The 56,981-nt window shown below is 65.0% G+C and carries 48 protein-coding genes and 4 tRNA genes (1 of these 52 running past the window's edge); 20 read left to right on the forward strand and 32 right to left on the reverse strand.

Features of this window, described 5'->3' with window-relative positions; genetic code table 11:
- The 9 genes from ACE3P9_RS05605 to folC form a co-directional block, all read right to left on the reverse strand.
- Positions 1-77, reverse strand: a tRNA-Asp gene (locus ACE3P9_RS05605).
- Positions 78-135: 58 nt separating this feature from the next.
- Positions 136-211: transfer RNA gene (locus tag ACE3P9_RS05610), tRNA-Glu, on the reverse strand.
- A gap of 12 nt (positions 212-223) precedes the next feature.
- A tRNA-Ala gene (locus ACE3P9_RS05615) sits at positions 224-299 on the reverse strand.
- 82 nt (positions 300-381) lie between these two features.
- Positions 382-1,782: a glutamate--tRNA ligase gene (gene gltX, locus ACE3P9_RS05620; RefSeq protein ID WP_374492327.1), complete on the reverse strand. Its 1,401-nt coding sequence runs from the start codon at positions 1,780-1,782 to the stop codon at positions 382-384.
- A 15-nt stretch (positions 1,783-1,797) separates the two neighbouring features.
- Positions 1,798-3,075, reverse strand: a complete 1,278-nt coding sequence (locus tag ACE3P9_RS05625) for an O-succinylhomoserine sulfhydrylase (protein WP_374492329.1) — start codon at positions 3,073-3,075, stop codon at positions 1,798-1,800.
- A 16-nt stretch (positions 3,076-3,091) separates the two neighbouring features.
- Positions 3,092-4,600: an amidophosphoribosyltransferase gene (gene purF, locus ACE3P9_RS05630; RefSeq protein ID WP_374492331.1), complete on the reverse strand. Its 1,509-nt coding sequence runs from the start codon at positions 4,598-4,600 to the stop codon at positions 3,092-3,094.
- A gap of 184 nt (positions 4,601-4,784) precedes the next feature.
- Positions 4,785-5,354, reverse strand: coding sequence for a CvpA family protein (locus tag ACE3P9_RS05635; RefSeq protein ID WP_374492333.1), 570 nt, complete (start codon positions 5,352-5,354; stop codon positions 4,785-4,787).
- A gap of 92 nt (positions 5,355-5,446) precedes the next feature.
- A complete protein-coding gene (locus ACE3P9_RS05640) occupies positions 5,447-6,475 on the reverse strand; it encodes an SPOR domain-containing protein (protein WP_374492335.1) in 1,029 nt (342 codons plus the stop codon).
- 95 nt (positions 6,476-6,570) lie between these two features.
- Complete coding sequence (gene folC / locus ACE3P9_RS05645) at positions 6,571-7,911, reverse strand: bifunctional tetrahydrofolate synthase/dihydrofolate synthase (protein ID WP_374492338.1); 1,341 nt, start codon at positions 7,909-7,911, stop codon at positions 6,571-6,573.
- Positions 7,912-8,027: 116 nt separating this feature from the next.
- Between folC and ACE3P9_RS05650 the strand changes: the two genes are divergently transcribed.
- The 5 genes from ACE3P9_RS05650 to ACE3P9_RS05670 all read left to right on the forward strand — a co-directional run bounded on the left by ACE3P9_RS05650 (position 8,028) and on the right by ACE3P9_RS05670 (position 12,898).
- Positions 8,028-8,411 (forward strand): ArsC family reductase, encoded by a 384-nt coding sequence (locus ACE3P9_RS05650; protein WP_374492340.1) that lies wholly within the window; start codon positions 8,028-8,030, stop codon positions 8,409-8,411.
- A 99-nt stretch (positions 8,412-8,510) separates the two neighbouring features.
- Positions 8,511-9,965: a cardiolipin synthase gene (cls, locus tag ACE3P9_RS05655; RefSeq protein ID WP_374492342.1), complete on the forward strand. Its 1,455-nt coding sequence runs from the start codon at positions 8,511-8,513 to the stop codon at positions 9,963-9,965.
- A gap of 133 nt (positions 9,966-10,098) precedes the next feature.
- Positions 10,099-10,410: a pyrimidine/purine nucleoside phosphorylase gene (locus tag ACE3P9_RS05660; protein WP_374492344.1), complete on the forward strand. Its 312-nt coding sequence runs from the start codon at positions 10,099-10,101 to the stop codon at positions 10,408-10,410.
- Between the two features lie 56 nt (positions 10,411-10,466).
- Positions 10,467-11,816, forward strand: coding sequence for an argininosuccinate synthase (argG, locus tag ACE3P9_RS05665; protein WP_374492346.1), 1,350 nt, complete (start codon positions 10,467-10,469; stop codon positions 11,814-11,816).
- A gap of 230 nt (positions 11,817-12,046) precedes the next feature.
- The gene (locus ACE3P9_RS05670; RefSeq protein WP_374492347.1) at positions 12,047-12,898 is read left to right on the forward strand and encodes a DegV family protein; all 852 of its coding nucleotides are present in this window, start codon (positions 12,047-12,049) and stop codon (positions 12,896-12,898) included.
- A 49-nt stretch (positions 12,899-12,947) separates the two neighbouring features.
- Here the strand turns inward: ACE3P9_RS05670 and murB are convergent, their stop codons facing one another.
- Positions 12,948-14,012: a UDP-N-acetylmuramate dehydrogenase gene (murB, locus tag ACE3P9_RS05675; protein ID WP_374492349.1), complete on the reverse strand. Its 1,065-nt coding sequence runs from the start codon at positions 14,010-14,012 to the stop codon at positions 12,948-12,950.
- A gap of 162 nt (positions 14,013-14,174) precedes the next feature.
- Here murB and ACE3P9_RS05680 point away from each other — a divergent pair, with 162 nt between their 5' ends.
- Both ACE3P9_RS05680 and ACE3P9_RS05685 read left to right on the forward strand, forming a co-directional pair.
- Complete coding sequence (locus ACE3P9_RS05680) at positions 14,175-14,660, forward strand: YajQ family cyclic di-GMP-binding protein (RefSeq protein ID WP_374492351.1); 486 nt, start codon at positions 14,175-14,177, stop codon at positions 14,658-14,660.
- Positions 14,661-14,704: 44 nt separating this feature from the next.
- A complete protein-coding gene (locus tag ACE3P9_RS05685; protein WP_374492352.1) occupies positions 14,705-15,385 on the forward strand; it encodes a TIGR02281 family clan AA aspartic protease in 681 nt (226 codons plus the stop codon).
- A gap of 37 nt (positions 15,386-15,422) precedes the next feature.
- On the opposite strand, the gene plsY is transcribed toward ACE3P9_RS05685, so the two are convergent.
- Entirely contained in the window at positions 15,423-16,058 is a 636-nt protein-coding gene (plsY, locus tag ACE3P9_RS05690; protein ID WP_374492354.1) for a glycerol-3-phosphate 1-O-acyltransferase PlsY, read from the reverse strand.
- Positions 16,059-16,120: 62 nt separating this feature from the next.
- Complete coding sequence (locus ACE3P9_RS05695; protein ID WP_374492356.1) at positions 16,121-16,612, reverse strand: aminoacyl-tRNA deacylase; 492 nt, start codon at positions 16,610-16,612, stop codon at positions 16,121-16,123.
- A 210-nt stretch (positions 16,613-16,822) separates the two neighbouring features.
- On the opposite strand from ACE3P9_RS05695, the gene ACE3P9_RS05700 reads away from it, so the two are divergent.
- From ACE3P9_RS05700 to sbcB, 3 genes are all read left to right on the forward strand, one after another.
- Positions 16,823-17,500, forward strand: a complete 678-nt coding sequence (locus ACE3P9_RS05700; protein WP_374492358.1) for an OmpA family protein — start codon at positions 16,823-16,825, stop codon at positions 17,498-17,500.
- Positions 17,501-17,689: 189 nt separating this feature from the next.
- Entirely contained in the window at positions 17,690-18,637 is a 948-nt protein-coding gene (locus tag ACE3P9_RS05705) for an alpha/beta fold hydrolase (RefSeq protein ID WP_374492360.1), read from the forward strand.
- Positions 18,638-18,716: 79 nt separating this feature from the next.
- Entirely contained in the window at positions 18,717-20,162 is a 1,446-nt protein-coding gene (sbcB, locus tag ACE3P9_RS05710; protein WP_374492361.1) for an exodeoxyribonuclease I, read from the forward strand.
- A 51-nt stretch (positions 20,163-20,213) separates the two neighbouring features.
- Here sbcB and atpC read toward each other — a convergent pair whose 3' ends face one another.
- From atpC to cysS, 9 genes are all read right to left on the reverse strand, one after another.
- A complete protein-coding gene (gene atpC / locus ACE3P9_RS05715; protein WP_374492362.1) occupies positions 20,214-20,747 on the reverse strand; it encodes an ATP synthase F1 subunit epsilon in 534 nt (177 codons plus the stop codon).
- 10 nt (positions 20,748-20,757) lie between these two features.
- The gene (gene atpG / locus ACE3P9_RS05720; RefSeq protein ID WP_374492364.1) at positions 20,758-21,666 is read right to left on the reverse strand and encodes an ATP synthase F1 subunit gamma; all 909 of its coding nucleotides are present in this window, start codon (positions 21,664-21,666) and stop codon (positions 20,758-20,760) included.
- 261 nt (positions 21,667-21,927) lie between these two features.
- Positions 21,928-23,112 (reverse strand): beta-ketothiolase BktB, encoded by a 1,185-nt coding sequence (gene bktB, locus ACE3P9_RS05725; RefSeq protein WP_374492366.1) that lies wholly within the window; start codon positions 23,110-23,112, stop codon positions 21,928-21,930.
- 242 nt (positions 23,113-23,354) lie between these two features.
- Positions 23,355-23,447, reverse strand: a tRNA-Ser gene (locus tag ACE3P9_RS05730).
- 35 nt (positions 23,448-23,482) lie between these two features.
- Positions 23,483-24,754: an aspartate kinase gene (locus tag ACE3P9_RS05735; RefSeq protein WP_374492368.1), complete on the reverse strand. Its 1,272-nt coding sequence runs from the start codon at positions 24,752-24,754 to the stop codon at positions 23,483-23,485.
- A 198-nt stretch (positions 24,755-24,952) separates the two neighbouring features.
- Positions 24,953-26,011, reverse strand: coding sequence for a tRNA lysidine(34) synthetase TilS (gene tilS, locus ACE3P9_RS05740; protein WP_374492370.1), 1,059 nt, complete (start codon positions 26,009-26,011; stop codon positions 24,953-24,955).
- 113 nt (positions 26,012-26,124) lie between these two features.
- Complete coding sequence (locus tag ACE3P9_RS05745; RefSeq protein ID WP_374492372.1) at positions 26,125-27,096, reverse strand: acetyl-CoA carboxylase carboxyltransferase subunit alpha; 972 nt, start codon at positions 27,094-27,096, stop codon at positions 26,125-26,127.
- Between the two features lie 210 nt (positions 27,097-27,306).
- Entirely contained in the window at positions 27,307-28,113 is an 807-nt protein-coding gene (locus ACE3P9_RS05750; protein WP_374492374.1) for a DNA-3-methyladenine glycosylase, read from the reverse strand.
- The gene (cysS, locus tag ACE3P9_RS05755; RefSeq protein WP_374492375.1) at positions 28,110-29,489 is read right to left on the reverse strand and encodes a cysteine--tRNA ligase; all 1,380 of its coding nucleotides are present in this window, start codon (positions 29,487-29,489) and stop codon (positions 28,110-28,112) included. Before cysS ends, ACE3P9_RS05750 begins: the two co-directional genes overlap by 4 nt.
- Positions 29,490-29,822: 333 nt before the next feature.
- Here cysS and ACE3P9_RS05760 point away from each other — a divergent pair, with 333 nt between their 5' ends.
- The 4 genes from ACE3P9_RS05760 to ACE3P9_RS05775 all read left to right on the forward strand — a co-directional run bounded on the left by ACE3P9_RS05760 (position 29,823) and on the right by ACE3P9_RS05775 (position 32,911).
- Positions 29,823-30,380 (forward strand): hypothetical protein, encoded by a 558-nt coding sequence (locus tag ACE3P9_RS05760; protein ID WP_374492377.1) that lies wholly within the window; start codon positions 29,823-29,825, stop codon positions 30,378-30,380.
- A gap of 324 nt (positions 30,381-30,704) precedes the next feature.
- A complete protein-coding gene (locus ACE3P9_RS05765; protein ID WP_374492379.1) occupies positions 30,705-31,322 on the forward strand; it encodes a peptidylprolyl isomerase in 618 nt (205 codons plus the stop codon).
- Positions 31,323-31,464: 142 nt separating this feature from the next.
- Positions 31,465-31,968: a peptidylprolyl isomerase gene (locus ACE3P9_RS05770; protein WP_374492380.1), complete on the forward strand. Its 504-nt coding sequence runs from the start codon at positions 31,465-31,467 to the stop codon at positions 31,966-31,968.
- A 124-nt stretch (positions 31,969-32,092) separates the two neighbouring features.
- Positions 32,093-32,911, forward strand: a complete 819-nt coding sequence (locus ACE3P9_RS05775) for a UDP-2,3-diacylglucosamine diphosphatase (protein ID WP_374492381.1) — start codon at positions 32,093-32,095, stop codon at positions 32,909-32,911.
- Positions 32,912-33,078: 167 nt separating this feature from the next.
- Here ACE3P9_RS05775 and ACE3P9_RS05780 read toward each other — a convergent pair whose 3' ends face one another.
- The gene (locus ACE3P9_RS05780) at positions 33,079-33,321 is read right to left on the reverse strand and encodes a hypothetical protein (protein WP_374492383.1); all 243 of its coding nucleotides are present in this window, start codon (positions 33,319-33,321) and stop codon (positions 33,079-33,081) included.
- 220 nt (positions 33,322-33,541) lie between these two features.
- The gene (locus tag ACE3P9_RS05785; protein WP_374492385.1) at positions 33,542-34,678 is read right to left on the reverse strand and encodes a JmjC domain-containing protein; all 1,137 of its coding nucleotides are present in this window, start codon (positions 34,676-34,678) and stop codon (positions 33,542-33,544) included.
- A gap of 14 nt (positions 34,679-34,692) precedes the next feature.
- Between ACE3P9_RS05785 and ACE3P9_RS05790 the strand changes: the two genes are divergently transcribed.
- A complete protein-coding gene (locus tag ACE3P9_RS05790; protein ID WP_374492386.1) occupies positions 34,693-35,247 on the forward strand; it encodes a peptidylprolyl isomerase in 555 nt (184 codons plus the stop codon).
- 121 nt (positions 35,248-35,368) lie between these two features.
- Here ACE3P9_RS05790 and argJ read toward each other — a convergent pair whose 3' ends face one another.
- Positions 35,369-36,601: a bifunctional glutamate N-acetyltransferase/amino-acid acetyltransferase ArgJ gene (argJ, locus tag ACE3P9_RS05795; protein ID WP_374492387.1), complete on the reverse strand. Its 1,233-nt coding sequence runs from the start codon at positions 36,599-36,601 to the stop codon at positions 35,369-35,371.
- A gap of 94 nt (positions 36,602-36,695) precedes the next feature.
- Positions 36,696-39,524, reverse strand: a complete 2,829-nt coding sequence (secA, locus tag ACE3P9_RS05800) for a preprotein translocase subunit SecA (RefSeq protein WP_374492389.1) — start codon at positions 39,522-39,524, stop codon at positions 36,696-36,698.
- Positions 39,525-39,829: 305 nt separating this feature from the next.
- Between secA and ACE3P9_RS05805 the strand changes: the two genes are divergently transcribed.
- Complete coding sequence (locus tag ACE3P9_RS05805) at positions 39,830-40,147, forward strand: hypothetical protein (RefSeq protein ID WP_374492392.1); 318 nt, start codon at positions 39,830-39,832, stop codon at positions 40,145-40,147.
- A gap of 149 nt (positions 40,148-40,296) precedes the next feature.
- Here the strand turns inward: ACE3P9_RS05805 and ACE3P9_RS05810 are convergent, their stop codons facing one another.
- The 3 genes from ACE3P9_RS05810 to ACE3P9_RS05820 form a co-directional block, all read right to left on the reverse strand.
- The gene (locus ACE3P9_RS05810; RefSeq protein WP_374492393.1) at positions 40,297-41,265 is read right to left on the reverse strand and encodes an alpha-E domain-containing protein; all 969 of its coding nucleotides are present in this window, start codon (positions 41,263-41,265) and stop codon (positions 40,297-40,299) included.
- A 134-nt stretch (positions 41,266-41,399) separates the two neighbouring features.
- Complete coding sequence (locus ACE3P9_RS05815) at positions 41,400-42,839, reverse strand: circularly permuted type 2 ATP-grasp protein (protein WP_374492396.1); 1,440 nt, start codon at positions 42,837-42,839, stop codon at positions 41,400-41,402.
- A 270-nt stretch (positions 42,840-43,109) separates the two neighbouring features.
- Positions 43,110-45,677 carry a DNA internalization-related competence protein ComEC/Rec2 gene (locus ACE3P9_RS05820; protein ID WP_374492398.1) on the reverse strand — a complete coding sequence of 856 codons (2,568 nt, stop codon included), beginning with the start codon at positions 45,675-45,677 and terminating at the stop codon, positions 43,110-43,112.
- 215 nt (positions 45,678-45,892) lie between these two features.
- Here ACE3P9_RS05820 and ACE3P9_RS05825 point away from each other — a divergent pair, with 215 nt between their 5' ends.
- The 3 genes from ACE3P9_RS05825 to ACE3P9_RS05835 all read left to right on the forward strand — a co-directional run bounded on the left by ACE3P9_RS05825 (position 45,893) and on the right by ACE3P9_RS05835 (position 50,561).
- Entirely contained in the window at positions 45,893-48,688 is a 2,796-nt protein-coding gene (locus ACE3P9_RS05825; RefSeq protein WP_374492399.1) for a circularly permuted type 2 ATP-grasp protein, read from the forward strand.
- A gap of 64 nt (positions 48,689-48,752) precedes the next feature.
- Complete coding sequence (locus ACE3P9_RS05830; RefSeq protein ID WP_374492401.1) at positions 48,753-49,763, forward strand: transglutaminase N-terminal domain-containing protein; 1,011 nt, start codon at positions 48,753-48,755, stop codon at positions 49,761-49,763.
- 339 nt (positions 49,764-50,102) lie between these two features.
- Positions 50,103-50,561 carry a RidA family protein gene (locus ACE3P9_RS05835; RefSeq protein ID WP_374492402.1) on the forward strand — a complete coding sequence of 153 codons (459 nt, stop codon included), beginning with the start codon at positions 50,103-50,105 and terminating at the stop codon, positions 50,559-50,561.
- Positions 50,562-50,601: 40 nt separating this feature from the next.
- Here the strand turns inward: ACE3P9_RS05835 and ACE3P9_RS05840 are convergent, their stop codons facing one another.
- From ACE3P9_RS05840 to ettA, 3 genes are all read right to left on the reverse strand, one after another.
- Positions 50,602-51,531 carry a class I SAM-dependent methyltransferase gene (locus ACE3P9_RS05840; protein ID WP_374492404.1) on the reverse strand — a complete coding sequence of 310 codons (930 nt, stop codon included), beginning with the start codon at positions 51,529-51,531 and terminating at the stop codon, positions 50,602-50,604.
- A gap of 147 nt (positions 51,532-51,678) precedes the next feature.
- A complete protein-coding gene (locus ACE3P9_RS05845) occupies positions 51,679-52,821 on the reverse strand; it encodes a geranylgeranyl reductase family protein (RefSeq protein WP_374492406.1) in 1,143 nt (380 codons plus the stop codon).
- A gap of 114 nt (positions 52,822-52,935) precedes the next feature.
- On the reverse strand, positions 52,936-54,597 hold the full coding sequence (gene ettA / locus ACE3P9_RS05850) for an energy-dependent translational throttle protein EttA (RefSeq protein WP_374492407.1): 1,662 nt from the start codon (positions 54,595-54,597) through the stop codon (positions 52,936-52,938).
- 355 nt (positions 54,598-54,952) lie between these two features.
- Here ettA and ACE3P9_RS05855 point away from each other — a divergent pair, with 355 nt between their 5' ends.
- Entirely contained in the window at positions 54,953-56,785 is a 1,833-nt protein-coding gene (locus ACE3P9_RS05855) for a DEAD/DEAH box helicase (protein WP_374492409.1), read from the forward strand.
- Between the two features lie 184 nt (positions 56,786-56,969).
- Here ACE3P9_RS05855 and ACE3P9_RS05860 read toward each other — a convergent pair whose 3' ends face one another.
- Positions 56,970-56,981 carry the 3' portion of an ArsR/SmtB family transcription factor gene (locus ACE3P9_RS05860; protein ID WP_374492412.1) on the reverse strand. Its footprint extends 309 nt past the window's final position, so the window shows 12 of its 321 coding nt (coding positions 310-321); its start codon lies beyond the right edge, outside the window — the gene reads right to left on this strand; the stop codon is at positions 56,970-56,972.

Consider the following 56,981-nt stretch of genomic DNA (forward strand, 5'->3'; position numbering starts at 1 on the left):
TGGCGGAGTGGACGGGACTCGAACCCGCGACCCCCGGCGTGACAGGCCGGTATTCTAACCAACTGAACTACCACTCCTGGTAGCATGCGGGGCTTGCGCCCTGCTGCCGATGCCGACCACGAATGGAAGGCAGTTTGGCGACCCTACGGGGATTCGAACCCCGGTACTCACCGTGAAAGGGTGATGTCCTAGGCCTCTAGACGATAGGGTCAAACCTAGAATTTGGTGGAGGTAAGCGGGATCGAACCGCTGACCTCTTGCATGCCATGCAAGCGCTCTCCCAGCTGAGCTATACCCCCAAATTGTCTTCACCTGGCTTTCTGCTTTTGACTTTCGTCATTTGCTTCGTGCCCTGCGAAGACTTGAATTATAGGGAGGTTTTCAGCGTTTTTGCAATTGCTCCAAAATTTTTTCGCGATGTTGCAGAGACAGCACTGCATCCAGCGATGGCGTGTGGGGAGTCCCCATCACCAGGACCCGCACCGGCATGGCAAGCTGGGGCATTTTGAGGCCCTGTGCCTTGAGCACCTGCTTGATGGCAGCAGAGATCGATTCGCGGGTCCACTCGCAGGCGGCCAGGGCATCGTGCAGGGCTGCGAGCGCGGGCTGGATGGCTGGAGTGAGGTACTGTGCCACATCCTCGGGCTGGGGAGCTGCCGGCTGGTGATAGCGTGCGATCCAGTCGGCCAGGATCACCAGGGTGTCGCAGCGGTCCTTGAAGAGGCCACACATGGCGGGCAGGCGCCCATCGTCGAGGTCGGCTTCCACGATGCCGCGTGCCAGGAGAAAGGGTCGCACGAGCCGTGCAAGGTCCTCGTCGGAGGTGGCCTTGAGGTGCTGCGCATTGACCCAGCGCAGCTTAGCTTCGTCGAACTGCGCAGCGCTGCGACCGAGGTGGTCGAGGTCAAACCATTCGAGGAACTGTTCGCGGCTGAAGATTTCGTCGTCCCCATGGCTCCAGCCCAGGCGGGCCAGGTAGTTGATCATGGCATCGGGCAGATAGCCTTCGTCACGGTACTGTGTGACGGCCTTGGCGCCGTGGCGCTTGCTCATCTTCTCGCCCTGCTCGTTGAGCACGGTGGGAAGGTGGGCATACACCGGGGGTTCCTTGCCGAGGGCACGGAAGATGTTGATCTGGCGCGGGGTGTTGTTGACATGGTCATCGCCACGGATGACGTGGGTGATGTGCATGTCCATGTCGTCGACCACCACGCAGAAGTTGTAGGTGGGGGTGCCATCGGGACGTGCGATGACGAGGTCGTCGAGCTCTTCGTTGTGGATTTCCACGTGGCCCTTGACCTTGTCGTCCCACGACACGGTGCCGGTGAGCGGATTGCGGAAGCGGAGCACGGGTTGAACGCCCTCTGGAACGGGAGGCAGGACCTTGCCGGGTTCAGGGCGCCAGGTGCCGTCGTAGCGCGGCTTTTGCTTGGCTGCCATCTGGCGCTCGCGCAGGGCATCGAGCTCTTCCATGCGCATGTAGCAGGGATAGACGTAGCCGGCTTCCTGCAACTGTGCCAGGACTTCCTTGTAGCGGTCCAGACGCTGGGTCTGGTAGAAGGGACCTTCGTCCGGCGTGAGGCCCAGCCACTGCATGCTTTCGAGAATGACGTCGACGGAAGCCTGGGTGGACCGTTCCAGATCGGTGTCCTCGATGCGCAGGACAAAGTCGCCATGCTGGGAACGTGCAAAGGCCCAGGGATAGAGGGCGGAACGGATGTTGCCCAGATGGATGAAGCCGGTGGGCGAGGGAGCGAAACGGGTACGTACTCTTTGGTTCATGGGAAGTCCAGAAATTCAGGCCAGTGCCAGTGTGGAGAGGCCCCGGGCAAGGTCGGCCTTGAGGTCGTCGACATGTTCGAGCCCCACCGCCACGCGGATGAGTCCCTGCACGACGCCGGCAGACTGGCGCTGCTCTTCGGTCAGCCGGCCGTGCGAGGTGCTGGCCGGATGGGTGATGGTGGTCTTGGTATCGCCCAGATTGGCGGTGATGCTGCACAGCTGGGTCTGGTCGATGACATGAAAGGCGTTGCGTCGCCCTTCTTCGGGGGAAGACGACTTGACGGTGAAGGACAGCACGCTGCCGCCGAGGCCGTTCTGCTGCTGCATGGCGAGCGCATGTTGCGCGTGGGACGGCAGACCAGGATAGAAGACATGCTCGACCTGTGGCTGCTGTTCGAGCCAGCGTGCCAGCTCCAGGGCACTGGCGCATTCGGCGCGCACGCGCAGCGAAAGGGTTTCCAGCCCCTTGAGGACGACCCAGGCATTGAACGGGGACAGCACCATGCCGGCCGAACGGATGAGCGGCGCGAAATGGGTATCGATGAGCGCATGGCTGGCACACAGGGCGCCTGCCATGACCCGCCCCTGTCCGTCGAGTGACTTGGTGCCGGAGTGCACCACCACGTCGGCGCCCAGGGAAAGCGGCTGCTGCAGCACAGGAGTTGCAAAGCAGTTGTCCACGGCCAGCAGCGCACCTGCCGCGTGGGCCACATCGGCAAGGGCACGGATGTCGCACAGATCGGTGAGCGGATTGGTGGGGGTTTCGGCAAACAGCAGCCGGGTGTGGGGGCGCACGGCAGCACGCCATGCCTCCACGTCGGTCTGGGGAACGAAGGTGGTTTCCACCCCGAAGCGTCCCATTTCGGCACCCATGAGCTTGATGGTGGAACCGAACATGGACTGGGAACAGATGACATGGTCACCGGCCTTGAGCAGGCCAAGGGCCAGCAACAGCACGGCGGCCATGCCGCTCGACGTGGCGATGGCTGCCTCGGCCCCTTCAAGCGCGGCGAGGCGCTGCTCGAAGCTGGTCACGGTCGGATTGCCGGTCCGGGTATAGGTGTAGCCATCGCCCGGATGGGCGAAGTTGTGCGCCGCCGTTTCGGCATCGGGCTGCACGAAGCTGCTGGTGAGGTAGAGCGCCTCGCTGTGTTCGCCGTACTGGCTGCGCGGGACGGCCTGCCGTACCGCCAGGGTCTCGGTGTGCCAGCCGTGTGGGTTGGAGGGGGAAGTGGGTTCGTCCGAAAGGGCGTGGATGCCGGACGCGTCGGCTGCGCTTGTGGAGGAAGTCATGATCGGATCGAAGGTATCACACCTGTGCCTCGGCATTCGGGAGGGCGAGGCGGGAGGTGTTTTCGCTGTCCTCGGACGATTTGGGACGCTCGTCCTGCATGCGGGTGATGTCGGTGTCGCTGATGTCGCCCGTGACATACACGCCGTCGAAGCAGGAAGCATCCATGTTGCGGATGGCCGGGTTCAGGGCGTGAATGGCAGTCTTGAGCGCGCCCAGGTCCTGATAGATCAGGGCATCGCAGCCGATGATTTCGCGCACTTCCTCGACCGTGCGGTTGTAGGCGACCAGCTCCTGCTGGGTGGGCATGTCGATGCCGTACACATTGGGGTAGCGCACCGGCGGCGCAGCACTGGCCAGGTAGACCTTGCGGGCACCTGCATCGCGGGCCATCTGGACGATTTCACGCGACGTGGTGCCACGCACGATGGAGTCGTCCACGAGCAGCACGTTGCGGTCCTTGAACTCGCTGCCGACGACGTTGAGCTTCTGGCGCACGGACTTCTTGCGCACGGACTGCCCGGGCATGATGAAGGTGCGGCCGACATAGCGGTTCTTGACGAAGCCCTCGCGGTAGGGAATGCCGAGCACGTGCGCAAGCTGCATGGCGCTGGGACGGCTGGATTCGGGAATGGGAATGACGGCATCGATCTCGGAAGGAGGCACCATGGAGATGACCCGCTTGGCCAGGGCCTCGCCCATCTTGAGACGTGCGCGGTAGACAGACACGCCATCGAGCTCGGAATCGGGCCGTGCCAGGTAGACGAACTCGAACAGACAGGGATTGAGCACGGCATGTTCGGCACACTGCTGCATCTCGATGTCGCCCTGGAGATTGATGATGGCGGCCTCGCCCGGCTCGACATAGCGGTAGAAGGGCACGCCCAGACCCTCAAGGGCCACCGACTCGCTGGCAGCCATGGCCGTGCCGTCGGAGGACTTGCCCAGGCACAGCGGGCGGATGCCATAGGGGTCGCGGAAGGCGACAAGACCGAAGCCGGCGATCATGGCGATCACGGCGTAGGAGCCCTTGAGGCGACGATGCACGGCACGGATGGCCTGGAAGACGATGGCGTTGGTGAGCGGGCGGCTGCCGCTGGCCATCTGGATCTCGTGCGCGAACACGTTGAGCAGCACCTCGGAATCGCTCTCGGTGTTGGTATGGCGGTGATCGAGCGTGAAGAGCTCGGTGCGCAGCGCATGGGCATTGGTGAGGTTGCCGTTGTGGGCCATCACGATGCCGAAGGGGGCATTGACGTAGAAGGGCTGCGCCTCTTCCTCGCTGAAGGCATTGCCGGCCGTGGGATAACGAACCTGGCCCAGTCCACAGTTCCCCGGCAGGGCCCGCATGTTGCGCGTGCGGAACACGTCACGCACCATGCCCTTGGCCTTGTACATGAAGAACTTGCGATCCATCTGGGTCGCAATGCCGGCGGCATCCTGCCCCCGGTGCTGCAGGAGCAGCAGCGCGTCATAAATCAACTGGTTTACCGCCGACGGGTGCACCATGCCCACGATTCCGCACATATCACATTTCCTTCACAACCGGATCGGTCGCTGGTTGATGATGTGGAATACCCGTGCGCCGCACCATGCGCCGAACGGATGTCCCGGAGCTTCACGCGTCGTGCGCGCTGGCCGGATACCCTTCCACATCAGATCGAAAAAATCATGTCTTCCTTGTTGTCCCGCCGCAGGCCATGCCACGCCGTCAGGCACCCCGCTCGTAGGGCCGTGGCCGACTGCCGCCCACTGCCGGTGGCACCCATCCCTCGAAGGACACAGGCAGCCAAGGTGCCACCTGATGGAGGGAACCGGTGAGCCACACAGAGGCCAGGGACCGCTGCCACCACATGCTGGTATGGAGGGGAGTGAGCAGCACCGCAATTGTCACGATCCACAACAGGACCACTCCACGAATCAGCCCAAAGCCCCCACCCAGGACCTTGTCAATTGCGCCCATTCCCACGCTTTTCAACAGAGACCCCAGGAAGCTCGACAGGAAGGCCATGCCGAGCATGACGAGCATGAACACAAGCGCAAAGGCGAGCAGCCAGCCGGCTTCCGGGCTCCAGTGGCTGAGCCAGACTTCGGGAAGCCACATGCGCACCATTTCGGCGCTCCAGTTCGCGGCCAGAAACGCCAGCACCCATCCCGCCAGGGACATGACTTCGTGCACCAGTCCACGCCACAAACCGAGCATGGCGGAGCATACGACCACCACCAGGCAGATGGCATCCCATGTGCCCAGATGTTGCCAGAATGCGTATGCGCCAGACATAGAGGAAAGAACCTGAGAACGAAGGAAACGAGGAACGGAAGGGAAAAGACAGCCAGGAAATGCCGAGCCACACGGGGCGCGGGGCCAGACGCTCAGTAGCTGTACATGGATACCGGCAGCCCCAGGGCGCGGACCTTGGCAGCCACATGCTCCATCTGCTGCCGCGAGCCGAAGGGGCCCATGCGCACGCGGGTCACATCCTTGCCATTGACCTTGACGACCTGGGTGTAGTTGGACAGACCGGCGGCACTGAGCCGGTTGCGCACGCTGGCGATGCGGCCGGGCTCGACATAGGCGCCTACCTGGACCACGAATCGGCCTTTCTCTGGAAACTTGCTGTAGGCGGCCTTCTCGGATGCATGGGCCTGGGCGGCCTCGGATGCGGCCCTGGCCTTCTGGGCCTGGAGCTGCTGCTGGCGGGTCCTGCGCTCGGCATCGGCACGGGCCTTGGCTGCCTTGGCGGCTTTTTCCTGCTTCTGGCGTTCCAGCAGCTGGCGGCGCTGCTGGGCCTGTTCACGTGCCTGCCGTTCGAGCCGCGCCTTGCGCTCCGCATCGGCCTGAAGTCTGGAGGCAGTGACTTCGTCATCGGCTCGGACCACGGGAGCCTGCGCCTGCCGGGTGGGCGGCGCATGGAGCCCTGCTGCAGGCAGGGCAGCCAGGCCATGATGCGGGGCTGCCGCATGCGGAGCTCTGGAGGCTGCGGCCACGGGCGGGAGGGCTGCAGCCGAAGCGGCGGGTTCGGAAGCGGCATCGGGTTCGGAGGCAGACGATGCTGCCGAAGCGGCAGGACTTGCCTCTACCACCTGTTCGTTGGCGGCGAGACTGCGGCTCGTCTCGACCATGCCACTGGCGGCGGGTACGGGCGCTGCCGGGGTGTCCGTCTTGCCACCGAGCGAAATGGGAATGCCGGGACTGACGGTTCGTGGGGAAGAGTCGAGCACGAGCGGCAGCACGATGACGGCAGCAACCACCAGAATGGCGGAACCGATCAGGCGATGGCGTGCCCGGCGACGCAGGTCATCCGCAGACTGCACGGGCACTTCCACCCGGGAGACCTCTTCCGCCTTGCCGGAAGAGGCGGATTCGGATGCCGCAGAAGATCGGTTCTTGAAAAAAGCCATGCGTCTCACAGATGCTGCGGGCCGATATCTTCCTGATCTGAACGGCTCCCCTGTGCATGAGCAGGGGACCGATCAGGCCAGAAGGATGGTCACGCTCAGGCCCCTGCGGGGCTGGAGAGATGCGGTGCATTGAGCCTCGGAAGCGGCTCCTGGAGCACTTCGCCCACGGTGACGAACGACCCGAAAACCACGATTCTATCAGTCTCCCCTGCTGCCGCAAGCGCTGCATGGAGGGCCTCCCGGGCACCGGTAAACATGTGTGCCTCGGCGGGCAGAACACGCGATTCGCTCCCCTGCTTCTGCTCCGTCTCCCACATGTCCATGAGGGCCTGTGCAGTGGCCGCGCGGGGGGTGGGAAGGTCGGTGAAATACCACTTGTCCACGATCGGATACATGCGGTGGAGGATGTTCTGCACATCCTTGTCGGCCATGGCGCCGAACACGGCGTGGGTGACGGGCGCATAGGGCATGGTGTCGAGGTTGGCCACCAGGGCCGCCACGGCATGGGGGTTGTGGGCCACGTCGAGAATGAGGGTCGGCTGACCGGGGATCATCTGGAAGCGCCCCGGCAGCTCCACGAATGCAAGACCCAGGCGGATAGCCTGGGCGGTCACGGGCAGACGATCGCGCAGCGCCGTGAGTGCAGCCAGCACTCCGGCGGCATTCACCAGCTGATTGGCTCCCCGCAGGGCCGGATAGGCCAGACCGCTGTAGCGGCGCCCACGCCCGGCCCAGTTCCACTGCTGCTTGTCGCCTGCGGTATTGAAGTCTCGCCCGACCAGCCACAGATCGGCCCCGATTTCCTGCGCGTGTGCGATGACCGATGCAGGAGGCACGGGATCGCTGACGATGGCGGGACGTCCGGGGCGCATGATGCCGGCCTTTTCGAACCCGATGGCTTCGCGGGTGGGACCCAGGAATTCGACATGGTCGATGTCGATGCTGGTGAGCACGGCGCAATCCGTGTCGATGAGGTTGACGGCATCGAGCCGCCCGCCCAGCCCGACTTCCAGCACCACGGCATCCAGATGGGCCGACGCCAGGGCATCCAGGATGGCCAGCGTGGTGAATTCGAAATACGTGAGCGTGATGTCGCCCCGCGCTTCCTCCACTGCGGCGAAGTGCCGGCACAGGACGGCTTCATCGATGTCCTGGTTGTCGATGCGGCAGCGCTCAGTGAACTGCACGAGGTGCGGGGAGGTGAAGAGCCCGGTGTGGTACCCGGACTGCCGCAGAATGCATTCGAGCATGGCGCAGGTGGAACCCTTGCCGTTGGTGCCAGCCACGGTAAATACCGGGCAGTCAAAGCGCACGCCGGCACCGCCGTGCATGCGGGCCGCCACGGCCCGAAGGCGGTCGAGGCCCATGTCGATGGTCTTGGGATGGAGTTTTTCGCAATGGTCCAGCCACTGCGCGAGGGTGGAATAGGTCTGCATGGCGCGCTATTGTCCCAGACTTGGCCCACGGCGGGCGACAGAGGAGTCCGACACCCTCTGCCCTGCATGCCTGGGGACATGTCACGATGCACGTGAGGCACGGATAATGAAGGCCTATGAATCCCGATCAGCCTCCCATCACCCTGTATGGCATTGCGAACTGCGACACGGTACGCAAGGCGCGTGCGTGGCTCTCGCAGCAGAATGTGCCCTGCCTCTTCCATGATCTCCGAAAGCAGGGAGTCTCCTTGGATACCCTGCTCCACTGGTGTGCGGCGCTGGGCTGGGAAGCCCTGCTCAACCGCCGCGGAACCACCTGGCGCGCCCTGGAGCCCAGCGAACGAGACGCCGTGCACGATGCTGCATCGGCTGCCGCCCTGATGCTTCGCCACCCGACCCTCATCAAGCGCCCCGTGGTGGACTGGCAGGGCACGCTCACGGTGGGGTTCACCCCCGAGCTGTTCCAGGGCGCCCATGCGTCCCTTCGGGATCGGGCCTGACATGCTCTCCGGCCTGCCGCATCGGATACCGGAGAAGGACAGGGCCTGGCCTGCGGCTTGCGCGATGTCTCCCTCCTCCCCCGTGAAGGAAGTCGGGCCATGCGCGAATTTCTGAGCACCCTGCTGGCCCTGCACTGGCACAGCCTGCTGGGATGGGTGTGGCTGGCCACGGGCATCTATCTGGCCGGACGCATTGTCTGGCAGCGGCGCTCTCCGGCGGCCACGCTGGCCTGGATCATGGCGCTGTGCCTGATTCCCCCGGTGGGACTCGTGCTCTACCACTTCGTCGGCCCGCAGCGGGTCAAGCGCCAGAAGCTGCGCCGCATGAAGAGCCAGGCCCTGCTGGCGGCCAGCAACGACCTGGAAGCGCTGTACGCGCGCGACGCCAGCCCCCCTGCCTGGGCCATGCAGCACAGTGCCCTGATCGAGCACTGCTGCGGCATTCCGCTGTCGAGCTGCGAACGTGTCGATCTGCTGGACGGGGGCGCGGCCACGCTCGACGCCATCGTGGAGGCGGTGTCCCGGTCCGAAAGCCACATCCACCTGGAGTACTACATCTTCGAGCCCGATCATGCGGGACTGAAGCTGGCCTCGGCGCTGTGCCACAAAGCCCGGCAGGGAGTGAACGTGCGGCTGCTGGTCGATGGCGTCGGCTCAGCCAATCTGCTGCTGCGCCAGGGCCGGGCCCTGCGGCGCATGCTGGCCGATGCCGGAGTCGAGTTAGGGGTATTCCACCCGACTCGCCTCTATGGTTTGCTGCCTCTGGTCAATCTGCGCACCCACCGCAAGCTCGTGATCTGTGATGGGCGCGTCGGCTTCACCGGCGGCATCAATGTCACGGACGAAGAGGACGACCGCCTCTTTCCCGATTCGGCCTACCGGGATACCCATGTGCGGCTGGAAGGTGCCGCCGTGCGCTGGCTGCAGTACACGTTTCTGCAGGACTGGATCTATGCCACCGGCCGGCATGAATTCGCGCCCCACATCGTGCCCCTGCACGCCCCGGGGCCCCACGCCGTGCATGTGGCAACCTCAGGCCCCGACAGCGAGGGCCAGGCCATTCACCACAGCATGGTGCATGCCATCAGCATCGCGCAGCACCGCATCCTGCTGACCACCCCCTACTTTGTGCCGACCGAACCAGCCTGGTTCGCGCTCATCAACGCTGCCCGGCGGGGGGTCGAGGTCCGCATCATGGTGCCGCGCCACAGCGACTCGCACCTCGTCACTGCGGCCGCCCGCTCGTACTACCCTTCGCTGCTGGAGGCAGGCGTGCACATCTTCGAATACCAGGGCCGGATGCTGCACGCCAAGACGCTCGTGGTGGATCGGGGGTATGCCATGGTCGGATCGGCCAATTTCGACAATCGCAGCCTGCTGCTGAACTTCGAGATCGCCCTGGCGCTCTACAGCGAATCGCTCAACGGGCAGCTGGCCCGGATGTTCACGCGCGATCTGGCACGCTGCCGCCCGATCAGCGGCGAGGAGGCTGCCGAGCCCTGGTTCCGACAGCTTCCCGTGGCCGTGGCCCGCCTGCTCTCGCCGCTGCTGTGACACGGCGCGTGCAATGCGATACGGGCTGCAAGCTCGTAGAATCGAATGTTCAAGGGCGCGCGGCCCGGCCGTGCGTGTATTGCCTCTCCGTCCTGCCGCCTCTCGGGCGGCATGTCTTCTTTTTTACTGTCTCATGAGCCCCATCGCCAACGTCACCCTCCAACCGCAGGCCAATGTGTATTTCGACGGCAAGTGCATTTCCCACAGCTTCACGCTGCCCGACGGCTCCCAGCAGAGCGCAGGCGTGATCCTGCCCGCCTCGCTGACCTTCAACACCGGCGCCTCCGAAGTCATGGAATGCGTGGCAGGCTCCTGCGAATACCGCCTGGCAGGCACCGACGAGTGGAAGACGAGCCGCGCCGGTGAATCGTTCAGCATTCCGGCCCACAGCAGCTTCGACATCCGGGTCACCGAGCCCTACCACTACGTCTGCCGCTACGCCTGATCGAAGCGCGTCCGGCATCCTGCCTCGGCCCCTTTCCTCTCCAGACGGATCACGCCATGTCCAACACCATCCTGCAATCCATTCCCGCCGGCCAGAAGGTCGGCATCGCCTTCTCGGGCGGCCTCGACACCTCTGCCGCCCTGCTGTGGATGCGCCAGAAGGGCGCCATCCCCTACGCCTACACCGCCAACCTCGGACAGCCCGACGAATCCGACTATGACGCCATCCCGCGCAAGGCCGAGCAATACGGCGCCGAGCAGGCCCGCCTGATCGACTGCCGCGCCCAGCTCGCCCACGAGGGCATTGCAGCCATCCAGTGCGGCGCCTTCCACATCAGCTCCGGTGGCATCCACTACTTCAACACCACCCCGCTTGGCCGTGCCGTGACCGGCACCATGCTGGTGGCGGCCATGAAGGAAGACAACGTCAACATCTGGGGAGATGGCTCCACCTTCAAGGGCAACGACATCGAGCGCTTCTACCGCTATGGCCTGCTCACCAACCCGCAGCTCAAGATCTACAAGCCCTGGCTCGACCAGCAGTTCATCGACGAGCTCGGCGGCCGCAAGGAAATGAGCGAGTTCCTGATCCAGAACGGCTTCGACTACAAGATGAGCACCGAGAAGGCCTACAGCACCGACAGCAACATGCTCGGTGCCACCCACGAGGCCAAGGATCTGGAACACCTCGACAGCGGCATCCGCATCGTCAACCCCATCATGGGCGTGGCCTTCTGGAAGCCCGAGGTCGAAGTCCGCCCCGAGGAAGTGCGCGTGCGCTTCGAGGAAGGGGTGCCCGTGGCACTCAACGGCCGCGAATTCTCCGACCCCGTCGAACTGTTCCTCGAAGCCAACCGCATCGGCGGCCGCCATGGACTGGGCATGAGCGACCAGATCGAGAACCGCATCATCGAAGCCAAGAGCCGCGGCATCTACGAAGCTCCCGGCATGGCCCTGCTCTGGACGGCCTACGAACGCCTGGTCACCGGCATCCACAACGAGGACACCATCGAGCAGTACCGCATCAACGGCCTGCGCCTTGGCCGCCTGCTCTACCAGGGCCGCTGGTTCGATCCCCAGGCCCTGATGCTGCGCGAAACCGCCCAGCGCTGGGTGGCCCGCGCCATCACCGGGGAAGTCACGCTGGAACTGCGCCGTGGCAACGACTACTCCCTCCTCAATACCGAGAGCCCCAACCTGACCTATGCGCCCGAGCGCCTGAGCATGGAAAAGGTGGAAAACGCGCCGTTCAGCCCTGCCGACCGCATCGGCCAGCTCACGATGCGCAACCTCGACATCGTGGACACGCGCGGCAAGATCGGCGTGTACGCCAAGGCCGGCCTGCTGCAGCTTGGAGAAGGCGCCGCCATGCTCAAGCTCGAAGCCGACAAGAAGCACGACGCCTGAGCATCCGGCACGCTGGGTGCGCCCTGAGGCGCACCCTCTCCCGATGCCGACAGCCCCCTGCCAAGCCGCCCACACCCTGGGCGGCTTTTTTACGTTACGCGCCCGAAAGCATTGACTGCAGGGGAATACCCCTACCTTTTGCCCTCAAATCAACGAACGGTCGTTTCTTTTTGTATGATGCCCCGGCGAAGGATTCATGCCCACGCAGCCTCCAGCGAAGGAACAGCCCCATGCCCTCACGAGCGATCGTCGCCACATCGACCGGCGGTCTGGACGAACTCCAGATCCCGCACCACATCCGCATCCTGCGTCTGCAGCTCCGCATTCAGGGCCGCCGGCTGCTCGACGGGCTGGAAGTCAAGGGCAGCGCCTTTCACGACTGGATGCTGCGCACCCCGGGCCAGGTGGCCGAAACCGCTCCTCCCAGTCAGATCGAGATAGCCAACTTCTTCCGCGACCTCATCCGCGAAGGCTACGAGGAAGTGCTGGTGCTCACCCTTTCCTCGCGCCTGAGCAGAACCTACGAACAGCTCGACCTGCTGCGCAACGCCTATGCCCACAAGCTGAAGATTCACCTCTTCGACACCGGCATGGCCGCCCACGCTGAAGCGCTCATGGCTCTCGAGGCCGACCGCCTGCTCGAACAGGGTGCCTCCATGGCAGACATCGTGGCCCACCTCACCGACCTGCGCGCCCGCACCATGACCTTCCTGACCGTGGGCAAGCTCGACTATCTGATGCGCACGGGTCGCGTCTCTGCCGCCTCGGGCATGCTGGCCAATTTCATGCGCATCCGGCCGGTGCTGCACATCACCGAAGGCGAAATCCGCCCCTACGCCAAAATCCGCACCACCGACCGGGCGCTCGAAGGCATGCTCGACGGCGTGCACGAGTTTGCCCAGGGCAAACCAGTGGACATCCATGTCATGCAGGGCGGTGTGGAAAGCACCAACGCAAGCCTGGGGCGCCTGCTGCTCGACCGGCACCAGATGTTCGGCCATCCCACCTATGCCGTCACCCCCGTGATCGCTGCGCACACGGGCCCCGATTGCGCGGGCGTGGTCGTAGTGCGTCGGGCCTGAAGACCGAAGGCAGCATCGCTTTCGGCCACGGAGCCCCGCCCCGCCCGGGTCAGACCACCACCGGTTCCGTTTCGAGCCGGATGCCGAAGCGCTCGTACACGCTGGTCTGGATGGCTCGTGCCAGAGTCATCACCTCGCCACCCGTGACGCGCTGTCCGGTCTCGCCCATGCGGTTGACCAGCACCAGCGCCTGCCGTGGGTACACCCCGGCATTGCCCATGCTCTTGCCACGCCAGCCACAGGCATCGATGAGCCAGCCGGCAGCCAGCTTCACGGTGCCATCCGGCATGGGATAGTGCACGATATTGGGCTCGCGGGCGATGATGTCGCGGCATTGCTCGGGGGACACCACCGGATTCTTGAAGAAGCTGCCTGCGTTGCCGGTCACGGCCGGATCGGGCAGCTTGGCCCGGCGGATGGCCACGACCATGTCGAACACCTGGCGCGCCGTGGGCTGCGTCACGCCGAGTTCCTCCATCTTGCGCTGGATGTCGAGGTAGCCCAGCTCCGGCTTCCATTGCTTGGGCAGTGCAAACCGCACCTGCGTGATGACGGCCTTGCCTGCAAGCCCATGGTCGCCCCTGCGCCCTGGTGCATGCTTGAACACCGAATCCCGATAGCCAAAGCCGCACTGTGCAGCATCGAGCGTAAAGGTGCGCCCGGTCTCGATGTCAACGGCGTCGAGAGCATGGAAGCGATCCTGCAGCTCGATGCCGTAGGCTCCGATGTTCTGTACGGGCGAAGATCCCACCACCCCGGGAATCAAGGCCAGATTCTCCAGTCCGGGATAGCCCTGATCCAGCGTCCACGCGACGAAGTCATGCCAGTTCTCGCCCGCCCCGGCCTGCACGATCCAGTGCCGATCGGTTTCCTCCACCAGGCTGCGTCCGGGAATTTCGAGCTTGAGCACCAGAGGGCGCACATCGCCGGTAAAGATGGTGTTGCTGCCGCCGCCCAGGGCCAGCCACCCCTGCTGCAGCAGCTCGGCGCTTTCATGCAGGGCCTGCAGCTGGGCTGCACTGTGCACGCGCAGCAGCTGCTGGGCGCGTGCGGCAATGCCAAAGGTGTTGCAGGAGTCGAGGGGGGCGTTTTCTTCGATGCGCAGGATAGTCATGGGGGATAATTGTCGCATCAAGGGGCCGCGGAATCGTTCCACGCGCCTCTTTCCACCCACTCTCCGGGGAAGCCCCTGCATTGCAGTCCATGTGCTGCCGCAGCCTCTGCGCAGGCCGATGTACGGCCTGTTTCCTCCCCCTTCAGCAAGGAATACTCTGCCATGCCTTCTTTCGATACCGTCTGTGAAGCCAATCTCGTCGAGGTCCGCAACGCCGTGGAAAACAGCGCCAAGGAAATCGGCACCCGCTTCGACTTCAAGGGCACCAGTGCCGCCATCGAGATCAAGGAACAGGACATCACCCTCTACGGCGATGCCGACTTCCAGCTCCAGCAGGTGCTCGACATCCTGCGCAGCAAGCTCACCAAGCGGCAGGTGGATGTGCGCTTTCTCGACATCGGCGATGTGCAGAAGGTCGGCGGCGACAAGGTCAAGCAGGTGGTCAAGGTGCGCAACGGCATCGAATCCGACCTGGCCAAGAAGATCCAGCGCCTCATCAAGGACAGCAAGATGAAGCTCCAAGCCTCCATCCAGGGCGATACCGTGCGCGTCAGTGGCGCCAAGCGCGATGACCTGCAGGCTGCCATGGCACTGATCCGCAAGGACATCAGCGACATGCCCCTGAGCTTCGACAATTTCCGCGACTGATTCCTCGCTCCCGCTCCACCGCTGCCTTTCTTCGTCTTTTTCTCATGCCCATGCGCCCTTCCTTCCTGTCATTGCCTGGCCTGTGCTCGGCTCTCATGCTCTGTGTCTCGGGCATGGCCCATGCCGAATCCGTGGCTCTCGTGGGCATGATGGGGCAGCGTCCGCTGCTGGTGGTCAACGGTTCTTCGCCGCGCGCCATGTCCGTGGGCGAAACCTTCCAGGGCGTGCGGGTGGTGTCGGTCTCCGGCTCCGGGGCCACGCTGGCCAGTGCGGGCAAGCGCTACACGCTTCACGTCGGGGATGCACCGGTCAACGTCGGACAGGTGGCCTCTGCAGGAGGGGCATCCGGCCCGGATGGGGGGCGCATCGTGCTGCCACGGGGATCGGGCGGGCATTTCTATGCCAGTGGCACCGTCAACGGCAAGTCTGCCCGGTTCGTGGTGGACACCGGGGCCACGCTCGTGGCCATGGGCGTGCCGGATGCCGAGCGCATGGGCATCGCCTACCGCAATGGACGCCCCAGCCGCAGCCTGACCGCCAATGGCGTGGTGGAAAGCTGGCGGGTGCAGCTCAATTCGGTGCGCATCAACAGCGTCGAGGTCTACAACGTGGATGCCGTGGTGCTCAAGACCTCCATGCCGGCCATGCTGCTCGGCAACAGCTTCCTGTCGCGCTTCCGCATTCTGCAAAACGGCGACCAGATGGTGCTCGAACGGCGCTATTGAGAGCCGAGCAGCATGGGGCGGCGCAAGCCCCCTGCTCTCACCGGGGGCTGCTGCCCTTGCTGCCGATGCGCGACTCCTGCCCGTCAAGCAGCCGGCGAATGTTGGCCCGGTGACGCCAGATGAGCAACCCGCTCACGCCCACGATCGCAAACAGCACGGGACCCTGCACCGGCCACCAGCCATTGATGCCCAGCATGTACCACATGGGAGCCGACAGGGCTGCCACCAGCGCCGCGAACGAGGAGTAGCGCGACACGAACGCCACCAGGAGCCAGGTCAGCAGCACCAGCGTCCCCGCCAGGGGAGCCCAGGCAAGCACCACCCCGGCAGCGGTCGCCACCCCCTTGCCCCCCTGAAAGCGGAAGAACACCGGATAGAGATGCCCCAGAAAGGCCGCCAGCCCCACACAGGCCAGCGCACCCGCACCCAGCCCCCAGCCCGCCCCCCACTGCGACACCACGAACACCGGCAACCAGCCCTTGAGCGCATCGAACACCAGCGTCAGCAAGGCGGCCTTCTTGTTGCCGCTGCGCAGCACATTGGTCGCCCCCGGATTGCCGCTGCCGTAGCTGCGTGGATCGTTCAGCCCCATGAAACGGCTGACGATGACGGCAAAGCTCAGCGAGCCCAGCAGATAGGCCAGCACCACGGCCAGAAGAAAGGAAATGTGCATGCTTGTGTCGCAATGAAAAGGAAGGGGAGGAAGGAAACTGTCGGATGTGGCCGGCTCAGGCCTCATTCTGCCAGCGCACAGTCCACTGGCTGCGCCTGCAGCAGAGTCAGACAGACCCGGGGATCGATGCCCACCAGATACCCGCGCCGCCCCCCGTTGATCAGAATGCGGGGCAGCTCCAGAATGGAGCGCTCGATATACACCGGCATGGAGCGCCGGGTGCCAAAGGGAGAGGTGCCTCCCACCAGATATCCGCTGTGCCGCTGGGCAACCTCCACCTCGCATGGCTCGATGTGCTTCATGCCCAGCTGCCGCGCCAGTACCTTGGTCGACACACTGCGGTTGCCATGCATGAGCACCACGAGCGGCTCCCGGTCCTGGTTCTGCATGATGAGCGTCTTGACCACTGCAAACGGGTCTGCTCCCAGCACCTCCGCACTGTGGCGTGCCCCGCCATGAGGAACCCAGTCGTAGGTGTATGCATCGAAGGCAACGCCCGCCGCACGCAGCACGTGGGTCGCAGGCGTCTCGCTGATGTGGTGCTTCTTGGCCATGCCGCATTATCCCCTGACGCACTGGTGCAGACGGGTCCCACTCCTTTTCACGGCCCTGCCTCCCCGGCCGCAAGGAGGCGATCGACAAGATACAAAGAATTACCGAAAGGGCAGAAAACTCCGGATGCCTGCATCTCGGTTGCTTCCTAAAATGTAACCAATGCAGGCCGATACGCGCTGCAGCCATCCATTCACCAAGGAGATGCCCTCATGAACAAAACGCTTGCAACCCTCACCGCTGGTGCCCTCGCCACTTCCCTTCTGGCTGGCTGTGCCGCCGACGGCAACGGTGGATACACCATGACCGAGTCCGGCCGCGCCACCTCCATCGGCGCGGGTCTGGGTGCCCTGGCAGGTGCCGTGGTCGGCAACGCCCATTCGGGCAGCGACACGCTGCGCGGCGCAGCCATCGGTGCAGCCCTGGGTGCCGCTGGCGGGTATCTGTGGTCCAACCACATGCAACAGCAAAAGGCTGCCATGGAACAGGCCACTGCCGGCACGCCCGTGCAAGTCAGCCAGACCGCCGACAACCGTCTGAAGATCAACGTGCCGGCCGATGCAGGCTTCGCCACCAACTCGGCCGTGCTCAACAGCAACATGCGCCCCATCCTGGATCGTCTGGCCCAGACTCTGAACCAGAACCCGGTCACCTATGTGTCCGTCATCGGCCACACCGACAACACCGGCACCGACGCCATCAACAATCCGCTGTCGCTCAACCGTGCCAATGCCGCACGCGACTACCTCGTGGCCCATGGCGTCGCACCGAGCCGCATCACCACCACGGGCATGGGGTCGGCACAGCCTGTGGCCAGCAACGCCACCGCGGCAGGCCGCGCGGAAAACCGCCGTGTGGAAATCTATGTGGGCGAACCGGCCAAGCGCTAAGCCTGGACCCCGGTTCCCTTCTGCCCCATCCGGCAGCCCCTGCGGGCGTGCTGCCGGAACCAGCCACTCCGATGCGGGTGGCTTTTTGCTGTCTTTTTCCCGGAGAATGGCCCCATCGGGAGGCTGTGTCCGTGCGTATGCAAGGTGCGCATGGCACCCCATGCCCCTCGCTCCCCGCCCTGACACGCCATGCCCGATTCGCATCCCACGCCTACTCCCACCTCCTACAGCCCCCGCCGAACTGCCCGCATCGAGCACGTGTCCATCCGGGACATGGACTACGCCTGTCGCGTCTGGGGCACTCCTGCAGCGGACATTCCCGTACTGGTGCTCTGCCACGGCTGGATGGACGTCGGTGCCTCCTTTCAGTTTCTGGTCGACGCGCTGCCCGATGGGGCCGGCCTCATCGTAGCCCCCGACTGGCGGGGCTTTGGAGCCAGCCAGCCCGCGCAGGCAGACCACTTCGTCCACGCCGACTACCTGCTCGACCTCGACTATCTGCTCGACCACTACAGCCCGGATCGTCCCGTGCATCTGCTGGGGCACAGCATGGGCGGCAACGTGGCACTGCTGTACGCGGCCGTGCGTCCGGCACGCATCCGGCGGCTTGTGACAGTGGAAAGCTTCGGCCTGCCCGACGCCCCGCCCGCAGAGGCCCCGCAGCGTCTGGTCGATTGGATGGACCAGGTGCGCGCCCTGCGGGAAGGCGCCTCCCTGCTGCGCAGCTATGCCACGCTGGAGGCAGTGGCCGCGCGTCTGCAGCGCACCAATCCGCGCCTCGACGCGCCCCGTGCCCACTGGCTGGCCGGGCAGTGGGCTGCGCCATCGGGCGATGGCAGCTGGCGCCTGCGCGCGCACCAGGCGCATCTCATCCCCAATCCCCAGCTCTACCGCGCCGAGGAAGCCCAGGCCTGTCTCTCCCGCATCACGGCCCCCACCCTGTGCGTAGACGCCGAGGAGGACACCATGGCCCACTTCTGGGGCGACCGCTATCGCCGCACGGACTATCTGGCCCGCATGCGTCACATTTCCGATGTGGTGCACATCCAGGTACCGAACGCAGGCCACATGCTGCACCACGACCAGCCTGCCCGGCTGGCACAGCTGGTGCAGCAGTTCCTGCATGCCGCCGCATGACCCTGCCTGCGCACTTCCTTTTTCCCCTGGCCGTGGGCACCTGCCGTCCAGTGCCCTGCTTTTGGCAATAATGCTTGCCATGACGCATACCTTTCTCTGGCTGGACTACGAAACCTTCGGCACCCATCCGCGCACCGACCGGCCGGCGCAGTTCGCTGCCATCCGTACCGATGCCGACCTCCGCGAAATCGGAGAACCCATCAACATCCTGTGCCAGCCAGCCCCCGACTATCTCCCCGACCCGGGATCCTGTCTCATCACGGGCATCACCCCGCAGCAGTGCCTGGCCCAGGGAGTGCCAGAGTGGGAGTTTGCTCAGCGCATTCATGACGCCCTGGCCGAACCGGACACCATCGGCGTCGGCTACAACACCATCCGGTTCGACGATGAATTCACGCGCTTTCTCTTCTGGCGCAACCTGATCGACCCCTATGCACGCGAATGGCAGAACGGCTGTGGCCGCTGGGATCTGCTCGACGTGGTGCGCATGACCTACGCCCTGCGCCCCCAGGGCATCGAATGGCCCGTCAACGACCAGGGCGCTACGAGCTTCCGGCTCGAACACCTCACCCGCGCCAACGGCCTGAGCCATGAAGCCGCGCACGATGCCCTCAGCGACGTGCGCGCCACCATCGCCCTGGCCCGGCTGCTGCGCGAGCATCAGCCGAGACTGTTCGACTTCGCGCTCGAGCTGCGCCAGAAACAGCGCGTCGCCGCCGAGCTGGGCCTGCCCACCCGCCCCGATCAGGCGCGCCCCTTCCTGCATGTATCGGGCATGTTCCCTGCCAGCCAGGGCTGCCTGGCCATCATGTGGCCCCTGGCCAGCCATCCCACCAACAAGAACGAAATCCTCGCCTGGGACCTGCGGCATGACCCCGAAATCCTGACCCGTCTGTCCCCTTCCGACATCCGGGAACGCATGTTCACGCCGACCCAGGACCTCCCTGCCGGCATCGCGCGCCTGCCCATCAAGGGCATTCACCTCAACAAGTCTCCCATGGTCGTGCGCAACCTGCGCACCCTGAGCCCCGAGCAGGCTGCCCGCTGGCAGATCGACCTCGACGCCCACCTGCGCCACGCCGAGGCCGCCCGCAGCCTGCCGGACATGAGCAGCATCTGGGCCCGCGTTTACGAGCGCCCTGCCTCGTCGGGCCCCGTGGATGTCGATGCGGATCTCTATGGCGGCTTCATCGGTGCGGACGACCGGCGGCGCCTCGACCACCTGCGCACCCTGCGCCCCGAAGCACTCGCATCGGCCCGCACCGGGTTCGACGACGAGCGTCTCGACGAGCTGGTATGGCGCTATCGTGCCCGCAACTTCCCTCAGACACTCGACGAAGCCGATCAGGAACGCTGGCAGCAGCACTGCGCCGCCCGCCTGCTCGACGGAGAAGGCGGAGCACGCACCCTCGACATGCTCCTCGCCGAGCTCGACACCCTGCAGGAACACCACACCGATGCACGCAGCGCCTCCATCCTGGCCGCCGTGCACGACTATGCCGAGCACATTGTGCCCATGGAATGAGACCGCAGCCCCCTGCTCTCCGGACGGGGCAAAGGGACGGACTGTCTCCGGTCAGCGCGACGAGCGACGCTCGTTGAGGGCCAGCTCAAAGAACCGCAGCAGCTCGGCATCGAGCGCGTCCTTGATGCCCACGTAATCCGAAGGCCGCACCACCGGCGGCAGAGGCTGCCTGGCACGCGCACGCGCTGCCTCGCGACGCTTGGCATCGGCCTCCTCGCTGTGCACGGCATAGTCGGCCAGCACGCGCACATGGCCGCTGCCGACCTCGGCCAGTCCGCCGGCAATGACAAGCTCCTGCAGGGACTCCCCCGGGGCACTGGCAAGGTACACCACTCCGGGCCTGAGCTGCAGCATGATCGGATCATGCCCGGGCAGCACGCCCAGACTGCCCGCCAGCCCGGGGAGCCGCACATAGTGCACGTCCCCCTCGTACAGCACTTCGTTGACCGTCGCCACCTGCAGATGCAGCTGATGCGGGAGCCGTGCACTGCCCCCTGGGACGAACCCGACACGGTTCGTCGCAGTGACTGACGGTGCGTCGTCCTGCGCGGCCGATCCGGCCACAGCTTGCGCAGTTTCGGACATGGAATGGGTTTCAGCGTTCATCGACGGCGGCCGCTCCTGCCACGATCTCGATCAGTTCGCGCGTGATGGCTTCCTGACGGGTCTTGTTGTAGTGCACCGTGAGCTCGGCCACGGTGCGATCGCAATTCTCGGTAGCGGCCTTCATGGCCGTCATGCGGGCCGACTGCTCGCAGGCCGCATTCTCGGCCACTGCCTGATAGATCATGACTTCCAGATAGCGCATCAGCAGCGCATCGACCACCGCCGCAGCATCCGGCTCGTAGCGATAGTCCACCGTGGCTGCATCGGGGTCTGGAATGACCCCGCAGTGCAGCTCCGGCGGCATGCCCCCCATCTCGCCGTCGAACGGAAGAAAGCGGGCTATCACCGGCGCATAGCGCAGCGTGTTGACGAAGCGGTTGTTGGCCACATACAGCTCATCGAGCTGTCCCTCCACATACTGCATGATGGGAACCGACATGGTCCCCAGCAGGGACTCGGGATCGCCCAGATCCTTGCCCGTGGGCACATGGGCCACCACGTTCACGCCGGCCCGCCGCAGCGCAGCAAACCCCTGCGTTCCGATGACCGTGACCGATACCTCGCACCCTGCCTGCGTCCAGGCATCGATCCGGTGCATGCACTGCAGCAGCAGCCGACTGTTGAGCGCACCGCACAGCCCCTTGTCCGTGGTCACCACGATCATGCCCACCCGCCGGACCGGCAGCCGCCGGATCATGAGTGGCGACGACAGCCTGGGACTGACCGCCAGCATGCGGGCCATCATCGTGCGAATGCCCCGCGCATAGGGCCGAATGCGCTCGGCCTGCTTCTTGCTCCGCGCCAGCTTGGCAAACGCGATCTGCTGCATCGCATTCGTGATCTTGCGCGTCTTGCCGACATTGGCGATCTTGGTACGGATATCTCGGATATTGCCCATGAGCCCCTTCGTTGTGCAGCGCGTGGGCACAGAAAAACTGCCCTTGCGGCAGATCCTGTCGATCCACCCTTCGGCCCTGTGCCGCCTGCGTGCGATCCATTATAGGAAGGAGCCTCCTGCGCCGTGCAGACGCACTGCAGACGCTCCTGGCTTCCACCTCCCCGTCTCCGAAGACAAAAAAACCACGGCTGCAGTGCAAGCCGTGGTCCGAATCATGCCAGCCCCCGCCGAAACGGGGGGACTGGCCGAGGAGGGCAAAGATCAGATGCGTTCGAAGATCGCAGCAATCCCTTGTCCGCCGCCGATGCACATCGTCACCAGGGCGTAGCGGCCACCGATGCGTTCGAGCTCATACAGGGCCTTCACGGTCAGGATCGCGCCAGTGGCACCGATGGGGTGGCCCAGGGAAATGCCGGAACCGTTGGGATTCACACGAGCCGGATCGGCCTTGAGTTCACGGGCCACGGCCACAGCCTGTGCGGCAAAGGCTTCGTTGGCCTCGATCACGTCCATGTCCTGAATGGTCAGGCCGGCCTTCTTGAGGGCCATGAGGGAGGACGGCACGGGGCCGATACCCATGTACTGGGGTTCGACGCCTGCATGGGCATAGGACACCAGACGACCCAGCGGCTTGGCACCACGCGCCTTGGCGGCACCGGCTTCCATCAGCACCACGGCAGCAGCGGCGTCATTGATGCCGGATGCGTTGCCGGCGGTGACCGTGCCGTTTTCCTTCAGGAACACCGGCTTGAGCTTGGTCAGATCGTGCATGGTGAGGCCCGGACGGAAATGCTCGTCCTTGTCGAACACCACGTCACCCTTGCGGCCCTTCATGACCACCGGCATGATCTGGTCCTTGAAGCGGCCTTCGGCCCAGGCGCGCTCGGCGCGCTGGTGGCTTTCGAGTGCCAGTGCGTCCTGATCCTCACGGGTCACGCCCCACTTGGCAGCCACATTCTCGGCCGTCACACCCATGTGGATGCCCTGGAAGGGATCCTGCAGCGCGCCGATCATCATGTCGACGAGCTTGCTGTCACCCATGCGAATCCCCCAGCGGCTGTTCAGGCTGTCGTAGGGAGCACGGCTCATGTTTTCGGCACCGCCGCCGATGGCGACATCGCAGTCGCCCAGCAGGATGGACTGGCTGGCGGACACAATGGCCTGCAGGCCGGAACCGCACAGGCGGTTCACGTTGAAGGCAGGCGTCTCGACGGGGCAGCCCCCGTTGACGGTGGCCACACGCGACAGATACATGTCCTTGGGCTCGGTGTTGACCACATGGCCGAACACAACATGGCCCACGTCCTTGCCTTCCAGACCCGCACGCTGGATGGACTCACGCACCACCTGTGCAGCCAGTTCGGTGGGGGGCACATCCTTCAGGCCCCCACCGTAGGTGGCGATGGCCGTGCGCACGGCGCTGACAACAACAACTTCACGAGACATTTTTTTCTCCAGATAAGAAGGAAGGAACGAGAGACGCCAGCCCGACTGCCACCCCTGAGGGCCGTCTGGACATGCAGACATTCCCGCTGCTGTGCCCCCACGGCTCCAAAAGCCGTGGGCTACAACATTTCATCATAATCGATAACCAGCCGGTACAGGTTATCTATGAGGATATGCCCGCTCCTGCGGGAAATGCACAAGAAAAAACCCCGATTGCCAATGTCAGGCAACGGGGTTTGTTCTGGCGGAGACGGAGGGATTCGAACCCTCGATGGGGCTCTACACCCCATACTCCCTTAGCAGGGGAGCACCTTCGGCCTCTCGGTCACGTCTCCAGAAGACTCGCATTATAGCGGGTTTTTGGCGTTTCTCAGACGCCTACCGGTTCATCGAGATGGAAGGCCTTGTGCAGGGCGCGCACGGCCAGCTCCATGTACTTCTCGTCGAGGACCACGGAGGTCTTGATCTCGGAGGTGGAGATCATCTGGATGTTGATGCCTTCATCGGCCAGGGCCTTGAACATCTTGCTGGCGATGCCCACGTGGCTGCGCATGCCGATGCCCACGATGCTGACCTTGCAGATCTTGGTGTTGCCGATGACATCGGCGGCACCGGTGGCCGGCAGGACCTTGTTCTTGAGCAGGTCCATCGCACGCTCGTAATCGTTGCGGTTGACGGTGAAGCTGAAGTCGGTCTTGCCGTCGCGGCTGATGTTCTGGATGATAACATCGACTTCGATGTTGGCGTCGCCAATGGCGCCCAGAATGCTGTAGGCCACGCCGGGACGGTCCGGTACGCCCAGAACGGAAATCTTGGCTTCGTCGCGGTTGAAGGCAATGCCGGAAACGACTGCTTTTTCCATTTTCTCGTCTTCCTCAAAAGTGATCAGGGTGCCCGATTTGGCTTCTTCGTGAATGTCGATGTCCCAGGGGGTGAAGCTGCTCAGCACCCGCATGGGCACCTTGTACTTGCCTGCGAATTCGACGGAGCGGATCTGCAGCACCTTGGAGCCCATGGAGGCCATTTCGAGCATTTCCTCGAAGCTCACGGTCTGGAGGCGACGGGCCTCGGGGACGATGCGCGGGTCGGTGGTGTAGACGCCGTCCACATCGGTGTAGATCAGGCACTCGTCGGCCTTGAGGGCTGCAGCCACGGCCACGGCCGAGGTGTCACTGCCGCCCCGTCCGAGGGTGGTGATGTTGCCGAGCGGGTCGATGCCCTGGAAGCCGGTGATGATGACGACCTTGCCCTTGGCCAGTTCGCCACGTACGCGAACGTCGTCGATGGAGTCGATGCGGGCCTTGGTGTAGGCGCTGTCCGTCTTGACGGGCACCTGCCAGCCGGTGAAGCTGATGGCATCGACGCCTTCCGCCTGCAGGGCAATGGCCAGCAGCCCCACGGACACCTGTTCGCCGGTGGAGGCGATCATGTCGAGCTCGCGCCGATAGTTGGTCGTGTGCTTGGCAGGGGCCAGCTCCTTGGCCAGACCGAGGAGACGGTTGGTTTCGCCGCTCATCGCGGACGGGACCACCACCATCTGGTGGCCTGCGCGCGCCCACTTGGCCACACGCTTGGCGACGTTGCGGATGCGCTCGGTCGAGCCCATCGAAGTACCGCCGTATTTGTGAACAATCAATGCCATGAGTATGAATCCTGTCGGCCAAAAATCGCGTCCATTGCATCGCGGGAACACCTCGGAATCCTCCGCGAGAGGACGCAACCGGTTATTGTAGCAAGCCCCCTGATGCATCTCTGTGCACCGGCGCTGTGCGGGACCGGCCGCGAGGCCCATTCGCCACAGCGTGCACAGGAGCCGCAACGGGGTGGCCCCCTGCCCTCTTCAGCCCCGCGGATCGGCGATCCAGACCAGATGGGGCCCGGCATCCTCCACATAGCCCTGTCCGACCCGGATATGGATGTGATGCCCACGGGTGGCACGGGCCGCGATCACATCGAGCAGTGCCCGCAACTGGGCCTCGCTGCCGATGGCGCCATGCTGCTGCTTGAGCCAGTGCCGCAGGGCATTGGCCTGTCGGGGGCGCGCCAGCTTCCGGAGTCGGTCGATCTGCGGCGGCAGGCCCATCTGCTCCAGATCCTGGCCTGCCAGAACCTGCAGCAGTCCGTCCGCCTCGGCTGCCAGCCGCGCACTGCGGGCCAGACTGCTCCTGATCGCGGGAAATGCCGAATGAAAGGCTGGCAGCACCTCATGGCGCAGGCGGTTGCGGGTGAACCGCAGATCGGTATTGGAGGGATCGTCGATCCAGGACACATCGTGCCGGCGGAGCCACGTCCTGAGCTCCTGCCCGGGAAGGTTCAGCAGCGGCCGCCCCCAGCGCAGGCCATGGCGCTCGAAGTGCGGAGCCATGGCAGCCAGCCCCGCCACCCCGGCTCCCCGGCTCAGGGCGAGCAGCACCGATTCAGCCTGGTCATCCGCATGGTGGCCCAGAAGAATGACGTCGGAACCCACCTGGTGGGCCATGTCGGCCAGAGCCTCGTAGCGCGCCTCTCTGGCACGTGCCTCAAGACTGCAGCCGGAGGGCACTTCCACCGCCACGCGACGGACCTGCAGGGAAAATGCGATCTGCGGATGAACTCCCTGCACAACTCTCTGCACCTCGGTCGCCAGTGCCTGCACATGCTGCACAAAGGCATCGGCAGCCGGCTGCAGACCATGGTGCACATGCAGGGCAACGATTTCGAAGGGCGATGGCGCCGAAAGAGCAGGCAGGGCCTTCTGCTCCCGGATCAGCCGGCAGGCTGCCAGCAGCAGGGCCACGGAGTCGGCTCCCCCGCTGCAGGCCACGGCCAGGCGGCGGGGTCGATCACAGGATGACCACCATGCCGCCATGGCCCGATCGACGGACGAGGCAGGCCATTCCAGACAATGGTTCAGCGGCATGGCCATTCCAGCGCGCCCCTCAGCGGCCTGGAGCGCACAGACAGCTCAGGCATGACGAAGCGGTGTTTTGCAGCCACGTGCAGAGCCGATGCGCTGCCCGACCGGGCGGGAGTTCAGGCCGCCCGGGTATCCTGGAAGCGGCCATAGCTCTGCAGACGTGCATAGCGGCGATCGAGCAGGGCCTGCACATCGAGGTCGCTGACCTGGCGCAGGGCTTCGCCAAGGGCACGCTTGAGCAGCGTGGCCATCTGCTTGTGGTCGGTATGGGCACCGCCCACGGGTTCGCTCACGATCTTGTCGACCAGACCGAGCGCCTTGAGCCGATGGGCCGTGATGCCCAGAGCCTCTGCGGCGTCCTGCGCCCTGTCTGCCGTCTTCCAGAGAATGGAGGCACAGCCTTCGGGGCTGATGACCGAGTACACCGAATGCTGCAGCATCAGGACTTCGTCGGCCACGGCGATGGCCAGCGCCCCCCCCGAACCGCCTTCGCCAATGATGGTGCTGATGATGGGCACTTCGAGCTGGGCCATTTCGAAGATGTTGCGCCCGATGGCCTCGCTCTGGCCGCGTTCCTCGGCGTCGATGCCGGGATAGGCGCCGGGGGTGTCGACGAAAGTGAAGACAGGGATACGGAATTTTTCGGCCAGCTTCATGAGTCGCAGGGCCTTGCGGTATCCCTCCGGCTTGCTCATGCCGAAGTTGCGCAGCCCCCGCTCCTTGGTGTCGCGTCCCTTCTGGTGTCCGAGCACCATGCACGAAGCGCCGTTGAAACGGGCCAGCCCTCCGACGATCGACTGGTCATCGGCAAAATGCCGGTCGCCATGCAGCTCGACAAAGTCGGTGAAGATTTCACGGACATAGTCGAGCGTATAGGGACGCTCGGGATGGCGCGCGATCTTGGTGATCTGCCACGGGGTGAGATGGCTGTAGATGTCCTTGGTGAGCTGCAGGCTTTTCTTGCCCAGCTGCTCGATCTCGGCAGAAATGTCGACGGCCGATTCGTTTTGCACGTAGCGCAGTTCCTCGATCTTGTTCTCGAGCTCCGCGATGGGCTGCTCGAAATCCAGAAAAGTCCGTTTGACCAAGAGATACTCCTTTGTGTGTCGGGATGGCACCGAGGTGTGCGCGACACCTCCTGCGGGTCCGTGAGGCGTCCGCTGCGCGAACAGGCTCACCGGACAGCGCCCAGACTGCCGCCTGGGCGCTATTGTAGAGACTTGCATGTCGGCCCGGGCAGCGGGGAAACCGTGCCCAAAGCAGCCCGGTGGCGCCCCGCATCCTGGACCACAGAAGATTCAGTAGGCCACGGGCAGGGGCGTCATGGAACGCCAGACATACCAGGTGGCCACGCTGCAGTAGGGAGCCCAGGCATCGGCCACTTCGCGCATCTCGTTGCGGGTGACGGGCTCGCCCGAAAAATAATTGTGGCTGATACCCTTCACAAGACCCGCATCGTCGAGCGGAAGCACGTTGGGCCGCATCAGGTGGAACATGAGAAACATCTCTGCGGTCCAGCGACCGATGCCCCGGACGCTGGTGAGCTCGGCAATGATGGCCTCGTCGCCCATGTCCTGCCACGCCGCACGGTGCAGGCGCTCTTCCGAGAAGTGCTGTGCCAGGTCCAGCAGATAGTCTGCCTTGCGGGCACTGAGGCCGGCCTGCCGCAGCTGATCCACGGACAGGCGCTGCACGGCGGTGGCGGACACCTCCTCGACCAGCCCCACAAAACGGTTCCACACCGACTGGGCGGCCTTGAGGGAAATCTGCTGCCCGACGATGCTGCGTGCGAGCGTCACAAAGGCATCGCCTCGCGATTCGAGACATACGCTTCCATGCTGCGGAATGAGCCGCCGCATGACGCGATCGTGCTGCATCAGATGGGCACAGGCCTCGCGCCAGTGGGATGGCGCATGGGCCGGAAATTCCGGTACACAGGAATCCTCGGCTGCAGGCTCCTCGGCCGCAAGCGCCCCTGGGGCATCCACGGTCTGCACGGGTCGAGGTGCCAGCGAGGCAGACATGGCAGCGGCCACCGCCACGCGGCGTCCCCGCCGCAGCATCGGCACCGGGGCCAGTTCGGGATCGGAACAGACCGCACTCATTGCGCCATCTCCCAGGTGGTACCGGTGGGCGAATCCTTCAGGACAATGCCCTGCTGCAGGAGTTGATCGCGGATGCGGTCGGCCTCGGCCCAGTTGCGGGAGGCCTTGGCCTGCGCCCGTGCAGCAATGTGCGCCTCGATGGCCGATGCATCGAGCTGCGCCCCGGTCTGCAGAAAATGCTGTGGCTCGTCCTGCAGCAGGCCGATGCATCCTCCAAGCGCCTTGAGCAGCCCGGCGCGTTCGGGCGCATGGGTGCGGTTGACCTCCGAGGCCAGATCGAAGAGCACGGCCACGGCTTCGGGAGTGCCGAAATCATCATCCATCGCCGCCCTGAAACGGGCCGCGTGGGCATCGTTCCAGTCGATGGAGGCTGGCACCTGGGCCTCCACCTGCGTCAGGGCCGTGTAGAGCCGCTTGAGCGAGGCACGCGCATCGTCAAGGTGGGCGTTGCTGTAGTTGAGCGGGCTGCGATAGTGGGCACGCAGAATGAAGAAGCGCACGGTCTCGGCGTCATAGTCCCGGAGCACATCGCGAATGGTGAAGAAGTTGCCCAGACTCTTGGACATCTTTTCGTTGTCCACGCGCACGAACCCGTTGTGCATCCAGACGTTGACGAAGGGCTGTCCAGTCGCCCCCTCGCTCTGCGCGATCTCGTTCTCGTGATGGGGAAACTGCAGGTCTGCCCCTCCGCCATGGATGTCGAAATGGGCTCCGAGCAGCTTGCAGCTCATGGCCGAGCATTCGATATGCCAGCCCGGACGCCCATCGCCGTAGGCACTCGGCCATTTGGCATCGTCAGGCTCGGTCGCCTTGGCGGATTTCCAGAGCACGAAGTCGAGTGGATCTTCCTTGCCATCGGCCACCGCCACGCGCTCTCCGGCGCGCAGTTCGTCCAGCGTCTTGCCCGAGAGCTTGCCGTACCCCGGAAACTTGCGCACCGCATAGTTCACATCGCCGTTGTCGCCCTGATAGGCCAGACCGCGGTGCTGGAGCGTGCCGATCATGGAGAGCATCTCGGACACATACTCGGTGGCACGGGGCTCGTGCGTAGGCCGCTCGATGCCCAGGGCATCCGCATCCTCGTGAAGGGCATCGATCATGCGATCGGTCAGGTGGCGGATGGTTTCGCCGTTTTCCACGGCACGCCGGATGATCTTGTCGTCGATGTCCGTGATGTTGCGCACATAGGTGACGCGATAGCCACTGACCTTGAGCCAGCGCTGCACCACATCGAACGCCACCATGGCCCGCGCATGCCCCAGATGGCAGAGATCGTAGACCGTCATGCCACACACATACATGCGGACATGTCCCGGCTCGATGGGGGTGAACGGTTGAACGCTGCGTGTCAGCGTGTTGTAGATTTGCAAAGACATTGTTTCTATCTGTTTCCAGCCTGTTACACATGACTCTGCATGTGATTGGAAGCTTCTTTCCCCGCAGGGAAGGCATCGCGCCGCCCCGAATGCCAGACATGGGGCCAGCACGGCAAAACCCGAAATGGTACCCCAACTGGCCGAAATGCCCCACCCCCACCGCACGCACTGTCCTGGCCTGTCCCCTGGTGCATGGGCCCGTCATCGAAATGACGGGACTCCATGCATGGCCTCTGACGGCCTGCTCCTGGCTGCCTGCACGCATGGGGGCCGGGAGCTGCAATAATGACCCGACTCCCTCCCGATTGCAATCTCTTACTTTCCGTGTCGCGCATGTCAGGCCTTCTGCATTTTTCCCGTTTCACCTCCCGCCTTCCCGGTGCCCTGATTGCAGGCGTGCTGTTCGGAACGGGCCTGATGTCCCTGTCGGCCCATGCCCAGACGCCCGCTCCGAAACTGGTGGGCGATGCCTACCGAAACGTCGAGCGACTCATGGCCACGCACGCCTACGCCCAGGCCCTGACAGCGGCCGACGGCTATCTGGCGCAGCATGCCACCGACCCGCAGATGCGCCTGCTCAAGAGCCGCATCCTCACCGTCACGGGCAAGACAGCCGAGGCCAAGGCCCTGCTTCAGGGGCTGGTGCAGGATTACCCGGAAATTCCGGAGCCCTACAATAACCTGGCTGCCCTGTATGCCGCCGAAGGCGATCTGGGCATGGCACGCGAAGCGCTGGAAACGGCCGTGCGCCTGCACCCCCGCTACGCCATCGCCCTGGAAAATCTCGGCGACCTGTATCGCCGCATGGCACTCGATGCCTACGAACGCGCCCGCGCAGCCGGCATCTCCACCCCCACGCTGGCGGCCAAGATCCGCGCAGTCGCTCCCTGACTGGCACGTCCCCGAGTCCGGTTTTCTGGTTTTCATGCCAGCTCTTCTGCGGCATGGCCCGTGGTTTCAGTGGCTTTTTGACGGAGCGGCAATCCACCGTACGCACAGGAGCTTCAGGCCGTGTCCTGTCGCCGGGTGGCGTTACCGTTCCACACAGGCCGGCGTCCGGGGGCTCACATAATGAGGCAATCAACTGTCTTGAGCCAGAAAGGAGCCTGCATGCATACCCGTCGCCAACTTCTTCGCCACGGGGTTCTCCCGGCCGTGAGTACCCTGGCCGCTGCGTTCATGTTTGGTGGATCGGCTGAGGCTGCAACGCGGAATATGCCCACCCGCAGCCATGCCCCCAACCCGGAAGTGCGCTTTGCGACCAGCATGGGGGACTTCGTGGTCGAGCTCTATCCTGACAAGGCTCCCCGCACGGTGGAAAATTTCCTGCGCTACGTGCACGAGAAGCACTACGATGGCACCGTGTTCCATCGCGTGATCGACAATTTCATGGTGCAGGGAGGTGGCTACGACACCCGCCTCAACGAAAAGCCCACACACCCCCCCATTGCCCATGAAGGCCGACAGGCCTACACCGGAGGACTGCGCAACACCACCGGCACCCTGGCCATGGCACGCACCAGCGACCCCAATTCAGCAGCTGCACAATTCTTCATCAACGTGAAGGACAACGCCTTTCTGGATCCCGTGCTCATTCCCCCCGGTGATCCGGTGCCCCGCTTCGAATACCAGGGACGTGTCTACACCAACGTGCCGCGCGCCAGCCTGATGCATGCTCCGCAGCTCTATGGCTATACGGTGTTTGGCCGTGTGATCGGTGGCATGAACGTCATCAACCGCATCAAGGCCGTTCCCACCGGCGCGGCGGGGCCCTTCCGCAGCGATGTGCCGCTCAAGCCCGTCGTGATCCATTCCGCAGTCCAGATAAAATGACCGGCGGATTCATTCTCATCCGGGCCCTCCGGATGTCTGGGCCCGGAGGCTGCGGCACTCTCCGTACACAACCACCCCTGCAGAGACATGCATGTCTCTTGCCTCTGGCATCTCCCTCATTTCCCTTTGCGCTGAAAACTCCATGACCACCACCCAAGTCGAACTCCAAACCAACCTCGGTTCCATCACTCTGGAACTCGATGCCGACAAAGCCCCTCTTTCTGTCGCCAACTTCGTCGAGTACGTAAAGAAAGGCCAGTACGACGGCACCGTGTTCCACCGTGTCATCCCGGGCTTCATGATTCAGGGCGGCGGATTCGCTCCCGGCATGCAGCAAAAGCCCACGGGAGCCGAAATCCAGAACGAAGCCAACAACGGCCTGAAAAACGACAAGTACACCATCGCCATGGCCCGCACCTCGGCTCCGCACTCGGCCACGGCGCAGTTCTTCATCAACGTGGCCAAGAACGATTTCCTGAACCACACCTCTCCCACCGCACAGGGCTGGGGCTATGCCGTGTTCGGCAAGGTCATCAAGGGAACCGACGTGGTGGACAAGATCGCTGGCGTGAGCACCGGTCGTCGCGGCTTCCATGATGATGTGCCCAAGGAAGACGTGGTGATCGAGAAGGCCGTGCTGCTGTAAACAGCCCTCCGCTCTCCCATCCAGCCATGCCGCTTGCCTGCGCGTCATGGCTTTTTTGTTGTGCATTCCGCCAGCGCATGTCGCCGCTGTCCCCATGCACAGGACTCCTCCCCGGATCGCTCCCATGGCTCCTCTCGACCTGATCTCCGCACCTGCCACCTGGAATACAGTGGACTTCGTCTCCGACCTGCACCTGCAGCAGGAAGACGCCACGGCACTGGCCTTTCGCCGCTACCTGACAGAAAGCCCCGCCGATGCGATCTTTCTGCTTGGCGACATCTTCGAGATGTGGGTGGGAGACGACGTGCTCGGCACTCCCGACCACCGGTTCGAGACGGACATGGCCACCTGCCTCCGCGCACGCACAGGGCGTTCTCCGGTGTACTTCATGCCCGGCAACCGCGATTTCCTGGTGGGTACGGCCTTCTGCGAGGCTGCGGGCGTCCAGATGCTGGCAGACCCCTGTGTGCTCGACACCCGTTCCCAATCCCCCCATCCGGCCACGCGCATTCTCCTCAGCCATGGCGATGCGCTGTGCATCGACGACCGGGAATACATGCAGTTCCGCACCCAGGTGCGCAGCCCCGCATGGCAAGCCGGCATTCTGGCCCGGCCACTGGCCGAACGCGTGGCTCTGGGCCGACAGCTCCGCGAGCAGAGCGCGTCCCGCAAGAATGCACTGGGAGTGGAAGGCTATGCCGATGTCAACCACCCACTGGCCCTGGAGTGGCTGGCACACCATGATTGCGCCACCCTGCTGCACGGGCACACGCACAAACCAGGCCAGCACCAGATGCAGGAAGGAGCTCGTCAGGGCTTGCGGCTGGTGCTCTCCGACTGGGACCTGACAGATACGGCACGGCCGCGTGGCGATATTCTGCGCTGTCACCTCTCGCCCACCCATGCTCCGACGTGGGACCGTGTGGCGGCCCTGCATGCCTGAATCAGTTCTCGTCGACATGCTCTCTCTCCTGGCAGCACGCAGGAGACATCGAGCCCACCGGCGGCCTGTCAGGATATGAACGACATCATGAAAAAAGCCACCTGAAACAGGTGGCTTTTTGTGCTTGCGAAGCAGAAGCGCGGGGCTTCTGCCTGCTGCGCGAGTGCTTACTTGGAAGCAGCGTCGGAAGCAGCGGAAGCAGCGGTGTCAGCAGCGGAAGCAGCGTCAGAAGCGGCAGCAGCAGCAGCGGAAGCGCCGGTGTCAGCAGCGGAAGCAGCGGAAGCGGACATGTCAGCAGCGGAAGCAGCAGCGGAGGCAGCGGAAGCAGCGTTGGCAGCGTCATCCTTCTTGCCGCAAGCAACCAGAGCAGCAGCAGCGATCACGGAAGCCAGAACGAGAGACTTTTTCATTTTCAAAATTCCTAACAGGTGGAGAAAAACAATTTCCGGAAACTGTTTTTTGCATTGAGCCAAAAACAAGAAGGAAAGGACTCGAGCTCTTTCCTTCGCTGCCTATTGTAGGGACAAACCAGCAAAAGCTGACGAAAGCTGACAATGCCCCCGCCTTTTTCTCGGAAATTTACAGCGTAGTGTCAGGAAACTGTTGCCATTTGGGAACGCCCATCCTGTCTCAGGCGGCGTCCATGGGCTCCAGCCAGCCTTCCTCGATCCAGGCATGCAGCAGCTCGCGGGCTCCCTTGCTGGCCCGGCGTACCTGCACAGCTGGCAAGCTGCGGGCATCAGCCAGGACGCGCATGAGCTCGGCATCGACCCCGGCGGCTCGGTAGCTCTCGCCATTGAGATAGACATGGCTCGCGTCATAGAGCATGCGGGACCTGCGATGCAGCCGCACGGCACCCAGGGTCTCCGGCAGCGTCTCGGGCGCATCGAACCAGACATTGGCCTTGGGCTCCGTGAGGTATTCGCCCAGGGCGCAGGCCAAGCTGTCCTCATCCTGCAGGGCAGCATGGACTGCCTGCTGCGCAAAGGCTGCGAGCGCGGCCGGAATGGCGGCTGGCGATTCGACGGCGGGCTGTGAGGCGTCGCGATAGAGTCTTTCACCGAGCGACTCGGCCGCCCCATCGGCCATGCGCAGAAGCATTTCACGGGCGAGATCGCCCTTCTGCGGCACCCGGAAGCCGATCGAGTAGGTCATGCAGTCGTTGCCCATGGCCACGCCGTCATGCGCCCATCCGGGCGGCAGGTACAGCAGGTCGCCCGGCTCCATGAGGTATTCCTCCTCGGGCTGGAAATCGGCCAGAATGCGCACCGGAAGCCCAGGGACAAGCGTGCGGTCCTTCTGCCGACCGATGCGCCAGCGCCGGGTGCCGTGGGCCTGCAGAAGAAAGACGTCATAGCTGTCGAAATGCGGCCCCACGCCTCCGCCATCGGTGGCATAGCTGATCATGACATCGTCGAGCCGCGCATCGGGAATGAAACGGAACTGCTCCATGAGCTCTCGCACCGCATCGTCATGCAGGTCGACTCCCTGCACCAGCAGCGTCCACTGGGATTGCTTGAAGGGAGGAATGCGCGACCGCGAAAAAGGCCCTCTTGCAAAGGTCCAGCCCTTGGCGGTGCCGGAGGTGATGAGCCGTGATTCCACCTCGTCACGCGCAGCCAGCGCCACGAGAGCACTGCGGCTGAGCAGCGGGCCGAAGCCAGGAATGGCCTGCCGCACGACCAGGGGAGCACGCTGCCAGTGGCGGCGCATGAATTGCCGGGGACTCAGATGCCCCAGCAGAGGCAACGGATGATCGATGTTCATGGGAGAATTGTGCAATGGAAAATGCACAGGAAAAGGCACTGGTGACAGACCAGACCGTGGTGGCTCTGACATGGGTCATGAAAGACATGCTGGGCGAGGTGCTCGACGAGCTGACCGAGCCGGTGGAGTTTCTGGTGGGGGGAGACGATCTGCTGGATGCGATCGACAAGGCCCTCATCGGCCGCCGGGTGGGCGAGTCGTTTTCGCTGCATCTGGAGCCCGAGCAGGCCTTTGGAGACTATGACGAGGACAAGGTGTTCCTGGAAGAGCGCCGCAATTTCCCCGCCGAAACCGAGGAAGGCATGGTGTTCGATGGCCATGCACTGCCTGCAGGCTGCAGCAGTGCGCTGCCTCCGGATGAGCTCTACATCGTGACGGATCTGTACCCCGAGCATGTGGTGCTCGACGGCAACCATCCACTGGCCGGCATTGGACTCGATCTGCGCCTGAAGGTGCACGGTGTCCGGGAGGCCACACCCGATGAGATCGGTTCCGGCACTGCAGGCACAGGCTTCTTCCGCATCGAGCCGGGCACGCATCTCCTGCCGGGCAACGACACGGTGCACTGATCCACACCGGGTCGATCGACCTGGTCTTTCTTCTTTCCCATACCGCAAACACAAAAGGGGCTCCGCATGCACGGAGCCCCTTTTTTGCGAGGAAGATTTTTGCGAAAGGCTGACGCGGCGATCAGGAACGGTAGTCGGCGTTGATGGTCACGTACTCGTGGCTGAGATCGCAGGTCCAGATGGTGTCGCATGCATCGCCGCGACCAAGCTGTACGCGCACGAGGATCTCGGGCTTGCGCATGACGCGCTGGCCGTCCTCCTCGCGGTAGGCCGGGTTGCGCCCTCCTCCGGCAACCACATGCACCTCGTCGAGATAGAGCTCGATGAGGGTCTGGTCCAGGTCGGCAATGCCGGCATACCCCACGGCAGCCAGGATACGGCCCAGGTTGGGGTCGCTGGCGAAGAAGGCGGTCTTGACGAGGGGCGAGTGGGCAATGGCATAGGCTACCTGCCGGCATTCGGCTGCGGTACGTCCCCCTTCGACAGTGAGAGTGATGAACTTGGTGGCGCCTTCGCCATCGCGCACGATGGCCTGTGCCAGGTGCAGGGCGACCTGCCGCATGGCAGCGCGCAGGGCCTGACCTTCCGGGCTATCGAGATCGGTGATTTCGGAGTGTTCCGCCCGGTTGGTGGCAATGACGACGAAGGAATCGTTGGTGGAGGTGTCGCCGTCGATCGTGACGCGGTTGAACGATCCTTCGGCGAGCTCGCGGGCCAGGGTCTGCATGAGGGACGGGCTCACGCGGGCATCCGTGGCCAGGAACCCGAGCATGGTGGCCATATTGGGCCGGATCATGCCTGCCCCCTTGCTCATGCCGGTCACCGTGACCTGGGCACCGCCGACGGTGGCCTGCACGCTGAAGGCCTTGGGCACTGTGTCGGTGGTCATGATGGCCTGGGCGGCTTCGGCCCAGCCGTCCGCCCGGGCCCGGGCCGTGGCGGACGGCAGACCTGCCACGATGCGATCGACCGGAAGCGGCTCCATGATGACGCCGGTCGAGAAAGGCAGCACCTGTTCGGCCTGCACGCCCAGGGTTGCGGCCATGGCGGCGCAGGTCTGGAGGGCGGCATCGAGTCCCGACTGGCCCGTGCCGGCATTGGCATTGCCCGTGTTGATGACCAGTGCACGGATGTCCGGGTGCCCGGCCGACAGATGGGCTCGGCAGACCTGCACCGGAGCGGCACAGTAGCGGTTCTGCGTGAAGACCCCCCCGATGCTGGCACCTTCATCGAGCAGGATGACGGTCAGGTCGCGGCGTCCGGCCTTGCGCACCCCGGCTTCGGTCACACCGAGTCGCAGGCCTCGCACGGCATGCAGGGCCTCGGGTGGGGTGGCTTGCAGATTGACGGACATGGCATGACTCCTGGAAGAATGAAGTTCCGAAAGGGGGGGTGAAAAACGGGATGGAAAAAGACGGGCACGGGCCCGTCTGGAAGAGATGCGCGGCTCAGCTCAGCTTGCCGTGGCATTGCTTGTATTTCTTGCCGCTGCCGCAGGGGCAGGGATCGTTGCGCCCAACCCCGACGAAGCTCTCGGGATTGAGATTGCCTGCCGCCGTGGCTGCCCCTGCGGCCACGGCACCGAGCACCGGGGCAGGAGCGGCGCCATCGGCACCAGCTTCCTCGGGAGTGGCCGGGACCGTGTCGTCCGGGGTGCGGTAGGTGATGTTGATGTAGCCGCCGCCCTCGCCGCCGTAATCCTGCATGTCCTCTGCAGCCTCGTCGAGCTCCTCGCCCGAAGCGACGTTGACGGTCATGAGGATGCGGGTGACGTCGTTCTTGATGGCGTCGAGCATCTGGCCGAACAGCTCGAAGGCTTCGCGCTTGTATTCCTGCTTGGGCTGCTTCTGGGCATAGCCACGGAGGTGAATGCCCTGGCGCAGGTAATCGAGCGCGCTCAGGTGCTCGCGCCAGTGGGTGTCCATGCTCTGCAGGAGCACGGCCCGCTCGAAGTTGAGGAAATGGTCCTCGCCCACGACGGCCAGCTTGTCCTTGAATGCTTCGTCGGCCTTCTTGGTGACCACATCGAGCAGGTCTTCGTCGGTCACGCTGCTCGACGCCTCCACCATGTGGCGCAGGTCGAGCTCGACTCCCCAGTCCTGGGACAGGGTCTTTTCCAGCCCGGCCAGATCCCACTGTTCTTCCATGGAGCCCGGAGGAACGTAGGCGTGGACCAGGTCGGCAAAGCAGCTGTGGCGCAGGCCGTCGATCTGTTCCTGCAGCCCGTTGGATTCGAGCACCTCGTTGCGCTGCTGGTAGATGACCTTGCGCTGTTCGTTGGCCACGTCGTCGTATTCGAGCAGCTGCTTGCGGATGTCGAAGTTGCGGGCTTCGACCTTGCGCTGGGCGCTCTCGATCGACCGGGTGACCATGCGGGCCTCGATGGCCTCGCCTTCGGGCATCTTGAGGCGGTCCATGATGGCGCGCACGCGCTCGCCCGCGAAGATGCGCATGAGCGGATCGTCGAGGCTGAGGTAGAAGCGCGAGGAGCCCGGATCGCCCTGGCGTCCCGAACGGCCGCGCAGCTGGTTGTCGATGCGGCGCGATTCATGGCGCTCGGTGGCAATGATGCGCAGGCCACCCAGGGCCTTGACCTTGTCGTGGTCGGCCTTCCAGTTGGCGCGGAGCTCGTCGATGCGGGCCTGGCGAGTGGCTTCGTCGAGGGTGTCGTCTGCCTCGATGGCGGCCACCATTTTCTCGAGGCTGCCCCCGAGCATGATGTCGGTGCCGCGGCCGGCCATGTTGGTGGCGATGGTGATCATGCCGGGACGACCGGCCTGCACCACGATTTCGGCCTCGCGCTCGTGCTGCTTGGCGTTGAGCACCTGGTGGGGCAGTTTTTCCTTTTGCAGGAGGTTGGAGATGATCTCGGAGTTCTCGATCGAGGTGGTCCCGACGAGCACCGGCTGGCCGCGCTCGTAGCAGTCCCGGATGTCGGCAATGGCGGCGCGGTACTTTTCGTCGGTGGTCTTGTAGACGCGATCGAGCTCGTCCTTGCGCAGACTGGGACGGTTGGGCGGGATGACGACGGTTTCGAGGCCGTAGATTTCCTGGAACTCGTAGGCTTCGGTATCGGCCGTGCCGGTCATGCCTGAGAGCTTCTTGTAGAGGCGGAAGTAGTTCTGGAAGGTGATGGACGCGAGGGTCTGGTTCTCGGCCTGGATGGGTACGCCTTCCTTGGCTTCGACGGCCTGGTGCAGCCCGTCGCTCCAGCGGCGGCCGGCCATGAGACGGCCGGTGAATTCGTCGACGATGACGATCTCGGGGCCGTTCTCGCCCTGCTGCACCACGTAATGCTGGTCACGGTGGTAGAGATGGTGGGCCCGCAGTGCTGCATACAGATGGTGGATGAGCATGATGTTGGCCGGATCGTAGAGGCTGGCCCCCTCGGGCAGGAGGCCCAGCTTCTGGAGGATGTCCTCGGCATGCTCGTGACCCTGCTCGGTCAGGTAGACTTGGTGGGCCTTTTCGTCGATGGTGAAATCGCCCGGCTTGATGACGCCCTCGCCGGTGAGGGGGTTCTCCTCGCCTTCCTGCCGAGTGAGATAGGGCACCACCTTGTTCATGGCGATGTAGAGGTCGGTCTGGTCCTCGGCCTGGCCGCTGATGATGAGCGGGGTACGCGCCTCGTCGATCAGGATGGAGTCCACCTCGTCGACAATGGCGAAATTGAGCTGGCGCTGCACGCGTTCGCGCACATCGTAGACCATGTTGTCGCGCAGGTAGTCGAAGCCGAATTCGTTGTTGGTGCCGTAGGTGATGTCGGCGGCATAGGCCTGCTGCTTGAGCTCGCGCGACATCTGCGGCAGGTTGACCCCCACGGTGAGCCCGAGGAAGTTGTAGAGGCGCCCCATCCACTGGGCGTCGCGGTTGGCGAGATAGTCGTTGACGGTGACGACGTGCACGCCGTTGCCGGAAAGCGCATTGAGGTATACGGGCAGCGTGGCAGTGAGGGTCTTGCCCTCGCCGGTACGCATTTCAGCGATCTTGCCTTCGTGCAGCGCGAGGCCGCCAACCATCTGCACGTCGAAGTGCCGCATCTTCATGATGCGCTTGCTGGCCTCCCGGACCAGGGCGAAGGCCTCGGGCAGCAGGCTGTCGAGCGTGGCGCCGTCAGCGACCCGCTGGCGGAATTCTGCGGTCTTGGCGGGAATCTGCTCGTCGGTGAGCTTTTCGAAATCCTTTTCCAGCGCATTGATGCGCGCAACGTTCCTGCGATAGCCGGTGATGAGGCGCTCGTTGCGGCTGCCAAAGATTCTGGTCAAAAAATTAGCCATGCGATCAGATGGCTTCCGGACCACACCGCAGCAGAACGCCTCCTGGAGGAGGGACGGCGGTCGGGAACGGAAGCTTCTTCCTTGTGTTGATTGCTGAAAAGGTGTTGCGGCAGATGGGGGCACTCGGGCCCGTATCAACTCCGCACGCGCAGGCACGGCCTCCTGCAGGCCGTGTCCGCATCTGTGTCAGGACAGGTTAACGGGGCATTTTACCCTTGGGGGTTTCCCAGGGCTTCATGCCAGCGTGTACTTTTTGGGCATGTGTGTATCGGCATGCAGCGCAGAGGGTGCCCGATAATGCGGACATGACGCTGCGCCACCACCAAGCCATTCCCCTGAGTCAGGCCGCCGAGGAAGCCCCCGTGCTGGGGAGCCTGATGGCGCGGGTGCGGCTGTCCCAGTCGTGCGGAGAGGCCATCCGCAAACTCATTCCGGCCCCGATGCGCAGGCATATCGCGTTCGGCGCGGTGGAGGAAGGCGAGTGGTGCCTGATTGTCTCGAACAACGCAGCAGCCGCCAAGGCACGTCAGCTGCTGCCGGTCTGGGTGGCGAGCCTGCAGCGCCAGGGGCTGCCGGTGAACCGCATCCGGCTGCATCTGAACGGCAGCGACTGGGGCCGATAGCCCGGCGCCCCTGCAGCCACCCTGCCCTGCGGCAGCTCCGTGGAGAGCGCTCCTTGCTGCTCTGCAGCAGGAGGCAGGCAGAGGAAAAACGACGCAAGGGCGGCAGCTCCCTTGCGCCATGCGCCGTGCGCCCTGAAGTGCCTGCCGAGTCACTGGAACTGCAGGAATTCCTCGCTGACGGCGAGGCCCACGGCGTGGACCCGTTCGAGGAAGTGCGTGAGATAGGCATGCAGGCCGGTAGCCAGGATTTCCTGGATGTCGCCATATTGCAGGTCGGCCTGCAGGCGCCCGGCCAGACGACGGGAGTGGCTGGCATCGACGCTCGCGCCGATGCGTTCCAGATTGGCCACCACCTCGTTCATGCAGGCCAGCAGCGAGCGGGGCATGTCGTGCCGGAGCATGAGCAGCTCGGCCACCCGGGGCGGAGTGATGACGTCGCGGTAGACGCGGCGATAGATCTCGAAGGCCGAGACGCTGCGCAGGATGGCACTCCAGTGGTAGAAGTCCAGCTCCTCCTGGGTGTTGGCAGCCTCGGGGTCGGCCGCGAAGAACTCGGGGGAGAGATGGGCATGGAACTTGACGTCGAGCAGGCGTGCGGTATTGTCGGCCCGCTCCAGGAAGGTGCCCAGGCGCATGAAAAAGACCGACTGGTCGAGCAGCATGGTGCCGAGGATCACGCCCCGCGCCAGGTGGGAGTGGAGCTTGACCCATTCGAAGAAGGCGCTGGGATCGGTCTGCAGGATGCCCTCGCGCAGCTGGCGCCGGGCTTCGAGCCAGATCTGGTTGTAGGTCTCCCACACCTCGGTGGTGAGGCTGCCGCGCACGGCACGGGCATTCTCGCGCGAGGCCTGGATGCAGGCGATGATGGAGGAAGGGTTGTCGGCATCGGCCGCCATGAAGGTGATGACCTTGTCCGGCTGGATGTCGCCATACTTGGCGCGATAGGCAGGGAGCAGCTCGCAGATCGAGAGCATGCCTGCCCAGCCCTGCTCAGCCTGCAGCGCGGACTGTGGCAGCATGCTGGTCTGGTAGTTGACGTCGAGCATGCGGGCGGTGTTTTCGGCCCGCTCGATGTAGCGGGACATCCAGAGAAGGTGGTCGGCAGTACGGGAAAGCATGATATGTGGCGATGTAATGGTCTGTCTGCCTGTATCGGCCCGCGCCATGGGAGACGGCACGTCCGGCATCCGGTGGAAAGCCCTGCTCGGCAGCATCCGCAGGGCTCCCTGAAAGGGGATGGAGCGCCCGCGGCTCAGACCACCCAGGTGTCCTTGGTTCCCCCGCCCTGCGACGAGTTGACGACGAGCGAGCCTTCCTTGAGCGCCACGCGGGTGAGGCCACCCGCCACCATCTGCACGGTCTTGCCGCTGAGCACGAAGGGGCGCAGATCGATGTGGCGGGGTGCCACGCCTGCATCGACCAGCGTGGGGCAGCTCGACAGGCTGAGGGTAGGCTGCGCAATGTAGCCCTCGGGACGGGCCTTGAGCACGGCCCGGAATTCCTCGATTTCGGCCTTGCTGGCCGTAGGGCCGATGAGCATGCCGTAGCCGCCGGCACCGTGCACTTCCTTGACGACCAGCTCCTCCAGGTGCGCGAGCACGTAGGCGAGGTCGTCGGGCTTGCGGCACATCCAGGTGGGTACGTTGTGCAGAATAGGCTTTTCACCGAGGTAGAACTCGATCATGCGGGGCACATAGGGGTAGATGGACTTGTCGTCCGCAATGCCGGTGCCGACTGCGTTGCAGATGGTGACACGGCCGGCGCGGTACACGTCGAGCAAGCCTGCACAGCCGAGTGCGGAGTCGGGCCGGAAGACCTTGGGATCGAGGAAGTCGTCATCCACACGGCGGTAGATCACATCGACACGCTCGGGCCCCCGGGTGGTGCGCATGTAGAGGAAGCCGTCCTTGACGAAAAGGTCCTGCCCTTCGACGAGCTCCACCCCCATCTGCTGGGCCAGGAAGGCATGCTCGAAATAGGCGCTGTTGTACATGCCGGGAGTGAGGACCACCACCACCGGGTCGGGCACGCCGGTGGGGGCGCTTGCCCGCAGGGTTTCGAGCAGCAGGTCGGCATAGTGGGCCACGGGGGCCACCTGGTAGCTGCGGAAGAGCTCTGGGAAGAGCCGCATCATCATCTTGCGGTTTTCCAGCATGTAGCTCACGCCGCTGGGCACGCGCAGGTTGTCTTCGAGGACGTAATACTCCCCTACCCCTGCGGCGTCAGGAGCCCGCACGATGTCGATGCCGCTGATATGCGAATAGACCTGGTTGGGAACATCGACGCCGACCATCTCCTTGCGGAACTGCGAGTTGTGCAGGATCTGCTCGGCTGGCACGACGCCGGCACGGACGATTTCCTGGTCATGGTAGATGTCGTGCAGGAAGCGGTTGAGCGCCGTGACACGCTGCGTCAGGCCGCGTTCGAGCAGATCCCACTCGGAATGGGGAATGATGCGGGGAATGAGATCGAACGGGATGAGACGTTCGGTGCCCGATCCGTCGGCATCCTTGTCGCCGTAGACGGCGAAGGTGATGCCGACGCGACGGAAGATGAACTCGGCTTCCTCCCGCCGGTGGAGCATGGTCTGCATGGGCTGATGGGACAGCCATTGCGCGTAGCGCTGGTATTGCTGCCTGGTCGGGGCATCCGCATATGGGACCGAGGCATACATTTCGTCGAATGCGAGCATGAACCAATCTCCTGTAGTTGTCCGCAGGTCCGTGACGGAGGGTGTGGCTCGGGCGCCCCAGACTGCCCACGCACCTGTTTGTGGGCAGTGCAGCAAGTTTGATGCCGACTTGCAGAGCCCATGCCGAAAAGACATGCACACGACAGGGAAATGCAGGAGGCGCCCACGCCGTTTTCTCTGCTCCAGAGACAGGAGACCCGGGACGGGACGGCTCCATTTTCGCGCGGACACAGGCCGGTACAGCGGCCCTGCGCAGGAATCTGCAGGGTTTCAGGGAAGCGTGGGCACCTCGTGCTGCCAGTAGTGCCGGTGGACTTCCCTCTCGCAGCGGATGGCATTGGTGGCCGAACTCCACCACCCCGCACCACATTGGTCTGTCTGCACCACGATGGTGCCCACGCTGTGCAGGCGCGCCAGCACCTGCGGATGGGGATGGTGATAGGTGTTGCGGTAGCCATGCTGGATGAGGGTCCAGTGCGGCGCCACGGCCTGCAGCCAGGGCTGGCTGCTGGACGTTCTGCTGCCATGATGCCCCGCCACGAGCACATCGGCCCGCAGCCATTCAGGGGGCGTGCGGGCCAGCATGGCGGCTTCCTGTGGCGCTTCGGCATCTCCGGTGAGCAGCACGGTGCGGCGTCCGTTGCTCACACGCAGCACGCAGCTCATGGCGTTGGTCTTGGCCTGGGGCACATAGTCGGTTTCGAGCGGGTGCAGGAACCGGAAGTCCACCCCTTCCCACTGCCAGTCCTGACCCACGCTGCAGGGTTCGACGGCCCGCAGCTGCTGCAGGGGGTGGTCCGGGGCGATGGATCCGAGCAGGGGCAGGTGCGGATAGGCCTGCAGCAGCGGCTCGATGCCCGCGATGTGATCGGTGTCGGAATGGCTGAGCACGGCCACGTCGGGGGTCTCGTCGAGCGCGTGGAACAGCGGCAGCAGCACGCGGTCGCCCGCATTGCTGTGCGCGCCATAACGTGGGCCCGCGTCATAGAGCAGGGTGTGCCGTGCCGTGCGTACCACCAGCGCGCTGCCCTGCCCGATGTCGGTCATGAGGACCTCGAACTCCCCTGCATCCGGCCGTGGGGCCTGCCAGGCCAGCACGGGCACCATCATCAGCGCTCCCGGCCATCGCAAGGGCCAGGGCCCGCGCATGCACAGCAGCACCCCTCCGGCCACGCCCAGCACACCGGCCCACCAGGGCGCCTGTGCAGCCTGGTACTGCGCCCACGGCCACGATGCCAGCCAGCCCAGCAGCGCCATGAGCTGCTGCACGCACCAGGCTGCCGCCAGCCACAGGGGCGAGCACAGCGCCCCGAGCATGGCCAGCGGAGTGACGAGCAGGGTTACGACGGGCACGGCCACCAGGTTGGCCAGGGTACCCACGAGCGAAACCTGCCCGAAGATCATCAGCGTCAGCGGTGTCAGGGCCGCCAGCACCAGCATTTGCTCGCGTCCGAATCCGGCCAGAGTGTGCATGATGCGGGCCCGCCAGCCATCTGCCGGCGCCGTCTGCTCCTGCCCCGCTGCGAACAGAATGCCGACGGCCACGAAGCTGAGCCAGAACCCCGCCTGCAGAAGCGCCCAGGGGTCCCAGGCCACCACGGCGGCAGCGGCCACGGCCCACAGGGCCGGCCAGGGCCATTGCCGCCCGCCGGACCGCAGGACTGCCAGGACCACCAGCATGCACACGGTGCGCTGAGCCGGCACCCCCCAGCCGCTGAACAGCGCATACAGCCATGCCAGCAGCACCCCGCCCCACAGAGCTGCGCGCGGTGCCGGAATGGCCAGGCACAGGGGCCACTTCCAGCGCGCCGTGCGGCGCCAGCCCCAGCCGACCAGCCCCGAAGCCAGCCAGGCGAACATGGTGATGTGGAGCCCGGAAATGCTCATGAGGTGCGCCACGCCGGTGATGCGGAAGATGTCCCAGTCGTCCCGATCGATGGCCGACTGGTCCCCCATGACCAGCGCAGCCAGCACCCCGGCCACCCGCGCCCGCCCTGCGCCACCTCCCGCCGGGGGTGCGGCAGCAGCCCGGCCCTGCTCCCAGGGAACGACGCCGGGTGCCACGACCTGGTAGATGCGGGTGCGGACGGCGACACGGGCGCGGTCGATCCAGGCGGCAGCATCAAGGGGACGCGCATCGGCCAACCGTTCAGCCGGTGCGCCGGAGCGCCCGCCGCGCACGTAGCCCGTGGCGCCCAGCCCCTGGTCCCACATCCAGAGTTCGCTGTCGAAGGCCCAGGGATTGCGGTTGCCGTGCGGCTGCTTGAGGCGCACGGTCATGCGCCACTGCTCGCCCGGCATGACGCACATGCGGCAGGGCTCGGAAGGGGCTGAGGCGAGTTCCTCGGATACCGGGGCAGCACCTTCGGGTTGCACCTCGCGCCCCCGCCAGGAGCGAAGACGGTACCAGCCCAGTGCCAGCCGTGGCGGGAGCTGCACTGCCGCACCCTCCTGCAGGGCAGACTCCACCTGCAAGGCAAGGCGCGTGCCGTCCTCCCCCCATTGAGGCAGTCCCACCACACGGCCCACCACGACCAGATCGCGTCCCTGCAGATCCCGGTCCAGTGCCTGCGAGGCCACCTGCACCGCCCGCAGGCCCGTCAGACTCCACCCCAGCACCGCCAGAGCCAGATACAGCCATGGCGCGGGCAGATGCCTGCGACGCAGCCAGAGCAGCGCCAGCAGCAGGGCTGCGCCTGCACTGCTTGCGTAGGACACCCCCGTCCACAGCCTGGCCTGCTGCAGCTGCACGGCCACCCCCGCGAGCCAGCACAGAGCGGCAGGAGTGACGGAAAAACGGCGCCAGGCCTGGGGCCACCCCAGCGAGCGAAAAGACATGCGTGCACCAGCCATGCACCAAGGACCTCATCAATAGAAAATGGAACGTACCAAAGTACGCATGCGCATCATGCCATGCGCCCTCTGCCTGTCCGTGGCATGGGCGCATCGTGCAGGGCCTTGCGACATGAAAAAGCGTGCGTATTTGTCGGGCATGCGACAGGCTGTGTGCCATACGGCCTGCAGGCAGGACCGGCTGTCGCTAGACTAGCTCCATGAATGCACCCCAAGCCTCTCTCGACGCCGCACCGGTTGCACCTGGAGGTGATGCCGGCTGGACGCTTCCGGGACTCGACGTGCCGTCCACCGCCGGGCACTACAGCGAGCTGCTCGGCCGTTCCGTGCCTGAAAGCGCCGGTCCCCTGTCGCCCGCCGACATGGCCCCGCACTGGCGCACCTTCTTCGATGCACTGGCCCGCAAGACGCCGGACGATCTCACCCAGCGGCTGCTGCGCCTGCGGCGCATGGTGCTGGGCAACGGCATCAGCTACAACGTCTATTCCGACAGCCAGGGCGCCCAGCGCCCGTGGGAAGTCGATCTCCTGCCCCTGTTGATTCCCCCCGCCGAATGGGCCACGCTCTCGGCCGGCATCCTGGAGCGCGCGGAGCTGCTGGAGCGCATTCTGCAGGACATCTACGGCCGACAGGAGCTGCTGCGCGATGGTCTGCTGCCCTCGGCCCTGGTGCAGGGCCATCCAGGCTACCTCCGCGCCATGCACGGCATCGCGCAGCGGCATTACCTGCATCTGGTGGCCTTCGATCTCGTCCGGGGTCCTGCGGGGGGCTGGCACCTCATGACCCAGCGCACCCAGGCCCCTTCGGGGCTGGGTTATCTGCTGGAAAACCGCCACCTCGTGCGGCAGCAGTTTCCGGACACCTTCGAGCAGCTCGGAGTGCCCAAGCTGATCCATGCCTATCAGGCCCTGCTCACGAGCCTGCGTGCCCACTGTCAGCCGCTGGTGGGCGCCGGCGAAACGCCCACGCTGGTGCTGCTCACCCCGGGGCAGATGAACGAAACATGGTTCGAGCAGGCCTATCTGGCCCGTTTTCTGGGCATTCCCCTGGTCGAAGGCGGCGACCTGCGCGTTCACCAGGAAAAGCTCTACCTCAAAACCACCCAGGGGCTGGTGCGCGTGCACGGGCTCCTGCGCCGCGTGGACGACGACTGGATGGACCCGCTGGAGCTGCGCCCCGAATCGGCGCTCGGTGTGGCCGGACTGCTGCAGGTCCTGCGCGCAGGCAACGTGGTGGTGGCCAACAGCCCCGGCAGCGGGTTTCTGGAATCCCCGGCCGTGCTGGGTTTTCTGCCAGCCATTGCCGAACACCTGCTGGGCGCCCCCCTGCAGTTGCCGGCCCTGGCAACCTGGTGGTGCGGCGAAGAGGCCGTGCTGCCACAGGCCCTCCCGCGCCTGACCCAGATGGCCATCAAGCCCACCTATGCTGGCAGCGACCTGTACCACGGCTTTGCCTCGGAGCTGGGCGCCCATCTGCGCCCCGATCAGCTGCAGGACATGGAATCGCGCATCCACCAGCATGGAGGAGACTACACCCTTCAGCAGTACATGCCGCTGTCCGAAACCGCCTGCTGGCGGCAGGATGGCGCGAGCGGTGCCGCGCAACTCACCTCGCGCCCCGTCGTGCTCAGGGTCTTTGCCATCCGGGATGGCGACGGCTGGATGGCCCTGCCCGGCGGCATGGCACGACTGGCCATGGGCGATACCGAAATCGCCTCGATGCAGCGTGGCGGCAGCAGCGTGGACGTGTGGATCCTGCCGGATTCCACGGCCAGCGCTGCCGACCTGCCTGCGCGGGCCCCTGCCGCCGCGGCCCCTGCTCCGGCCCCTTCGGCATCCACCCCGCGCCCCCATGCACGCCACCACGCACCCGAACTGCTCATCAGCCGCATGGCCGAGAACCTGTTCTGGCTCGGGCGCTACACCGAACGCAGCGAAAACACCGTCCGCCTCTCGATCATGGCCTTCGACAGCCTGAGCCATCAGGATACCCCCGGCCCCGTGCTGCTCGACTGGCTCTGGCGGGTCAGCCTCGACCAGGAACTGCTCGCGCCCGACGCGCCACACCAGGGCACGGCCGCCGCCCTCGAAGCGGCCCTGACCACCTCGCTGTGCCAGGACCACACCGGGCTGGCCGGCACGATCCTGCCCATGCAGAACGTCACCTCCATGCTGCGCAGCTACCTTTCGCACCAGCACTGGCAGCTGGTGCAGGAAGTGCGCCATGGCTTCGACACCCTGCACGACACCGTATCGCCCGCCCCGGCCCCCGACGGCAGCCTCCCTCCGCTGCCGGCCGCGCAGGATGTGGTGAGCCAGCTCGTCGATCTCAGCCATGCCCTCGCAGCGGTGACCGGCGTGCAGTTCGACCGCCTGCCGCGCGGCATCGGCTGGCAGATGCTGATGCTCGGGCGCATGGTCGAGCGCCTGGCCTGCGTGGCCAACACCCTGCAGCATGCGCTCGAACAGGGTGTCCACCACGACGCGCAGGCAAGCATCGCCCTGCTGTCGCTGTTCGACAACCGCCAGCCCCAGCCCCGACTGCATACCGAAGTGCTTCCCACGCTGGAGACCTGGCGGCCCCTCATCGCCAATCCCCGCCACCCACGCTCCCTGCACTGGACACTCGGCGAACTGCGCGACCTGCTGCACCACCTGCCCGTGACTTCGGGAACGGCCCATCAGCCACCCGCATCGGCACAGGTACCGCCGGTCACGCCGGCTCCCTCCGCCCTGCAGGACGATGCCGTGCACTGGCCCGCGCTGCAGGCCATCTGGCCCGACCTGTCGGCATGGGAACACGCCACCCCCGACACCGCCACCGAGCTCACCCCCGACACCGCCACCGAGCTCACTCCGGACATCCTGCCAGACAGCTCGAGCCTGCAGGCCCTGCTGCAGCAATGCCAGATCGTGGCCGACGCCATCAACACCGCCGTCTCGCAGACGTATTTCTACCCGGCGGCAGACGCCATCAGCCAGAGCATCGGCACCTGATCCCCCCGGAACCGCTGCCCCTGGCCTGACCTCCTTCCCGTTTCCGATTTCCGCCCTCTCCGCCATGCATCTGCGCGTCACCCACCAAACCACCTACCTCTACAGCCAGACCGTGCAGTCGGCCCAGCACATGGCCTGGCTGCGTCCGGTGGACACCCTGCACCAGAAAGTGCTCTCGCACAGCCTGGTGATCACGCCCGAGCCAGCCTCCCTGTCCACCTCCCAGGATGTGTACGGCAACCAGCGCAGCTACTTCAGCGTGGCAGCTGCACACCAGCAGCTGCAGGTCACCGCCTGCACCGAAATCGAGACCGTCACGCCCGCCATCGGCTACAGCTATGCTCCCTGGGAGCAGGTCCGCGAGCGGTTTGCCTACCGGGCTGGCCAGCCGTTCGACGTGGCGGCCGAATTCATCTACCCCTCGCCCTACGTCCCCCGGCACAGCGACTTCAGCGAATACGCCGAACCCAGCTTCACGCCCGGACGCGGGCTGTTCGAGGCCTGCATCGACCTCACCGAACGCATCCACACGGAATGCCGCTACGCCCCGGCCAGCACCGACCTGCAGACCCCGGCACGCACCGCGCTCGCGCAGCGCCAGGGCGTCTGCCAGGACTTTGCGCACATCATGATCGGCTGCCTGCGCTCCCTCGGCCTGCCCGCGCGGTACGTCAGCGGCTACCTGCTCACCACCCCGCCGCCCGGTCAGCCCCGCCTCATCGGCGCCGATGCCTCCCATGCCTGGGTTTCGGTCTATCTGCCCGATGCCGAAGTCGACCTGCAGCTCTCCTCCACCCCGCTCAACGATGCCCAGGCCCTGCCCTTCCGACCCGCCAGCGGCATCACGCGCGGCTACTGGTGCGACTTCGATCCCACCAACAACCGCTTCGGCTGGGGCACTCCAGGAGCCGACTACATCGTGGTGGCCACGGGACGTGACTTCGGCGATGTCACCCCCCTGCGCGGCGTGCTCACGGGGGGCGCCTCACACTCGCTGCAGGTGGGCGTCACGGTGGAACCCGTCGACAACCCGGCGCAGCCTGCCCCTGCCGCCCCTGCGGTTCCCGCGCCCTGACGACGACCCTCGGATTTAAGAATGGGCCCTGGGCCATGCACGGTGCCCCATGGCCACTGTCCACGCCACCCGCTCCTGCCAATCCTCCTACAATGATTCCGCTGCACTGCGCGCCTGTGTGGCGCCTGTGTGGCGCCTGTGTGGCGCCTGTGTGGCGCCTGTCTGCGCGGTGGCTCCAGCAGGGCCAGCGACACCGCCAGATGCCCCCACTCCCCAGCCGTGCCGAGGGGCCCTCCCTGCTGCGGATGCAGAAGGGGGTGGTGCTCTGTGTGTGTTCTGCGTGTGCTCTGCACACCCCCTTTCGTCTGTCTTTTCATCGATCCCCGAGGAGAATCATCCATGTCCGATATCTACGCCCAGCTCGAACAGATGGGCATTGCCCTGCCCCCCGTTGCCGTGCCCGCCGCCGCCTACGTGCCCTTTGTGCAAAGTGGCAACCAGGTCTACCTCAGCGGCCACATCGCCAAGCGTGACGGCAAGGTCTGGGTCGGACAGCTCGGCAAGGACATGGACACCGCCACCGGTGCCCAGGCAGCGCAGGCCATTGCCGTGGATCTGCTGGGAACGCTGCATGCTGCCGTGGGAGATCTCAACCGCATCCGGCGCATCGTCAAGGTGGTGAGCCTGGTCAACTCCGCTCCCGACTTCACCGAACAACACCTTGTGACCAACGGCTGCAGCGAACTGCTCGGCAAAGTCTTCGGTGCCGAGAAGGGCGCCCATGCCCGCAGCGCCTTCGGCGTGGCACAGCTGCCCATGGGGTCGTGCGTCGAGATCGAACTGATCGCCGAAATCTGATCCCCTGCCGACGACACCCCTTCCTTCGGGAAGGGGCCCCTCAGCCGGCCTCCACCGACGCAGGCTCCCCGCCGCCCACGGCCAGCACATACAGCCCGTAGAATGGCACCCCGGTCCAGAACCGGAACCCCGCACATCCCAGTGCGCTGCTCCAGTCGTATCCTGCCATCACGTCGAACTGTCCTGCCAGCTTCAGGCGCTGATGCGGTGTCTGCAGATCCTCCTGGCGATGCAGCCCCCAGCGGATGCATGCCCCGGTGTGCCGCAGCGACCGATGCCACTGGGTCGGCCCGCGCGCCACCTCCGACAGGGCATCGAGCACCAGCATCGATCTGCCCGGCGCCCGCTCCCCCACCGTGCGCAGCAGTGCCCGTACCTGGGCACGATCCAGATACATGCTCACGCCTTCGAGCAGAATGAAAAGGGGTACCTCCCCGCCCGCGTCCATCCCGGCGGCCTCCCACCATCCCGGCTGGGACAGATCCCTGGCCACCATGCGGTGGCGGTCATTGAGCGGAGGCAGCAGACGCTGCCGCAGCGCCATGACCTCCGGCATGTCGATCTCGGTCATGCACGCACGGCCATTGTCGAGCCACTGAAAGTACTGGCTCAGGCCACACCCCAGATTCAGCACATGCCCCTGAGGATGCCGCTCCAGAAACGCACGGGCCAGTGTACGCACATACTGCGTGCGCACCAGGGTGCCCCATACGCTGGCACGATCCTCCAGCCAGCGCTGTCCATCCTCTCCCAGTGCTTCCAGGGTACGACGGGCATAGACATCGTCCACCGCCAGCGCCGGATAGAGCGCATCCCCAAACGCCCGCCCCGCAAGCGGAATCAGCAGGGTGGAGGGCACGCACGAGAGCGACGCACACGCCCCGCTGCGCCCCTGCCCTGCAGCAGCTTCATCGGCCCCGCGCAAGGCAGCAGGGGACTGGGAAAAAGGAGGACCTTCGGCAGACTGCATGGGAGCTCCCCGTAGACAGGCAGGACATGGAACAGCGCAGCAGGAATCCATCCCTCGACGGCACCTGCAACCTGTTCCATTCTGGCGCACCTTTGCCTCCTCTGACAAGCCCGTACCGTGCCCCCGCCAGGCGGCCTGTCCGACTCCTCACCAGAGCTGCCGTATCAGCCCCGAAATCACCTTGCGGATATGCAGGGGGTAAGTGCCCTCCCCCATGAACACATCCATGGTCCGCCCCGCCAGCCGGGGACCGAAGTGCCGCAGCAGGGCATCGCGGATGCGGGGCTGGCCATAGCACCAGCTCGCCAGAGTGCGCGCGGCCCGGTACTGCGGCATGAAGTGCTCCTCCAGATGGGCCTGGTAGAGCCGCTCGGTCTGCGCCGCATCCCCCGCCCCCTGCACAATGGCCTCCGCCGCCCAGATGCCACTCTGCAGCGCCTGCGAGATCCCTTCTGCCGTAAGGGGATCTGCCAGCCCTGCGGCATCGCCGGTCAGCAGCACCCGCTGGCGCGCCAGCACCGGCATGGGCCCCACCGGAATCACATAGCCATGCATCTGCTGCAGATCCATGTCCTTCACCCCCAGCACCTGCGCATAGCGCAGGCAGTGCTGCTTGAGCCCCGGCGAGCCCCCCCGCTTCTGGAACACTCCGACACCGATCGACAGATGCCCCTGCTTGGGAAAGTTCCATCCATACCCATGCGGAATGCTGTCGAAATCGAAGCGCAGCTCCCCGGACAGACGCGCGAAATCGGCGTCCGGCACGCGCACCTCGCATTCGATGGCCGGCAGGAGCGTGCGCGATTCGCTCCACCCCGCCCAGCGGGCAGTCGGCCCGCGCGCCCCGTCGGCCGCCACCACATGGCGCGTCTCCATCACCCCGGCCGTCGTATGCAGGCGGTGCCACTCTGCCCCGAGCTCCAGCCCTTCGAGCGCACATCCATCGCGCAGCACCGCCCCGGCCCGAACGGCCTCCCGGGCCAGCAGGTGATCGAACGCATCGCGCATCACCAGCGTCACTGCAGGCGCGTCACGCTGCGCCTCAAGCCGCCCCCGATACTGGTCGTAATACATGGCGATATGGCCAAACTCGCGTTCCACCGCCGGCGTGATGTCGAAGGGCAGCAGCCGACGGCCCCGGTACACCAGCCCTCCGCCGCACACCTTGCTGCGCGGCAGCCGTTCCTTCTCGATCAGGGCCACTCGCATTCCGGCCTCTGCCAGCCGATGCGCGGCCATGGTTCCTGCCGGCCCGGCCCCCACCACCACGGCATCCCATTTCTCCACCATGTCTGTCCCCTTTGTGCTGCCCCTGCATCCATGCAAAACGGGGCACGGCCCGCCCGGTGCGGCCCATGCCCCAGTCCTGGAGTCCGGATCAGGACTCCCTGTTCCGGTATCCGCTCACTTGAGCGCCTTGTAGCGCACGCGCCGGGGCTTGGCACCCTCCTCGCCGAGCCGCTTGATCTTGTCGGCCTCGTACTCCTGGTAATTGCCGTCGAAGAACACCCACTGGCTGTCCCCTTCAGCGGCCAGGATGTGGGTACAGATGCGGTCCAGGAACCAGCGGTCATGGCTGATCACCATCACGCTGCCCGCGAACTCCAGCAGCGCGTCCTCCAGGGCGCGCAGGGTTTCGACGTCGAGGTCGTTGGAGGGCTCGTCGAGCAGCAGCACATTGCCACCCTGCATCAGCGTCTTGGCCAGGTGCAGGCGCCCGCGTTCACCACCGGAGAGCAATCCCACCTTCTTCTGCTGGTCGCCCCCGTTGAAGTTGAAACGACCGCAATAGGCACGGCTGGGCATCTGGAACTTGCCCACGGTGATGATGTCGAGCCCGCCGGAAATGTCCTCCCACACCGTCTTGTCGTTGGCCAGGCTGTCGCGGGTCTGGTCGACGAAGGCCATCTGCACGGTCTTGCCGACCTGCACCTCGCCACTGTCGGGCTGCTCGATGCCCGCCACCATCTTGAACAGCGTGGACTTGCCCGCCCCGTTCGGCCCGATGATGCCCACGATGGCCCCTGCCGGCACCTTGAAGCTCAGGTTGTCGATCAGCAGACGGTCGCCAAAGGACTTGGTGACGTTCCTGAACTCGATCACCTCCGTGCCCAGTCGCTCGGCCACGGGGATGAAGATTTCCTGCGTCTCGTTGCGCTTCTGGTATTCGTAATCTGACAGTTCCTCGAAGCGGGCCAGACGGGCCTTGCTCTTGGCCTGACGCCCCTTGGGGTTCTGCCGTGCCCACTCCAGCTCCTTCTTCATGGCCTTCATGCGGGCGTCCTCGCTCTTCTGTTCCTGCTCCAGGCGCGCCTCCTTTTGCTCCAGCCAGGTGCTGTAGTTGCCCTTCCAGGGAATGCCGTGGCCCCGGTCCAGTTCCAGAATCCATTCGGCCGCGTTGTCCAGGAAATACCGGTCGTGGGTAATGGCCACCACCGTCCCGCCAAAGTGGTGCAGGAACTGTTCGAGCCACTCCACCGATTCGGCATCCAGGTGGTTGGTGGGTTCGTCGAGCAGCAGCATGTCGGGCTTGGACAGAAGCAGGCGACACAGTGCCACGCGCCGCTTCTCGCCCCCCGAGAGAGTCTTGATGACGGCATCCCAGGCGGGCAGGCGCAGCGCATCGGCCGCGATTTCGAGCTGGTGCTCGCTGTCCGTGCCTGCCGCAGCGATCACCGCCTCCAGCTCGCCCTGCTCGGCAGCCAGTGCATCAAAATCGGCATCCGGTTCGGCATAGGCCGCATAGATTTCATCGAGCCGCTTCTTGGCGGCCAGCACCTCACCCATGCCGCCTTCCACGGCCTGGCGCACGGTTTCCTCGGGATCGAGCTGCGGCTCCTGGGGCAGATAGCCGACTTTGATGCCGGGCATGGGCAGGGCTTCGCCCTCGATTTCCTTGTCGATGCCAGCCATGATCTTCAGCAACGTGGACTTGCCCGCGCCATTGAGACCCAGCACGCCAATCTTGGCGCCCGGAAAGAAAGAAAGAGAAATGTCCTTCAGGATCTGCCGCTTCGGCGGCACGATCTTGCTGACATGGTTCATGGTGTAGACATATTGGGCCATGCGATGTGTTCCTTGTGCCGGCGCGTACGCGGCATGCTGATAAGGGAGAAAGGGGAAAAATGGGAAGAATGTGCCGTATGTGGCAAGACTGCCACCCGCAGACGGAAAAAACGCTTTTTGCGGGCAGTTGCGACGTGTATTATCCCAGCATGCGACAATATACGGCGTTGCCAGCCACCAGTATCTGGCAATCACGCCCGAGGCTCTGAGTCTTCGGGCAGGTCGCATGCAGGCCATGCCCCCGATGCCTTCGGGACGCAAGCATGCCCGCTCCCAGTCTGCCCTTCACTGGTAAGCGCTCCTCGCGCAAAAGGCAGCCCTTGACTGACCCCGCGCCTCCAAGGCGCCCCCAACCATGACATTTGAAGAACTACAACTGGCGCCAGCCATTGTGCAAGCCGTGCAGGAACTCGGCTATACCGCCCCCACCCCCATCCAGCAGCAGGCCATTCCGCTCATCCTCGCGGGCAACGACCTGCTCGGCGGCGCACAGACCGGCACCGGCAAGACGGCGGCCTTCACGCTGCCCATGCTGCAGCTGCTCAGCCAGCGCCCGGCACGTGCCCCCGGCGCCGTGCGCGCGCTCGTGCTCACTCCCACCCGCGAACTGGCAGCCCAGGTCGAGGAATCGGTGCGCGACTATGGCAAGCACCTCTCGCTGTCCTCCACCGTGATCTTCGGCGGCGTCGGCATGAATCCGCAGATCCAGCGCATTCAGCAGGGCGTGGACATTCTGGTGGCCACTCCGGGCCGCCTGCTCGACCTCGAAGGCCAGGGCGTCCTGGACCTGAGCCATGTCGAAATCCTCGTGCTGGACGAAGCCGACCGCATGCTCGACATGGGTTTCATCCATGACGTCAAGAAGGTCCTCCGGCTCCTGCCCCAGGACAAGCAGAGCCTGCTGTTCTCCGCCACCTTCAGCGACGACATCCGTGACCTCGCAGACAGCCTGCTGCACTCGCCCCAGCACGTCCAGGTCACGCCCCGCAACACCACGGTGCAGCGCATCCGCCAGGTCATCCATCCGGTCGGCCGCAACCGCAAGAAGGCCCTGCTCGCCCACATCATCGAGCAGAACCACTGGAACCAGGTGCTCGTGTTCACCCGCACCAAGTTCGGTGCGAACCATGTGGCCGAATTCCTCAACAAGAACGGCATCAGCGCCATGGCCCTGCATGGCAACAAGAGCCAGACCGCACGCACGCAGGCCCTTGCCGGCTTCAAGAGCGGAGAACTCCGCGCCCTGGTGGCCACCGACATCGCCGCCCGCGGCATCGACATCGATGATCTGCCGCATGTCGTGAACTACGAAATCCCCAACGTGTCCGAAGACTACGTGCACCGCATCGGACGCACGGGCCGCGCCGGCGCCGAAGGCCATGCGGTGAGCTTCGTCTGCCTCGACGAGGAAGGCTTCATGCACGCCATCGAGAAGTTCACCCACCAGCAGATCCCGGTGGAATTCGTCGAAGGCTACGGTCCCGAGGAAGGCGAGCGTGCCGAACCCATCGCCATGGGCCGCCAGACCCTCTGGGGAGGTGCCGGCAAGCCTCCGAGCCGCGAGGTGATGGCAGCCGCTGCCAAGACAGCCCGCCAGGAAATGATGCAGCGCATCCGCGAGAACAAGGCTCCCAAGCCCGCCCGTACCGACGCCGCTCCCCGTCGCGCTTCCGGCCGGCATGGGGCAGACGCCGACATGGGCCACAAGAACTTTGCCACCGCTGCACGTCCAGCCACGAATCCAGCGCCCTACTCCGTCGGACAGGGTGCCGACAACGGTGCCGAACCGCATGCCGGCCGTCGCCGCAACCGCTTCCGCAGCGATGGTGGCAGCAACGGCAACAATGCCGGGCCACGCAATTCGCAGCCACATGCCGGCGGCGAGCAGCGTCCCTACGCCGACAACCGCGCTCCCGGCCAGCAGCCGGGCCGGCCTCCCCGGAACGCCGCAGGCAACCGCCACCCCGCTGCAGCTCCGCAGCGTCGCCCGCGCCCTGCAGCCGACGAGTTCCAGCCCCGCAGCCACGAGAGCGCACTGTTCAAGAGCTCCTACGATGCCTCCCGCAAGAGCACCGGCAACGGCGGCCAGCCCGACCCCCTGCGCACCAGCGTGGACAGCATGCGCCGCAACAACCGTGGCGGTGGAAACCGCAAGGGCGGAAATTCCGGCGGTTTCGGCTGGCAGTGAGCCCCCCGCCTCAGTCCGGGTAGCCATTGCCCGGACTGTAGCAGCCCAAAAAAGGAAGCCTTCCTGCTGCGTCAGCCCCGAGGGCTTCCACAAAAAAGCCGACCTTGTGGTCGGCTTTTTGGGGTGTGGAGGGTGCGTGTTCACCCGCCCGGCATCTTTCCTCGTGCCGGCGGTGTCTCTCCGCTCAGCACAGATC

The sequence above is a fragment of the Allobrachymonas sp. genome, assembly GCF_041912815.1.
Classification (GTDB): domain Bacteria; phylum Pseudomonadota; class Gammaproteobacteria; order Burkholderiales; family Burkholderiaceae_C; genus Brachymonas.

Excerpts from the sequence above, each read along its gene's own strand:
- ACE3P9_RS05810 (WP_374492393.1), bottom strand. The coding sequence starts at position 41,265 with ATGCTTTCCCGTACTGCCGACCACCTTCTCTGGATGTCCCGCTACATC.
- ACE3P9_RS05685 (WP_374492352.1), top strand. The coding sequence starts at position 14,705 with ATGCCCATGCGCCCTTCCTTCCTGTCATTGCCTGGCCTGTGCTCGGCT.
- cysS (WP_374492375.1), bottom strand. The coding sequence starts at position 29,489 with ATGTCTTTGCAAATCTACAACACGCTGACACGCAGCGTTCAACCGTTC.
- argJ (WP_374492387.1), bottom strand. The coding sequence starts at position 36,601 with ATGTCCGTCAATCTGCAAGCCACCCCACCCGAGGCCCTGCATGCCGTG.
- ACE3P9_RS05735 (WP_374492368.1), bottom strand. The coding sequence starts at position 24,754 with ATGGCATTGATTGTTCACAAATACGGCGGTACTTCGATGGGCTCGACC.
- ettA (WP_374492407.1), bottom strand. The coding sequence starts at position 54,597 with ATGGCCCAATATGTCTACACCATGAACCATGTCAGCAAGATCGTGCCG.
- ACE3P9_RS05700 (WP_374492358.1), top strand. The coding sequence starts at position 16,823 with ATGAACAAAACGCTTGCAACCCTCACCGCTGGTGCCCTCGCCACTTCC.
- secA (WP_374492389.1), bottom strand. The coding sequence starts at position 39,524 with ATGGCTAATTTTTTGACCAGAATCTTTGGCAGCCGCAACGAGCGCCTC.
- ACE3P9_RS05820 (WP_374492398.1), bottom strand. The coding sequence starts at position 45,677 with ATGTCTTTTCGCTCGCTGGGGTGGCCCCAGGCCTGGCGCCGTTTTTCC.
- folC (WP_374492338.1), bottom strand. The coding sequence starts at position 7,911 with ATGCAGACCTATTCCACCCTCGCGCAGTGGCTGGACCATTGCGAAAAA.
- purF (WP_374492331.1), bottom strand. The coding sequence starts at position 4,600 with ATGTGCGGAATCGTGGGCATGGTGCACCCGTCGGCGGTAAACCAGTTG.
- ACE3P9_RS05840 (WP_374492404.1), bottom strand. The coding sequence starts at position 51,531 with ATGCAGTCTGCCGAAGGTCCTCCTTTTTCCCAGTCCCCTGCTGCCTTG.
- ACE3P9_RS05825 (WP_374492399.1), top strand. The coding sequence starts at position 45,893 with ATGAATGCACCCCAAGCCTCTCTCGACGCCGCACCGGTTGCACCTGGA.
- ACE3P9_RS05845 (WP_374492406.1), bottom strand. The coding sequence starts at position 52,821 with ATGGTGGAGAAATGGGATGCCGTGGTGGTGGGGGCCGGGCCGGCAGGA.
- ACE3P9_RS05670 (WP_374492347.1), top strand. The coding sequence starts at position 12,047 with ATGCCCTCACGAGCGATCGTCGCCACATCGACCGGCGGTCTGGACGAA.
- ACE3P9_RS05680 (WP_374492351.1), top strand. The coding sequence starts at position 14,175 with ATGCCTTCTTTCGATACCGTCTGTGAAGCCAATCTCGTCGAGGTCCGC.
- cls (WP_374492342.1), top strand. The coding sequence starts at position 8,511 with ATGCGCGAATTTCTGAGCACCCTGCTGGCCCTGCACTGGCACAGCCTG.
- atpC (WP_374492362.1), bottom strand. The coding sequence starts at position 20,747 with ATGTCCGAAACTGCGCAAGCTGTGGCCGGATCGGCCGCGCAGGACGAC.
- bktB (WP_374492366.1), bottom strand. The coding sequence starts at position 23,112 with ATGTCTCGTGAAGTTGTTGTTGTCAGCGCCGTGCGCACGGCCATCGCC.
- ACE3P9_RS05790 (WP_374492386.1), top strand. The coding sequence starts at position 34,693 with ATGGAAAATGCACAGGAAAAGGCACTGGTGACAGACCAGACCGTGGTG.
- ACE3P9_RS05785 (WP_374492385.1), bottom strand. The coding sequence starts at position 34,678 with ATGAACATCGATCATCCGTTGCCTCTGCTGGGGCATCTGAGTCCCCGG.
- ACE3P9_RS05815 (WP_374492396.1), bottom strand. The coding sequence starts at position 42,839 with ATGCTCGCATTCGACGAAATGTATGCCTCGGTCCCATATGCGGATGCC.
- ACE3P9_RS05770 (WP_374492380.1), top strand. The coding sequence starts at position 31,465 with ATGACCACCACCCAAGTCGAACTCCAAACCAACCTCGGTTCCATCACT.
- ACE3P9_RS05830 (WP_374492401.1), top strand. The coding sequence starts at position 48,753 with ATGCATCTGCGCGTCACCCACCAAACCACCTACCTCTACAGCCAGACC.
- ACE3P9_RS05750 (WP_374492374.1), bottom strand. The coding sequence starts at position 28,113 with ATGAGTGCGGTCTGTTCCGATCCCGAACTGGCCCCGGTGCCGATGCTG.
- gltX (WP_374492327.1), bottom strand. The coding sequence starts at position 1,782 with ATGAACCAAAGAGTACGTACCCGTTTCGCTCCCTCGCCCACCGGCTTC.
- ACE3P9_RS05660 (WP_374492344.1), top strand. The coding sequence starts at position 10,099 with ATGAGCCCCATCGCCAACGTCACCCTCCAACCGCAGGCCAATGTGTAT.
- ACE3P9_RS05650 (WP_374492340.1), top strand. The coding sequence starts at position 8,028 with ATGAATCCCGATCAGCCTCCCATCACCCTGTATGGCATTGCGAACTGC.
- ACE3P9_RS05640 (WP_374492335.1), bottom strand. The coding sequence starts at position 6,475 with ATGGCTTTTTTCAAGAACCGATCTTCTGCGGCATCCGAATCCGCCTCT.
- ACE3P9_RS05835 (WP_374492402.1), top strand. The coding sequence starts at position 50,103 with ATGTCCGATATCTACGCCCAGCTCGAACAGATGGGCATTGCCCTGCCC.
- ACE3P9_RS05625 (WP_374492329.1), bottom strand. The coding sequence starts at position 3,075 with ATGACTTCCTCCACAAGCGCAGCCGACGCGTCCGGCATCCACGCCCTT.
- ACE3P9_RS05705 (WP_374492360.1), top strand. The coding sequence starts at position 17,690 with ATGCCCGATTCGCATCCCACGCCTACTCCCACCTCCTACAGCCCCCGC.
- ACE3P9_RS05805 (WP_374492392.1), top strand. The coding sequence starts at position 39,830 with ATGACGCTGCGCCACCACCAAGCCATTCCCCTGAGTCAGGCCGCCGAG.
- sbcB (WP_374492361.1), top strand. The coding sequence starts at position 18,717 with ATGACGCATACCTTTCTCTGGCTGGACTACGAAACCTTCGGCACCCAT.
- murB (WP_374492349.1), bottom strand. The coding sequence starts at position 14,012 with ATGACTATCCTGCGCATCGAAGAAAACGCCCCCCTCGACTCCTGCAAC.
- ACE3P9_RS05765 (WP_374492379.1), top strand. The coding sequence starts at position 30,705 with ATGCCCACCCGCAGCCATGCCCCCAACCCGGAAGTGCGCTTTGCGACC.
- tilS (WP_374492370.1), bottom strand. The coding sequence starts at position 26,011 with ATGCCGCTGAACCATTGTCTGGAATGGCCTGCCTCGTCCGTCGATCGG.
- atpG (WP_374492364.1), bottom strand. The coding sequence starts at position 21,666 with ATGGGCAATATCCGAGATATCCGTACCAAGATCGCCAATGTCGGCAAG.
- ACE3P9_RS05775 (WP_374492381.1), top strand. The coding sequence starts at position 32,093 with ATGGCTCCTCTCGACCTGATCTCCGCACCTGCCACCTGGAATACAGTG.
- argG (WP_374492346.1), top strand. The coding sequence starts at position 10,467 with ATGTCCAACACCATCCTGCAATCCATTCCCGCCGGCCAGAAGGTCGGC.
- ACE3P9_RS05760 (WP_374492377.1), top strand. The coding sequence starts at position 29,823 with ATGTCAGGCCTTCTGCATTTTTCCCGTTTCACCTCCCGCCTTCCCGGT.
- ACE3P9_RS05855 (WP_374492409.1), top strand. The coding sequence starts at position 54,953 with ATGACATTTGAAGAACTACAACTGGCGCCAGCCATTGTGCAAGCCGTG.
- ACE3P9_RS05695 (WP_374492356.1), bottom strand. The coding sequence starts at position 16,612 with ATGGCCAAGAAGCACCACATCAGCGAGACGCCTGCGACCCACGTGCTG.
- ACE3P9_RS05780 (WP_374492383.1), bottom strand. The coding sequence starts at position 33,321 with ATGAAAAAGTCTCTCGTTCTGGCTTCCGTGATCGCTGCTGCTGCTCTG.
- plsY (WP_374492354.1), bottom strand. The coding sequence starts at position 16,058 with ATGCACATTTCCTTTCTTCTGGCCGTGGTGCTGGCCTATCTGCTGGGC.
- ACE3P9_RS05635 (WP_374492333.1), bottom strand. The coding sequence starts at position 5,354 with ATGTCTGGCGCATACGCATTCTGGCAACATCTGGGCACATGGGATGCC.